This window comes from Bradyrhizobium sp. HKCCYLRH1034, from assembly GCF_051168375.1.
Classification (GTDB): Bacteria; Pseudomonadota; Alphaproteobacteria; order Rhizobiales; family Xanthobacteraceae; genus Bradyrhizobium.
Genome location: NZ_JBNPUW010000002.1, coordinates 168755 through 225770, shown reverse-complemented (window position 1 = coordinate 225770; position 57016 = coordinate 168755). Strand labels below are relative to the sequence as shown.

Annotated in this window: 53 protein-coding genes (1 of these 53 only partly in view); 18 read left to right on the top strand and 35 right to left on the bottom strand. The window is 63.6% G+C overall.

All coding sequences use genetic code 11. From position 1 onward, the window contains the following. A protein-coding gene (locus ACQR0W_RS04880) for a hypothetical protein (protein WP_315714267.1) crosses the window boundary here: on the top strand, nucleotides 1-230 show its 3' portion. 13 nt of this gene lie to the left of the window's left edge; the window shows 230 of its 243 coding nt (coding positions 14-243); the start codon falls outside the window, past its left edge; it ends in the stop codon at nucleotides 228-230. A 10-nt stretch (nucleotides 231-240) separates the two neighbouring features. Beyond that, complete coding sequence (locus tag ACQR0W_RS04875) at nucleotides 241-402, top strand: hypothetical protein (protein WP_315714266.1); 162 nt, start codon at nucleotides 241-243, stop codon at nucleotides 400-402. Nucleotides 403-609: 207 nt separating this feature from the next. Here ACQR0W_RS04875 and ACQR0W_RS04870 read toward each other — a convergent pair whose 3' ends face one another. From ACQR0W_RS04870 to ACQR0W_RS04850, 5 genes are read right to left on the bottom strand one after another with little or no spacing between them, the layout of a single operon-like run. Continuing rightward, entirely contained in the window at nucleotides 610-2100 is a 1491-nt protein-coding gene (locus ACQR0W_RS04870) for an ABC transporter substrate-binding protein (RefSeq protein WP_316169245.1), read from the bottom strand. Nucleotides 2101-2133: 33 nt separating this feature from the next. After that, a complete protein-coding gene (locus ACQR0W_RS04865; protein ID WP_316169246.1) occupies nucleotides 2134-3186 on the bottom strand; it encodes an ABC transporter ATP-binding protein in 1053 nt (350 codons plus the stop codon). Further along, nucleotides 3183-4193: an ABC transporter ATP-binding protein gene (locus tag ACQR0W_RS04860; RefSeq protein WP_315714263.1), complete on the bottom strand. Its 1011-nt coding sequence runs from the start codon at nucleotides 4191-4193 to the stop codon at nucleotides 3183-3185. Before ACQR0W_RS04860 ends, ACQR0W_RS04865 begins: the two co-directional genes overlap by 4 nt. Continuing rightward, nucleotides 4190-5056: an ABC transporter permease gene (locus ACQR0W_RS04855; RefSeq protein WP_315714262.1), complete on the bottom strand. Its 867-nt coding sequence runs from the start codon at nucleotides 5054-5056 to the stop codon at nucleotides 4190-4192. Before ACQR0W_RS04855 ends, ACQR0W_RS04860 begins: the two co-directional genes overlap by 4 nt. An 8-nt stretch (nucleotides 5057-5064) precedes the next feature. Further along, on the bottom strand, nucleotides 5065-6015 hold the full coding sequence (locus ACQR0W_RS04850) for an ABC transporter permease (RefSeq protein WP_315714261.1): 951 nt from the start codon (nucleotides 6013-6015) through the stop codon (nucleotides 5065-5067). Nucleotides 6016-6227: 212 nt separating this feature from the next. On the opposite strand from ACQR0W_RS04850, the gene ACQR0W_RS04845 reads away from it, so the two are divergent. From ACQR0W_RS04845 to ACQR0W_RS04835, 3 genes are read left to right on the top strand one after another with little or no spacing between them, the layout of a single operon-like run. After that, nucleotides 6228-7580, top strand: a complete 1353-nt coding sequence (locus ACQR0W_RS04845; protein WP_315714391.1) for a GH1 family beta-glucosidase — start codon at nucleotides 6228-6230, stop codon at nucleotides 7578-7580. 2 nt (nucleotides 7581-7582) lie between these two features. Next, on the top strand, nucleotides 7583-8563 hold the full coding sequence (gene glk / locus ACQR0W_RS04840; RefSeq protein ID WP_316169247.1) for a glucokinase: 981 nt from the start codon (nucleotides 7583-7585) through the stop codon (nucleotides 8561-8563). Between the two features lie 6 nt (nucleotides 8564-8569). After that, on the top strand, nucleotides 8570-9508 hold the full coding sequence (locus ACQR0W_RS04835) for a 1-phosphofructokinase family hexose kinase (protein ID WP_316169248.1): 939 nt from the start codon (nucleotides 8570-8572) through the stop codon (nucleotides 9506-9508). Here the strand turns inward: ACQR0W_RS04835 and ACQR0W_RS04830 are convergent. Beyond that, the gene (locus ACQR0W_RS04830; protein ID WP_316169249.1) at nucleotides 9468-10595 is read right to left on the bottom strand and encodes an SbmA/BacA-like family transporter; all 1128 of its coding nucleotides are present in this window, start codon (nucleotides 10593-10595) and stop codon (nucleotides 9468-9470) included. The genes ACQR0W_RS04835 and ACQR0W_RS04830 overlap by 41 nt on opposite strands. A 174-nt stretch (nucleotides 10596-10769) precedes the next feature. On the opposite strand from ACQR0W_RS04830, the gene ppsA reads away from it, so the two are divergent. Next, complete coding sequence (ppsA, locus tag ACQR0W_RS04825) at nucleotides 10770-13223, top strand: phosphoenolpyruvate synthase (protein WP_316169250.1); 2454 nt, start codon at nucleotides 10770-10772, stop codon at nucleotides 13221-13223. A gap of 13 nt (nucleotides 13224-13236) precedes the next feature. Here the strand turns inward: ppsA and ACQR0W_RS04820 are convergent, their stop codons facing one another. Both ACQR0W_RS04820 and ACQR0W_RS04815 read right to left on the bottom strand, forming a co-directional pair. Next, nucleotides 13237-14670 (bottom strand): lysophospholipase, encoded by a 1434-nt coding sequence (locus tag ACQR0W_RS04820; RefSeq protein WP_316169251.1) that lies wholly within the window; start codon nucleotides 14668-14670, stop codon nucleotides 13237-13239. A gap of 223 nt (nucleotides 14671-14893) precedes the next feature. Next, complete coding sequence (locus ACQR0W_RS04815; protein ID WP_316169252.1) at nucleotides 14894-15919, bottom strand: histone deacetylase family protein; 1026 nt, start codon at nucleotides 15917-15919, stop codon at nucleotides 14894-14896. Between the two features lie 450 nt (nucleotides 15920-16369). On the opposite strand from ACQR0W_RS04815, the gene ACQR0W_RS04810 reads away from it, so the two are divergent. Continuing rightward, complete coding sequence (locus tag ACQR0W_RS04810; protein WP_315714254.1) at nucleotides 16370-17707, top strand: MFS transporter; 1338 nt, start codon at nucleotides 16370-16372, stop codon at nucleotides 17705-17707. 413 nt (nucleotides 17708-18120) lie between these two features. Here ACQR0W_RS04810 and ACQR0W_RS04805 read toward each other — a convergent pair whose 3' ends face one another. Further along, on the bottom strand, nucleotides 18121-18534 hold the full coding sequence (locus ACQR0W_RS04805; protein ID WP_316169253.1) for a hypothetical protein: 414 nt from the start codon (nucleotides 18532-18534) through the stop codon (nucleotides 18121-18123). Nucleotides 18535-18642: 108 nt separating this feature from the next. Here ACQR0W_RS04805 and ACQR0W_RS04800 point away from each other — a divergent pair, with 108 nt between their 5' ends. Beyond that, on the top strand, nucleotides 18643-19578 hold the full coding sequence (locus ACQR0W_RS04800; RefSeq protein WP_316169254.1) for a LysR family transcriptional regulator: 936 nt from the start codon (nucleotides 18643-18645) through the stop codon (nucleotides 19576-19578). A 257-nt stretch (nucleotides 19579-19835) separates the two neighbouring features. Here ACQR0W_RS04800 and ubiV read toward each other — a convergent pair whose 3' ends face one another. The 3 genes from ubiV to ubiT are packed head-to-tail and all read right to left on the bottom strand — an operon-like array spanning nucleotide 19836 to nucleotide 22291. After that, complete coding sequence (gene ubiV, locus ACQR0W_RS04795; RefSeq protein ID WP_434840584.1) at nucleotides 19836-20726, bottom strand: ubiquinone anaerobic biosynthesis protein UbiV; 891 nt, start codon at nucleotides 20724-20726, stop codon at nucleotides 19836-19838. 36 nt (nucleotides 20727-20762) lie between these two features. Next, on the bottom strand, nucleotides 20763-21740 hold the full coding sequence (gene ubiU / locus ACQR0W_RS04790) for a ubiquinone anaerobic biosynthesis protein UbiU (RefSeq protein WP_315750151.1): 978 nt from the start codon (nucleotides 21738-21740) through the stop codon (nucleotides 20763-20765). Continuing rightward, entirely contained in the window at nucleotides 21731-22291 is a 561-nt protein-coding gene (ubiT, locus tag ACQR0W_RS04785; RefSeq protein WP_315750150.1) for a ubiquinone anaerobic biosynthesis accessory factor UbiT, read from the bottom strand. Before ubiT ends, ubiU begins: the two co-directional genes overlap by 10 nt. A 101-nt stretch (nucleotides 22292-22392) precedes the next feature. Between ubiT and ACQR0W_RS04780 the strand changes: the two genes are divergently transcribed. Both ACQR0W_RS04780 and ACQR0W_RS04775 read left to right on the top strand, forming a co-directional pair. Further along, nucleotides 22393-23919, top strand: coding sequence for a UbiD family decarboxylase (locus tag ACQR0W_RS04780; RefSeq protein ID WP_316169256.1), 1527 nt, complete (start codon nucleotides 22393-22395; stop codon nucleotides 23917-23919). After that, nucleotides 23916-24548 (top strand): UbiX family flavin prenyltransferase, encoded by a 633-nt coding sequence (locus ACQR0W_RS04775; RefSeq protein WP_316166549.1) that lies wholly within the window; start codon nucleotides 23916-23918, stop codon nucleotides 24546-24548. Before ACQR0W_RS04780 ends, ACQR0W_RS04775 begins: the two co-directional genes overlap by 4 nt. Nucleotides 24549-24687: 139 nt before the next feature. Here ACQR0W_RS04775 and ACQR0W_RS04770 read toward each other — a convergent pair whose 3' ends face one another. The 11 genes from ACQR0W_RS04770 to ACQR0W_RS04720 form a co-directional block, all read right to left on the bottom strand. Next, nucleotides 24688-25002: a metal-sulfur cluster assembly factor gene (locus ACQR0W_RS04770; RefSeq protein ID WP_315714244.1), complete on the bottom strand. Its 315-nt coding sequence runs from the start codon at nucleotides 25000-25002 to the stop codon at nucleotides 24688-24690. Next, nucleotides 24999-25508: a DUF2249 domain-containing protein gene (locus ACQR0W_RS04765; RefSeq protein ID WP_315827704.1), complete on the bottom strand. Its 510-nt coding sequence runs from the start codon at nucleotides 25506-25508 to the stop codon at nucleotides 24999-25001. Before ACQR0W_RS04765 ends, ACQR0W_RS04770 begins: the two co-directional genes overlap by 4 nt. A 10-nt stretch (nucleotides 25509-25518) precedes the next feature. Beyond that, nucleotides 25519-26856, bottom strand: a complete 1338-nt coding sequence (locus ACQR0W_RS04760) for a hypothetical protein (RefSeq protein ID WP_316166548.1) — start codon at nucleotides 26854-26856, stop codon at nucleotides 25519-25521. Between the two features lie 335 nt (nucleotides 26857-27191). Continuing rightward, nucleotides 27192-27797 (bottom strand): DUF2478 domain-containing protein, encoded by a 606-nt coding sequence (locus ACQR0W_RS04755; RefSeq protein WP_315750144.1) that lies wholly within the window; start codon nucleotides 27795-27797, stop codon nucleotides 27192-27194. A 45-nt stretch (nucleotides 27798-27842) separates the two neighbouring features. Then, nucleotides 27843-28136 carry a hypothetical protein gene (locus ACQR0W_RS04750; protein WP_315750143.1) on the bottom strand — a complete coding sequence of 98 codons (294 nt, stop codon included), beginning with the start codon at nucleotides 28134-28136 and terminating at the stop codon, nucleotides 27843-27845. Between the two features lie 10 nt (nucleotides 28137-28146). Further along, nucleotides 28147-28971: a peptidylprolyl isomerase gene (locus ACQR0W_RS04745; protein ID WP_315827701.1), complete on the bottom strand. Its 825-nt coding sequence runs from the start codon at nucleotides 28969-28971 to the stop codon at nucleotides 28147-28149. 3 nt (nucleotides 28972-28974) lie between these two features. Next, nucleotides 28975-29697, bottom strand: coding sequence for a respiratory nitrate reductase subunit gamma (gene narI, locus ACQR0W_RS04740; RefSeq protein WP_315714236.1), 723 nt, complete (start codon nucleotides 29695-29697; stop codon nucleotides 28975-28977). Nucleotides 29698-29707: 10 nt separating this feature from the next. After that, nucleotides 29708-30418 (bottom strand): nitrate reductase molybdenum cofactor assembly chaperone, encoded by a 711-nt coding sequence (gene narJ / locus ACQR0W_RS04735; protein WP_316186751.1) that lies wholly within the window; start codon nucleotides 30416-30418, stop codon nucleotides 29708-29710. Continuing rightward, nucleotides 30418-31938, bottom strand: coding sequence for a nitrate reductase subunit beta (gene narH, locus ACQR0W_RS04730; RefSeq protein WP_315714234.1), 1521 nt, complete (start codon nucleotides 31936-31938; stop codon nucleotides 30418-30420). Before narH ends, narJ begins: the two co-directional genes overlap by 1 nt. Beyond that, on the bottom strand, nucleotides 31935-35687 hold the full coding sequence (locus ACQR0W_RS04725) for a nitrate reductase subunit alpha (RefSeq protein WP_434840583.1): 3753 nt from the start codon (nucleotides 35685-35687) through the stop codon (nucleotides 31935-31937). Before ACQR0W_RS04725 ends, narH begins: the two co-directional genes overlap by 4 nt. An 11-nt stretch (nucleotides 35688-35698) precedes the next feature. Further along, a complete protein-coding gene (locus ACQR0W_RS04720; RefSeq protein ID WP_315750138.1) occupies nucleotides 35699-38443 on the bottom strand; it encodes a nitrate/nitrite transporter in 2745 nt (914 codons plus the stop codon). Nucleotides 38444-38640: 197 nt separating this feature from the next. On the opposite strand from ACQR0W_RS04720, the gene ACQR0W_RS04715 reads away from it, so the two are divergent. Beyond that, nucleotides 38641-39339, top strand: a complete 699-nt coding sequence (locus tag ACQR0W_RS04715; protein WP_315827697.1) for a helix-turn-helix domain-containing protein — start codon at nucleotides 38641-38643, stop codon at nucleotides 39337-39339. Nucleotides 39340-40019: 680 nt separating this feature from the next. Here the strand turns inward: ACQR0W_RS04715 and ACQR0W_RS04710 are convergent. Then, entirely contained in the window at nucleotides 40020-40529 is a 510-nt protein-coding gene (locus ACQR0W_RS04710; RefSeq protein WP_316169258.1) for a TetR/AcrR family transcriptional regulator, read from the bottom strand. Beyond that, entirely contained in the window at nucleotides 40513-40704 is a 192-nt protein-coding gene (locus ACQR0W_RS04705) for a hypothetical protein (RefSeq protein ID WP_316169259.1), read from the bottom strand. The genes ACQR0W_RS04710 and ACQR0W_RS04705 overlap by 17 nt, the downstream gene beginning before the upstream one ends. On the opposite strand from ACQR0W_RS04705, the gene ACQR0W_RS04700 reads away from it, so the two are divergent. After that, the gene (locus tag ACQR0W_RS04700) at nucleotides 40688-41470 is read left to right on the top strand and encodes an SDR family NAD(P)-dependent oxidoreductase (RefSeq protein WP_316169260.1); all 783 of its coding nucleotides are present in this window, start codon (nucleotides 40688-40690) and stop codon (nucleotides 41468-41470) included. The two genes, ACQR0W_RS04705 and ACQR0W_RS04700, sit on opposite strands and share 17 nt — an antisense overlap. 124 nt (nucleotides 41471-41594) lie before the next feature. Continuing rightward, complete coding sequence (locus ACQR0W_RS04695; RefSeq protein ID WP_316169261.1) at nucleotides 41595-42530, top strand: alpha/beta fold hydrolase; 936 nt, start codon at nucleotides 41595-41597, stop codon at nucleotides 42528-42530. A 156-nt stretch (nucleotides 42531-42686) separates the two neighbouring features. Here the strand turns inward: ACQR0W_RS04695 and ACQR0W_RS04690 are convergent, their stop codons facing one another. The 6 genes from ACQR0W_RS04690 to ACQR0W_RS04665 all read right to left on the bottom strand — a co-directional run bounded on the left by ACQR0W_RS04690 (nucleotide 42687) and on the right by ACQR0W_RS04665 (nucleotide 47986). After that, nucleotides 42687-43175 (bottom strand): MaoC family dehydratase, encoded by a 489-nt coding sequence (locus ACQR0W_RS04690; RefSeq protein ID WP_316172568.1) that lies wholly within the window; start codon nucleotides 43173-43175, stop codon nucleotides 42687-42689. A gap of 235 nt (nucleotides 43176-43410) precedes the next feature. Next, complete coding sequence (locus ACQR0W_RS04685; RefSeq protein WP_316169263.1) at nucleotides 43411-45231, bottom strand: AMP-binding protein; 1821 nt, start codon at nucleotides 45229-45231, stop codon at nucleotides 43411-43413. Nucleotides 45232-45377: 146 nt separating this feature from the next. Further along, nucleotides 45378-46547, bottom strand: coding sequence for an iron-containing alcohol dehydrogenase (locus tag ACQR0W_RS04680; protein ID WP_316169264.1), 1170 nt, complete (start codon nucleotides 46545-46547; stop codon nucleotides 45378-45380). A 146-nt stretch (nucleotides 46548-46693) separates the two neighbouring features. Continuing rightward, entirely contained in the window at nucleotides 46694-47407 is a 714-nt protein-coding gene (locus tag ACQR0W_RS04675) for an SDR family NAD(P)-dependent oxidoreductase (protein ID WP_316169265.1), read from the bottom strand. Beyond that, nucleotides 47404-47532 carry a DsbA family protein gene (locus ACQR0W_RS04670; protein ID WP_316169266.1) on the bottom strand — a complete coding sequence of 43 codons (129 nt, stop codon included), beginning with the start codon at nucleotides 47530-47532 and terminating at the stop codon, nucleotides 47404-47406. Before ACQR0W_RS04670 ends, ACQR0W_RS04675 begins: the two co-directional genes overlap by 4 nt. A gap of 4 nt (nucleotides 47533-47536) precedes the next feature. Then, entirely contained in the window at nucleotides 47537-47986 is a 450-nt protein-coding gene (locus ACQR0W_RS04665; RefSeq protein ID WP_316169267.1) for a DsbA family protein, read from the bottom strand. A 498-nt stretch (nucleotides 47987-48484) separates the two neighbouring features. On the opposite strand from ACQR0W_RS04665, the gene grxD reads away from it, so the two are divergent. Next, nucleotides 48485-48811, top strand: a complete 327-nt coding sequence (gene grxD, locus ACQR0W_RS04660; protein WP_315714222.1) for a Grx4 family monothiol glutaredoxin — start codon at nucleotides 48485-48487, stop codon at nucleotides 48809-48811. Between the two features lie 230 nt (nucleotides 48812-49041). Then, entirely contained in the window at nucleotides 49042-50367 is a 1326-nt protein-coding gene (locus ACQR0W_RS04655) for a 4Fe-4S binding protein (RefSeq protein ID WP_316169268.1), read from the top strand. Nucleotides 50368-50404: 37 nt separating this feature from the next. Here ACQR0W_RS04655 and ACQR0W_RS04650 read toward each other — a convergent pair whose 3' ends face one another. Continuing rightward, nucleotides 50405-51439, bottom strand: coding sequence for an NAD(P)H-binding protein (locus tag ACQR0W_RS04650; RefSeq protein WP_316169269.1), 1035 nt, complete (start codon nucleotides 51437-51439; stop codon nucleotides 50405-50407). A 66-nt stretch (nucleotides 51440-51505) separates the two neighbouring features. Next, entirely contained in the window at nucleotides 51506-52096 is a 591-nt protein-coding gene (locus ACQR0W_RS04645) for a TetR/AcrR family transcriptional regulator (RefSeq protein WP_315714219.1), read from the bottom strand. A gap of 117 nt (nucleotides 52097-52213) precedes the next feature. On the opposite strand from ACQR0W_RS04645, the gene ACQR0W_RS04640 reads away from it, so the two are divergent. Together ACQR0W_RS04640 and ACQR0W_RS04635 are read left to right on the top strand one after the other, a co-directional pair. Beyond that, nucleotides 52214-52999 (top strand): oxidoreductase, encoded by a 786-nt coding sequence (locus tag ACQR0W_RS04640; protein ID WP_316169270.1) that lies wholly within the window; start codon nucleotides 52214-52216, stop codon nucleotides 52997-52999. A gap of 113 nt (nucleotides 53000-53112) precedes the next feature. Then, nucleotides 53113-54207, top strand: coding sequence for an alkene reductase (locus ACQR0W_RS04635; protein WP_316169271.1), 1095 nt, complete (start codon nucleotides 53113-53115; stop codon nucleotides 54205-54207). 9 nt (nucleotides 54208-54216) lie between these two features. On the opposite strand, the gene ACQR0W_RS04630 is transcribed toward ACQR0W_RS04635, so the two are convergent. Next, entirely contained in the window at nucleotides 54217-54876 is a 660-nt protein-coding gene (locus ACQR0W_RS04630) for a TetR/AcrR family transcriptional regulator (RefSeq protein WP_316169272.1), read from the bottom strand. A 219-nt stretch (nucleotides 54877-55095) separates the two neighbouring features. Here ACQR0W_RS04630 and ACQR0W_RS04625 point away from each other — a divergent pair, with 219 nt between their 5' ends. Continuing rightward, on the top strand, nucleotides 55096-56292 hold the full coding sequence (locus tag ACQR0W_RS04625) for an acetyl-CoA C-acyltransferase (protein ID WP_316169273.1): 1197 nt from the start codon (nucleotides 55096-55098) through the stop codon (nucleotides 56290-56292). Between the two features lie 103 nt (nucleotides 56293-56395). Here the strand turns inward: ACQR0W_RS04625 and ACQR0W_RS04620 are convergent, their stop codons facing one another. Then, nucleotides 56396-56890 carry a winged helix-turn-helix transcriptional regulator gene (locus ACQR0W_RS04620; RefSeq protein ID WP_316169274.1) on the bottom strand — a complete coding sequence of 165 codons (495 nt, stop codon included), beginning with the start codon at nucleotides 56888-56890 and terminating at the stop codon, nucleotides 56396-56398. Between the last annotated feature and the right edge of the window lie 126 nt (nucleotides 56891-57016).

The window sequence follows — 57016 nt, the reverse complement described above, 5'->3', positions numbered from 1 at the left end:
CCCTGCTCCAGTCCTGGCTCAAGCTGCATCGGAGCAGAAAGTTCTCGCGCGGAAAACATTTCGGCAAACGTGTCGATGAAATCGACCCGGAACTCTCTGGAACACAAGTGGAACTTTTGCCACTGAGGGACGTTAACCTATGTCACTGCCGCGGCGGAAAAGCCGTGCAAACTTGGCAGCGAGGGGATTTGTTGCGAGGGCGCGTGGATGCGATTTGTAAATTCGACTGATGAAAGCTTGATGGCGTACTACGAAAGTGTCCGAAAGCAGGTGGCCGCCGACAGCCGGATCGGGGGCCCCTACCGTTTGATCGGCGATCGGGCCAAGCAGTATGCGCAGGAGCTCCAGGCCGAGATGCGGCGGCGGCAGTTGCGCTTCACGCCGATCGATTGGCCGAACTGATTGGGCAAGGGATCGTGGGGCTCACCTCAGCGCTCAAGTTGAAGTATTGCGTTCGACCAGACAGCGCGGCGGTCGTTATTGCGCCCTCTCCCCTTGTGGGAGGCAAGTAGGACAGAGTTTGCGGACAGGCTTGCGATGCCCTCTCCCACAAGGGGAGAGGGCGCTGTATTCTGCAGTGTCACCGCAAAGCCGCGCGAAGCGGGGTCGTCATCCTTCCCACGACCAGCTCGAGAAATCATTCTCGAACTGCGGCACGTCCTTCCAGACACCCTTGAGCTTCTTGTTGATGATTGTGATCCACTGCGGCTGGAACAGGAAGCCCGCAGCGGCATCGGTCGCCAGCATGCGCTGGGCATCGCCGAGCAGCTTGGCGCGCTCGGTCTCGTTCGGCGTATCGACAATCGACTGGTAGAGCTTGTCGAAGGCCTCGGACTGATAGCCGAAGTAGTAATTCTTGTCGGTGAACTTCACGAGATCGAACGGCTCGACATGCGAGACGATGGTCAGGTCGAAATCATGCGGTCCGTTGAAGACCTGTGACAGCCACGCCGCCCATTCGAGATTCTCGATCTTGGCGACGATGCCGACCTTGGCCAATTGAGCCGCGAGCACCTCGCCGCCCTGGCGCGCATAGGCCGGCGGCGGCAGCCGCAGCGACAGTTGCAGCGGCGTGCTCACGCCGGCTTCGGCGAGCAGCTTCTTGGCCTTCTCCGGATCGTAGGGATTGATGTCGGTGGTGTCGACATAGCCGAGCGAGCCCGGCACGTAGAAGCTGCCGATCGGCGTACCCAGGCCGTCGACGGCGCCTTCGACCATCGCCTTGCGATCGATCGCGGCAAGGATCGCGCGGCGGACGCGGACGTCGTCGAGCGGCTTCTTCTTGTTGTTGATGGTGACGATCGTCTTCGCCTTTGAGCCGCCGATCAGCACGGTGAAGCGCGGGTCGGACTTGAACTGCGCGATGGTGCGCGCCGTGGTGCCGCGCGGGAAGGCATCGACGTCACCCGACAACAGCGCAGCGACCTGCGCCGCCGGATCGGAGATGAAGCGGATCGTCACCTTGGACAGCTTCACGGCTGCGGCGTTGCGATAGTCGGGCCATTTGTTCAAGGTCAGGGACGAGCCCTTGGCCCAGCTACCCAGCGTGTACGGTCCAGTACCGACCGGCTGCGTCGCGTTGGTCGGCGCGCTCTTCGGCTCGACGATCGAGGCGGTGGCCTGTCCGAGCAGGAACGGCAGGTTGGGCTCAGAATATTTCAGCTTGACGACGATGGTCTCCGCGTCGGGAGCCGTCACGGACTCCATCGCCTGGAACAGCGCCTTGTCCTTGTTGGTGCTGTTGGCGGCGCCGGCGCGCTCGAACGAGAACTTCACCGCGGCGGAATCGAACGCCTCGCCGTTCTGGAATTTCACGCCCTTGGCGAGCTTGAACGTGTAGCTCTTCAGATCGGACGAGGCCTGCCAGCTCAAGGCCAGCAGCGGCGAGACCGAGCCGTCCTCGTTGATCTTGGTCAGCGTCTCATAGACGTTGTAGAGCGTCACCTCGGCGATGGCCGCCGCGGCCGCGCTGGTCGGATCGAGCCCCGGCGGCTCCAAGGTCATGCCGACAACGACGCTATCCTTCTTGCTCTGCGCGAGAGCCGGCGCGACGGCCGCAACGAGCGCGGCCATGGCGATGATCGATAGTTTCTTGAACATTGTTGTTTCTCCCTGAGGAAGCCAAATTACGCGTCAAAGCGGCTTCGAGACAAGTGGCTGCAGTTCCGTTGCGACGAGCGCCGGCAGCGCCATTACGCTTTCCGCCCGATGGCAGGCAGCGGAATGCTGTCCGGTGAGCGCTCGCAACGCGGGGGCCGTCGCGCGGCACCGGGCATCGGCGAGCGGACAGCGCGGCACGTAGGCGCATCCGGCCGCGCCGAGGGATTGCGAAGCGATCGCAACGCTCTCGCGACGGCGCCGGACCGCGCCGGCCTGGGCCCGCGGCACGGCGTCGAGGAGCGCCCGCGTGTAGGGATGCGCGCAACTTCCGAACAAGTCCTCCGGCCGCCCGCGCTCGACGATGCGGCCGAGATACATCACCGCAACCTCGTCGCAGAGATAGTCGACGACCGCGAGATCATGACTGATCAGCACGTAGCTCAGGCCGAACTGCTCCTGCAGATCCTGCATCAGGTTGAGAACCTGCGCCTGCACGGAAACATCCAGCGCCGACACCGGCTCGTCGGCGACGATCAGCTTCGGCTGGGTGATCAGGGCCCGCGCGATCGCGATGCGCTGGCGCTGCCCCCCGGAAAATTCATGCGGATATTTGTCGATGTCGGCATCGCGCAATCCGACCTGCCGCAGCACGCTCGCGACGCGCCTGCGGAGAGAATCGCGATCCGGGTGTTCGAGAGCCGTCAGCGGCTCGGCGACGATGCGCGCAATGGTCTGGCGCGGATCGAGTGATCCGTAGGGATCCTGAAATACCATCTGGAAATCGCGGCGCGCCCGCCGCAGCTCATCCACCGGGAGGCGGTTGAGATCGCGGCCCACCATCAGCACCGATCCCGCTGACGGCCGCTCCAGCGCCATGATCAGCCGCGCCAGGGTCGACTTGCCAGAGCCGGACTCGCCGACGATGCCGAGGCTCTTGCCCGCCTTCAACGACAGCGACACGCCGTTCAGCGCGAGCACCTCGCCGGGCGGCCGCAGCAGACTCTCTCGCGGCAGCGTGTAGCGCTGTACGAGATCCCTGACCTCGAGCAGCGGCGTCTCTGCAACTCCTTGCGCGGCGGTACTCAAGCGACCACTCCCGCCGGATCACACGCGAGCGCGACGCCGGTCCGGATGCACCGGACGCCGTGCCCGGCGCCGATCTCGATCGACGGCGGCAGCGCCGTGCGACAGGCGTCGATCGCCAGCCCGCAGCGGTCTGCGAACGGACAACCGGCCGGCAGATCGGCGAGCTCCGGCACGGTACCGGCGATGGTCGCAAGGCGCGTGCCCTTGCGGGCCCCGAGCCGCGGCCGCGCGCGGAACAGGCCCTGCGTGTAGGGATGCCCCATGCGCGAGAACACGGCGTCCGTGGTGCCGCTCTCGACCACCGTGCCGCCATACATCACGATCATGCGCTGGACGTTCTCGGCGATGACGCCAAGATCATGCGAGATCAAGATCATCGCCATGCCGCGCTCGGCGACCAGATCGGCGATGAGATCGAGGATCTGACGCTGGATGGTGACGTCGAGCGCAGTGGTCGGCTCGTCGGCGATCAGCACGTCGGGCTTGCAGGCGAGCGCCATCGCGATGGTGATGCGCTGGCGCTGGCCGCCGGAGAACTGGTGCGGATAGGCGCCGTAGCGTCGGGCGGGATCCGGCAGACCGACGCGGTCGAGGAGCGCGATCGCCTGTCGTTTCGCCTCGGTCGCCGTGCAGCCGATATGCCGCAGCAGCGGCTCGGCCACCTGATGACCGATCGTATGCATCGGGTTGAGCGCGGTCATCGGCTCCTGGAAGATCATGCTGATGCGGTTGCCGCGCAGCTTGCAGTAATCGGCATCACCGAGACCGACCAGCTCGCGGCCATCGAGCGTGATGCTGCCGCTGACGACGGCGCTGTCAGGCAGAAGGCCAAGCAGAGCGAGCGCCGTGATCGACTTGCCGCAACCGGACTCGCCGACGATGCCGAGCGTCTCGCCGCGCCGGAGCGTGAAGGAGACCTCGCGCACGGCTTGCGCCGAGCCGCGGCTGGTATTGAGGCGGATGCCGAGACCCGACACATCGAGCAGAGGCTGATCGCCTACCGTCATCGCTGCCTCGCCAGCCGTGGGTCGAGCAGATCGCGCAGGCCGTCGCCGAGCAGGTTGAGGCCGAGCACCGCGAGCGCGATGGCGGCACCGGGATACACGGCGAGGCTCGGCGACTGGAACAACAGGGTCTGCGCATCGTTCAGCATGCGTCCCCAGGACGGCTGCGGCGGCTGCGTGCCGAGGCCCAGATAGGACAGCGCCGCTTCCGCCAGGATCGCCAGCGCGAACTGGATCGTCGCCTGCACGATCAGAATCGACAAGATGTTCGGCAGCACGTGCTCGATGGTGATGCGGAAGCGGCCCTTGCCGGCGGCGCGCGCAGCCAGGATGAACTCGCGCGCCCAGACCGCACCGGCGGAGCCGCGGGTGACGCGCACGAACACCGGGATCTGGAAGATGCCGATCGCGGTGATCGACGTCACCATGCCCGGCCCGATCACCGCCGCCAGCATGATCGCCGACAGCACCGCGGGAAAGGCGAAGGTGAAGTCGCTGAAGCGCATGATCAGTTCCTCGGTCCAGCCGCGCTGCGCGGCTGCGACCAGGCCAAGGCAGACGCCGCAGGTGAGACCGATGCCGACGGCGATGATGCCGACCAGAATGGTCGCGCGCGCACCCACCAGCAATAGCGAGACGATGTCGCGGCCGAGCACGTCGGTGCCCAGCCAATGCGCTGCTGATGGCGGCCGCAATTTGGACGCGACATCGATCTCATAGGCCGACCATGGCGTCCAGAGCAGCGACAGCAGCGCGGCGCCGAGCACCAGCAGACAGAGCAGCGCGCCGACCGTGAAGCTGCGATGGCGCAGCGCGCGGCGCCAGAACGCGTTGGACGCAGGCGCAGCGCCCGTTTGAACGACCACGGCGGAACTCACAGCTCGTGCACCTTGATGCGCGGATCGATCACCGCATACAGGACATCGACCACGAAGTTGACGATGATCACCATGGCCGCCAGCAGCATCACGCAGTTGCGCACCACGATCAGGTCGCGATTGGCGATCGACTGGAAGATGAGGCGCCCCAGGCCCGGGAGATAGAACACGTTCTCGATCACGATGGTGCCGGCGAGCAGGTTGGCGAATTGCAGCCCCATCACGGTGAGCACCGGGATCATGGCGTTGCGCAGCACGTGCTGCCACAGCACCTCGCGCTTCGTCAGGCCCTTGGCGCGCGCGGTGCGGACGAAATCCTCGCGCAGAACGTCGAGCACGGCCGAGCGCGTCACCCGCGCCAGGATCGCGGCCTGCACCACTGCCAGCGCCACAGCCGGCAACAGCAGCGCGCGCAGACCCGGCCAGATGCCGTCCTCCCAGCCGGGAAAGCCGCCGGCCGACAGCCATTGCAGCTTCACCGCAAACAGGAGGATCAGCAGGATCGCGAACCAGAAGTTCGGCAAGGCGATGCCGATCTGGGTCAGCGACATGACGCCGACATCGCCGAGACGGTTGTGATTGGCGGCCGTGTAGATGCCGGCCGTGAGCGCCAGCACGGTCGTGAGCCCCATGGCCAGGATCGCGAGCGGAATGGTCATCGCCAGCCGCTCGCGGATCAGTTCGGCCACCGGCGTGCCATAGGCGTAGCTGTTGCCGAGATCGCCGCTCAGCAGGCCGCCGATCCAGTGCAGGTAACGCAACGCCAGCGGCTGATCCAGCCCGAGCTTGACGGTCAGCGCCCTGACCGCATCCGGCGAGGCATCCGCGCCCATCAGCATCTGGGCGGCATTGCCCGGCAGCGCGTCGAGCACCAGGAATATGATCAGTGACGCGCCGACGAGGGTCGCCAGCAAGGTCAGGAAGCGCCGCAGCAGAAAAACGCTCATTCGCGCCGGGACTCCAGTTTTCGGCGGCCGCACGTTCCACAGCTTTCGGCTCCGATGCAAGCCCGTTGCCTGCATGATTGCCATTGCCGGGCGGAGGCACCTTCACACACCGCATCCGCCGGGGTATCGCCGGCTTGATCCCGGTCAACGGCGGAGCGCCGGCGACCGCCATCATGCGGCTGATCGCAACAACGCAAGGGCCCATCTCGATCATGACCATCCGTCCGAGCTTTCTCTGGGGCGCCTCGACCTCGGCCTTCCAGATCGAGGGCGCGGCGCACCTCGACGGCCGCGCCGACAGCATCTGGGATGTCTATCTGCGCGCCCCCGGCCGGGTGAGCCACAACGACACCGCCGAGACCGCCTGCGATCACTATCATCGCTACGCGGAGGACGTGGCGCTGATGCGCGATCTCGGCCTCAATGCCTATCGGTTCTCGATCGCCTGGCCGCGGCTGCTACCGCAAGGCCGCGGCGCGGCCAACGAAGCCGGCCTCGCCTTCTACGACCGCCTCATCGACGCCCTGCTTGCCGCTGAGATAGAGCCGTGGCTCTGTCTCTACCACTGGGACCTGCCGCAGGCGCTGGAGGCGCTCGGCGGCTGGCAGAACCGCGACATCGTCGGCTGGTTCGCCGACTATGCCGCGCTGGTCGCGCGGCGCTATGGCGACCGGGTCAAGCGCTTCGCCACCTTCAACGAGCCCTGCGTGTTCACGCTGTTCGGCTACGGCCTCGGCTGGCACGCGCCGGGGATCGCCGACGGAGCGGCCCTGCACAAGGCCATTCATCACGTCAATCTCAGCCACGGCCGCGCCGTCGACGTGCTGCGCAGGGACGTGGCCGGCGCCTCGATCGGCGCCATCCACAATCGGCAGCCCTGCTACCCTGCGAGCGACAGTGCGGAGGACGCCGCGGCCGCCTTGCGGCTCGCCGCCTATTGGAACGATGCCTTCCCGTTTCCGCAGGCCTTTGCCTGCTACCCGCCGGAGCTCCAGGACGCCGTCGCGCCCTATATCGCACCCGGCGACATGGCGCAGATCGCCCGCCCCGTCGACTGGTTCGGGCTCAATCACTATTCGCCGCATTACATCAAGGCGGGCAGCAACCTGATGGGCGCCAGCTTCGGAGCGCCTCCCGCGGCAGTGCCGCGCAGCGCAATCGGCTGGCCCGTCGTGCCCGAGGCGTTCCGCGATACGCTCCTGGACATCCACAGCCGGTTCCGGCTTCCGATCTACGTGCTGGAGAACGGAACGGCGGCCAATGACACCGTCGATGCATCCGGCTGCATCCAGGACGACGGCAGGATCGGCTATCTCAAGGCCTATACGACCGCGATGGAACAGGCGATCGCGGCGGGCGCCGACGTGCGCGGCTATTTCGTCTGGTCGCTCCTGGATAATTTTGAATGGGGAGCGGGCTATTCGCAGCGCTTCGGCATTGTCTATGTCGATCGCGCCACCCAGCGCCGCATTCCCAAGGCGTCGGCGCGGTGGTATTCGAACATGATTGCCGCTCACCGGGTATCCGACGATCCCGCCGGGCGGCACAACCGGGCGGAAGAGTGAGGATGAGCGAACGCGTTCTTCTGGGCGACATCGGCGGCACCAATGCGCGGTTCGCGCTGCTTGACGGCCACGTCATCGGCGAGGTCGCGCATCTCAAGGTCGCCGACTTCCCGACCATCACGGACGCGATCACCGACTTCCTGTTGCGACACGCCGCCGGCGGCCCGCCCACCGCGGCCGTGCTCGACATCGCCGGCCCGATCGAGCGCAATCGCGGCATGCTCACCAACTCGACCTGGGTGATCGACGGCGCCGAGCTGGCGGAGCGGTTCAAGCTGCGCTCGGCCAAGCTCCTGAACGATTTCGAGGCGGTCGGCTGGTCGCTGCCGGTGCTGCATCCCGACGACCTGTTTCCGCTTGGCGGAAGCGCCGCGGTCGACGGCGCGCCGATGCTGGTGATCGGCCCCGGCACCGGCTTCGGCGCCGCGTGCTATCTCCCGGCAGAAGGCCGTCCCACGGTTGCCGTGACCGAGGCCGGCCATGCCACGCTGCCGGCGACGACGGCGCGCGAGGCCGCCGTGCTCGCCAAGATGCGCGAGCGCTTCGGCCATGTCTCGATCGAGCGTGCGCTGTCGGGCATGGGCCTTGCGAACGTCTATCAGGCCATTGCCGCGGTCGACGGGGTCACGGTGCCGCCGCGCGATGCCGCAGCGATCACTCACGCCGCGCTGGACGGCAGTTGCGCCACCAGCCGCGCGACTCTCGACATGTTCTGCGCCTGGCTCGGCGCCGTCGCCGGCAACCTCGCGCTCACCTTCTGCGCCCGCGGCGGTGTCTACATCGCCGGCGGCATCCCGCCGCGGTTTCCGGACTACTTTGCCAGATCCGATTTCCGCCGGCAGTTCGAGGGCAAGGGGCGCTATGACAGCTATCTGCGTCCGATCCCGGTTCATCTCGTTATCAAGCCCGACATCAGCTTCCTCGGTCTCAAATCGTTCTTCGAGGCCGGCATCACCGCGAGCGGCGGCTCCCCGACCCACTGAGATCGAATGAGCGACATCGTCACGATCACGCCGAACCCGGCCGTCGACATCTCGACGACCGTCGAGAAAATCGTGCCGGTGGCCAAGCTGCGCGGCACGACGCAACAGCGAGATCCCGGCGGCGGCGGCATCAACGTCGCCCGTGTCATCGCCCGCCTCGGCGGCGACGTCACCGCGCTCTATCCGGTCGGCGGTCCGACCGGCCTGCTGCTGAAGCAACTCGTCGAGAAGGAAGGCGTCGCCAGCCGCACCTGGGCGACGGCCGAGGACACGCGCGAGGACTTCTTCGTCCAGGAGCGCGTCAGCGGCCAGCCCTATCGCTTCATCCTGCCGGGTCCGACGCTGACCGAGGCCGAATGGCAGGCCGGCCTTGCCTTGCTCGCAGCCCAGGATCCGTTTCCCCGCTTCGTCGTCGGCAGCGGCAGCCTGCCGCGCGGCGTGCCGACCGACTTCTATGCGCGCGTTGCGACGCTTGCACGGTCACGCGGCGCGCAATTCGTGCTCGACACCTCGGGGCCAGCTTTGGCCGCGGCGGTAGCCGGCGGCATCGACCTGATGAAGCCGTCGCTGCACGAGATGCAAGAGCTGGTCGGCGGCCCGCTGCCCGATGCCACGGCGTGGGAGAAAGCCGCCCACGCGCTGGTCGCGAGCGGCAAGGCCGGCACCGTCGCGCTGACCATGGGTCATCTCGGCGCCCTGCTGGTCACCCGCGACCGCGTGCTGCGCGCTCAGCCGCTGACGATGGTGCCGGTCAATGCGGTCGGCGCCGGTGACAGTTTTCTCGGCGCATTGGTCGCGAAGCTCGCCGCGGGCGAGTTGCTGGACGACGCGTTTCGCTTTGCGGTCGCCGCAGGTGCCGCGGCGCTGCTGCGCACCGGCACCGCGCTGTCCGATCCCGCCGACGTCAGCCGTCTGCAGGCTGACGTGCGGCTCGAGACGGCGTGACATCGCCCGCCGCATCACCGTTGAGCCGATCGAGCGAGAGCAGCAACCCGCCGACGCGCTCCAGCGACGACATCCACTCGGCGAGGCGGTTGAAATTGTCCACCATCCAATTGAACGACCCCTGCACCAGCGTGAACGCAGCGGCTGCCTGGGTGAGTTCGCCCAGGGTCATCTGATCGCCGAGGAACTTCGGCGCGCACAGCACGAGGCCGATGATCGGCGCGAGCAGCGTATTCAGATGAGACACCAGGGTGTTGCGCATCAGCTGCCAGCACAGCCGCTTCCATTGCTGGATCGTGCGGTCGAGCGCCATCCACAGCCCGGCAACGACGCTGCGTTCTTCCTGCTTGGGCGCGATGCCTTCGCCGATGTCGCGCAAGTGATGGGCTGCGGTGATCAGCTCCGACTCGGCCTGGTTCTTGGTCTGAATGACGCGCGTGAGTGGCGAACCGACCCACAGCATGGCCCCGGTCACCAGCCCGGAATAGATGACGACGCTGACCACCAGGTAGCCTGGAATCCACAATTGGTGCCCGGCCACGGCAAAGCCGATGGATCCGCCGACCTGCCACAGCACCTGGACGAACACGACCGCCGTCAGCAGCGAGGAGATCACACTGACCACGAAGTCGATCGGTGCATCGGTGGCGATGCGGACATCCTCGGCAATACGATACTCCGGAATCTTCAGATCGCCCTGCACCGTCGCGAGCCGCGCATAGCGATCGTTCTCGACCCAGTAGTTGATCACCTTGGCGCTCAACCATTGCCGCCAGTTGCGTTGCATCACCATGCGGCCCCACACCGAGACGATCGCCAGCACGACGCTCGCCAGACAAAGCGGAATGAGCAGAACGGCCTGCTGCCGCAGCCGCGTCGGATCGCGGCCCTCCAATGCGTCGAAGAAATCCCTGTTCCAGTAATTGAACCGAAATTGCACGTAGAGCTGAAGCACCACGAGGACGATCAGGGCGACGCAGAGCAGCCAGACCCGCCATGCCGTCGATCCGAGCCAGAATTGCCGCGCCGTGAGCCAGAACCGCGACCATTCGCGATTGCCGTCCTCGTTCTCGTCGTCGGAGATCATTGGTGATCCGGATGGGTACGATTGATGGGTCTTAACAAACATCCTCGCCTATGGTGGAACCGTTGTCATCCCGCGATTTAAGGGGCTCGCGGAGCGCCTTGCTTGATCTTGCGCAAGGCAGTCGCCGCCCGCCGCGACAAACTGAAGTTCGCGCTGCGATGCGGGAGATCACCGATGACGGCACCCGGCTACATCCGCTGGTTCAAGGACCTTCGTATCGAGGACGTGCCCGGCGTCGGCGGCAAGACGGCCTCGCTCGGAGAGCTGTATTCGGCGCTGGCGTCGCAAGGCGTGCGCGTACCCAACGGCTTCGCACTGACGGCCGCCGCCTATCGCGACGCCTTGCGCGCGACCGGCGCCGACGACGCGCTGCGCAAGCTGCTCGCCGGCCTCGACAAGCGCCGCATCGCCGATCTCGCCAAACGCGCGGCGAAGGCGCGCGCGATCGTGTTCGCGGCGACCGACCGTGACGATCTACGCCACGAGGTCGCAGAGGCTTACAAGCAGCTGGAGCAGGAGTATGGCCGCGGCGTCGCGGTTGCCGTGCGCAGCTCGGCCACCGCCGAGGACCTGCCGAATGCGAGCTTCGCAGGCCAGCACGAGAGCTTTCTCAACATTCGCGGCGCCAAGGACCTGTTCGAGGCGTGCCGCCGCTGCTTCGCCTCGCTCTATACGGACCGCGCGATCTCCTACCGCATCGACAACGGCTTCGACCACGACAAGGTCGCGCTGTCGGTGGCCGTGATGAAGATGGTACGCTCGGACCGCGCCGCGAGCGGCGTGATGTTCTCGTTGGACACCGAGAGCGGCTTTCGCGACGTCGCCTTCATCACCGGGGTCTACGGCCTCGGCGAGACCATCGTGCAGGGCACGGTCGATCCGGACGAGTTCTACGTCCACAAGCCGACCTTCGCGGCCGGCTTCCGCAGCGTGCTGTCGCGCCGGCTCGGCGCCAAGGACAAGCGGATGGTCTATGCCAAAGCCAGCGCAAAGGCCGGCGCGCGCAGCCGTGGCCCGACGACGCGCACCGAGGCGACGCCGCCGGCTGACAGGGCGAAATTCTGCATCAGCGATGCCGACGTGCTGGAGCTCGCGCAGGCCACCATCGTAGTCGAGGAGCACTACTCGCAGAAGGCCGGCAGGCCGACGCCGATGGACATCGAATGGGCCAAGGACGGTCGCGACGGTGCGCTCTACATCATCCAGGCGCGGCCGGAGACGGTGGCCTCGCAGCGGCGGCCCGAGGCGATCGAGACCTACGTTCTGAAGAAGACCGGCAGAACGCTGGCAACCGGCCGCGCCGTGGGCGAAAAGATCGCCACCGGCAAGATCCGCTTGATCCGCACTCCCAAGGATCTGAACGCGTTCCGCCCCGGCGAGGTGCTGGTCGCCGCGTCGACCAGTCCGGACTGGGAGCCGGTGATGAAGACCGCGGCGGCGATCGTCACCGATCATGGCGGCCGCACCTGCCATGCCGCGATCGTCGCTCGCGAGCTCGGCGTGCCGGCCGTGGTCGGCACGGAGGATTTCAGCAAGCGCGCGAAGACCGGAACGACGGTCACTGTCTGCTGCGCGGAGGGCGACGCCGGCCATGTCTACGACGGCGCACTGCCGTTCGATGTCGAGCGCCTGGCGATCGACAGATTGGAGAAGCCGCGCACCGAGATCATGGTCAATCTCGGCAATCCCGAACTGGCCTTCAAGACCGCGCTGCTGCCGAACGATGGCGTCGGCCTCGCCCGCATGGAGTTCATCATCAACCAGGCGATCGGCATCCACCCGATGGCGCTGGCGACGCCCGCAAAGGTGACCGCGGCAAAGGACCGCGCGACGATCAAGCGCCTGACCGCGCGCTACAAGAAGCCCGCCGACTTCTTCGTCGAGCGGCTGTCGGAAGGCGTCGGCACCATCGCCGCGGCATTCCACCCGCGGCCGGTGATCGTGCGCCTCTCGGACTTCAAGACCAACGAATATGCCAGCCTGATCGGCGGCTCCGATTTCGAGCCGAAGGAAGAGAACCCCATGCTCGGCTTCCGCGGCGCCTCGCGCTATGCGCATCCCGCCTACGCCGCCGGTTTCGCGCTGGAATGCGCGGCGATGAAGCGCGTGCGCGACACGATGGGGCTCTCCAATCTGAAGATCATGATCCCGTTCTGCCGCCGGGTCGAGGAGGCACGCAAGGTGATCGCGGCGATGGCCGGGCATGGCCTCGTCAGAGGCGAAAACGGGCTCGAAATCTACATGATGTGCGAGATCCCGAACAACGTGATCCTGATCGATGAGTTCGCCAAACATTTCGACGGCTTCTCGATCGGCTCCAACGATCTCACCCAGCTCACGCTCGGCGTCGACCGCGACTCCGACATCGTCGCGTTCGATTTCGACGAGCGCGATCCCGGCCTGCTGGCGATGCTGCGGATGGCGGTGGAGGGCGCGCACCGCAACCATCGCCATGTCGGCATCTGCGGCGAGGCGCCGGCAAACTATCCGGAAGTCGCGCGCTATCTGGCCGAACTCGGCATCGATTCGATCAGCGTCAATCCGGCGAGCATCGTGCGCACCATGGAGATCGTCCGTACCGCTGAGCGGGAGCTCGCCTCGCGCACGCCGCAGGCGCTGGCGAGCTGATCATGGCCGAAGCTCAAGAGCTGGCCTTGAAGAAGTCCAGCACGGTCGAAGCGCCGCCGGTGACGTCGCCGCCGCCATACAGGCTTGCCAGGAACGTGCCGCGATGGCTGGCGCCGGTGACCGCGATGCCTTGCGCAAAGCGGCCGTCGGCCGCCAGCGGCATCTTGACGAGGCTCGGCGGCAGCGCCTCGTCGAGAAGACCGTAATAGAACCGCATCGGGGCGTCATAGTCCCAATAGGTCGAGCTATTGCCGGCCAGACGACGGAGGAAGCGGCTGTTGGTCTCGTGGGTGAAGCGCTCGAAGAAGCCGTCGACCAGCAGGTCCGAGGGCTGCGGCACCGACTTGCTGAACGCCTCGTCCATGCTGTAGTCGGCCCAGTATTTCTCGGCCAGCGCGAGGTGCTGCGGCTTGATCGCAGTCTTGAACAGGTCGCCGAGCCGGTAATACTGGCGATAGCTGCCCAGGAGGACGATGACGCAGGGCGTTATCCAGATCGGCTGCTTCGGATAGGTGCTGTCGGTCGACGCGCTGCCCGGTTGGGCCGACACCCAATAGCGCATCGAATCCGCAAGATTGTTGAACGGACTCTGCGTGGCGCTCGCCGCCACCGCGACGCGCCGCCGCTGCAGTTCCTGGCGCAGCCATTGCGTGTTCAAGGCACCCTGCGACCAGCCGTTCAGGAACAGCCCGGACTTTCGCAGGCGGAGATGATCGAGTGCGAGCAGACCCGCGCTCAGCACGTCCAGGCAGCACTGCACGGTCGCGTCCTTCACCGCATAGGCCTCGCCTCGCCCCTGGCGATACGGTCCCTTGCCGAGATAGTCGGCCGCGATCAACGCAAAGCCGTTGCCGACAAGGCGCTGGACGTTGAACAGCGTCTCGATCGAATCGACATTGTCGCGCGGCTCGTAGTTCGGATCGGCCAGCTTGACGAGATTGGACGGGACCTGGTCGAACGACAGGATGGTGCCGTGCTGCCACGACACGACCGGCAGTGCGCCCTTGTGATCGGCGGGCAGCGCGAGCAGGCCGCTGACCTTGACGCGCTCACCGGTGCCGGGAATGCGCGTGTAGGTCGTCAGCCGACGCAGTTCGACGTCGACCCGCGCCCCGTGCTTGTCGGCCGAGAATGGCGGCAAGATATTGTGCTCATTGAAGACGGCGTGGAGCTTCGCTGCGAGCGCATCGAGCCGATCCTTGCTGACGCGCACCGGCTGGCCGAGGCTTGCGCCGTCACGTGGCTGCGCGACAGCCGGGCCGGCGGAGAACGACAATGCCGCAGCGCCGAAGCCAAGGCCGGCTGAGGCCAGCAGCCTTCGGCGGGATGGCCGGCCGGCCGAGGCTGCAGAGCCGAGCTCCGGCCCGGTCGGCTTGGACTTCGGCGGAGCCAACGCCTCTTCGGATCCCGTGACCAGGGTCTCCAGGCCGATCATTCGCCGCTTCATCACGTCCCTCCGAGCCGCCTACAGCCGAGGGTAGTTCACAAAGCCTAGCACTTGCTAAATGGTGCAGCATTTGGAGCCGGATGTTTCGACGGTCGCCTGCACCGTCGAGCCTCGAGTGGTCGCGTCGCGGCTCGCCTCCACACGTCAGATGCCGCCATGCGAATGATTTGCGATGGCGTTCTGGGCACACACCAGGAAGAGATCGCGAGGAAGAGATGATGGCCTACCGCGCGGCCTCGAAACCTCCGAGCACTGCGGTCAGGTTCTGCCCAAGAATGTCCGAGAGATAGCCGCCCTCCTGCACGAACACCGTGGGAAGGCCGAGCCGCGCGATCGCGCCGCCGATGCGACGGAAACCCGGCGTCGTCACGGAGAGCCCCTTGAGCGGATCGTGCTCGGAGGCATCGAGACCGAGCGCCACCACGAGCGCGCCGGGCGCGAACGCATGAATCGTCTTGGCCGCGGTCTCGAACGCCTTGAGATAGGTGTCGTCGCCGCTCTTCAGCGGCAGCGGAATGTTGAGGTTGGCGCCAAGCCCCGCGCCTGCGCCACGCTCATGCGCATAGCCCCAGACGAACGGGTAGTAATGCGTGGGGTCGGCGTGGATCGAGATGGTGAGCACGTCGGGCCGCTCGTAGAAGATGCCCTGCGTGCCGTTGCCGTGATGGACGTCGACGTCGAGGATGGCGACGCGCTCGTAGCGCTGACGCAGATGCGCGGCCGCGATGGCGGAGTTGTTCAAGAAGCAGAAGCCCGAGGCCATGTCTCGATAGGCATGGTGGCCCGGCGGCCGGCACAGCGCGTACACCGCATCCTCGCCATCGAGCAGCAGTTGCGCCGCGGTCGCAGCCACGTCGGTCGCGGCGCAGGCGCCTTCCCACGTCCCCGGCCCGATCGGCGCCGAGGTATCGGTCGTGTGCCAGCCCAGCCGCCCGACGATGTGCGTCGGATAGGTGGCGGCATTGCGAACGGGATGGATGTTCGGGATCATCTCCGCACCGGCATCGCCGAGCGCGGCCCAAGCGTCCCATGCCTCTTCCAGGAAACTGAGGTATTCCGGACTGTGCACGCGCGCGCGGGCGTCCTGGCCGAAATGAAGCGGCGCCACCAGCTCGTGATGGCCGGCCTTCAATCCCGCAAGCAGACGATCCGCCCGCTCGGGCTGCTCGGTGGTGCGCTTGACGACGCCGCGCACCAGATAGAATTGCGGATCATGGCTGCGATGCAGCTCGGTGTAGACGGCCTTCACGCGCAGTGGCTCCTGTTCGCTTGTGCCGACGATTGTGCACGCAGTCGCAGCCGATACAAGCACAGATGGTTCGCACGTCCGTTGGTCCGTGCCCGCAGCTTCCAACCGGCGGAACGGAACGCTGCGCCTCGCATCTTGCCGGCAGCGGGTTCGCCGGGATCCGGGCGATCTGGCGCGAAGCGCGGTGGACGTGAGGAGAGATCCGCATGCTGGCGATTGCCGCGACGGCCGTCGGAATGCGCGACGAAATCTGCAAAACCTCGACGTGCAAGCCTGATCGGCTCATGCGTCGCACGCCGCGGCTGCTCAGGAAAGAGCGCCTTTGTCCGGCATGGAGACCCCGGGATTGATCCAAAATTTGGATCGATCGATACAGGCTTCGGTTTGGACCCCGGCCCTCCCTCTCCTCTAGGACAGTCATCGAGGAACGTGACAAGAGAGGTGGAGCGCATGAGCGCAATCGTAACCACGGCCGAATTGCGCCGATCGCGCGTGCGGCTATTCATCGTGACCATGCTGTTCCTGGTCACGACCGTGAACTACGCCGACCGGGCGACCTTGTCGATCGCAGGACCTTCGCTGTCCAAGGAGCTGCATCTCGATCCCGTCGCGATGGGCTATGTGTTCTCCGCCTTCGGCTGGTCCTATGTGCTCGCGCAGGTGCCGGGCGGCTGGCTGCTCGACCGCTTCGGTTCGCGCTGGGTCTATGCCTGCAGCATCGTGATCTGGTCGATCTTCACCATGATGCAGGGCTGGATCGGCTTCTTCTCCGGCGCCGCCGCGGTCACCGCGCTGTTCGCGCTGCGCTTCCTGGTCGGTCTCGCCGAAGCGCCGAGCTTCCCGGCCAATGCCCGCATCGTCGCCGCCTGGTTTCCGAGCAACGAGCGCGGCACGGCGTCGGCGTTCTTCAACTCGGGCCAGTATTTCGCGACAGTGATCTTCGCACCGCTGATGGGCTGGATCGCGCATGAATTCGGCTGGCGCCACGTCTTCACCGTGATGGGCGCGCTCGGCATTCTCATGGGCCTAATGTGGATCAGGACCATGTACGGACCGAAGGAGCACGCGAGCGTCAACCAGGCCGAGCTCGACTACATCAAGGACGGCGGCGCGCTGGTCGACATGGAAGGCGCGAAAGACGCCAAGGCCAGCTCCGGTGGTCCGACCTGGTCGCATATCGGGCAGTTGCTGTCGAACCGCATGATGCTCGGCGTCTATATCGGCCAGTACTGCATCAACACGCTGACCTATTTCTTCCTGACCTGGTTCCCGGTCTATCTCGTCAAGGAGCGCGGCCTCTCGATCCTGCAGGCCGGCTTCGTCGCCACCCTGCCGGCGCTGTGCGGCTTCATCGGCGGCGTGCTCGGCGGTTTCATCTCCGACGCCATCCTGCGCAAGACGGGATCGCTGACGCTCGCCCGCAAGATCCCGATTGTCGGCGGCATGCTGCTGTCGATGGCGATCATCGGCTGCAACTATGTCGACGGCCAGGCGCTGGTGGTCGGCCTGATGGCGCTGGCGTTCTTCGGCAAGGGCATCGGCGCGCTCGGCTGGGCGGTCGTCTCCGACACCTCGCCGAAGGAAGCCGGCGGCGTCTCCGGCGGCCTGTTCAACACCTTCGGCAACCTCTCCAGCATCACGACGCCGATCGTGATCGGCTACATCCTGTCGGCCACCGGCTCCTTCAACGGCGCGCTGGTGTTCGTCGGCCTCAACGCCCTGGTCGCGGCGTGCGCCTACTTGCTGATCGTCGGCAAGATCCAGCGCGTCCAGCTCCGAACCTCCTGAGCACCACGCTTAGCGTCGCGTGGTCTCGACTCCAACGGCGGCCCCCCGGCCGCCGTTTTTTTGTCGGCGCCTCGCCGCCATTCCAGGGCGACGCGCGACAGCCATCAGAAGCAACCCGGACCCGTGGAAACGGACACGGTCTCACCATCTCAACCCGCCGATCAGCGGACAGACATGTCGAGCCCAGCAAAAAGGGAACGCGGGGAACATTGATAGCAGGGGTCCGCTACATCGCTAGACCCACTATTTCGGAATCCCTGTTTTCTATCGGCGGGTAGCCCAAATGCCGATGAACAAGTCCAAATCCCGGGGCCCGCGACACCAATTCTTGCCATCGGTGGAACGGATTCCCGGGCTCGTCGGAGCGTCACGCTTGGTTAAGGCAAATGCATGAGGCCGCCGCCTCAAGGCGTTCACATCGCCTTGGCGAGCGCGAACAACCGGAAATCCTCGAGCGCCGCGCGCCGATGCGGAGCGACTTCGCGCTGGTAGGTCTCGGTGTCGACGATCGAGCGGAAGGCGGCGAAATCGCCGTATTCATTGATCGCCGCTTCGTCCCAGCGTTCGCCTTGCGGGCCGACCAGGCTCGCCAGAACCGGCCCGGAAAACATCCGCACCAGCGGCTTACCGGCTGCGAGACGCCGGAAGGCCGGTCTATAGCGTTCGTTAAAGGCTTCGCGGCCCGAACAGGGCGCGGCGTCGAAGCCGTCCTCGTAACGCGCATACGCGCGGTAGCGCAACAGATTGAGCATGTAGACCGGCTGGCCGGGGCGAATCGCGCGCTCGGCGACGTCGAGGGCTTGCAGCGTGATTTCGATGGGGTGCATGGGACTTCTCGCGGTTTCTAGCGGCGCAGCATGCGCGCTGACGCTCCCCATTTGGCCCATCGGAACGGCCTCTTGTAGCGACCACGCCGCCATGACTATGTGGACTGGATGTCCACAACGGCCTTGCCTCCCGACCTCTCGCGCCTCCTCGCCTTCGTCCGCGTCGTCGAGGCGGGCTCCTTCGCCGAAGCCGCGCGGCGAGCGGGGACGACCACCTCGGCGATGTCCAAGGCGGTCGCCCGCCTCGAACAGGCTCGCGGAATACGGCTTTTGCACCGCACGACCCATTCGCTGGCGCTGACCGAAGAGGGCGAGCGGCTGATGGCGGCGGGACGCGCGCTGGCCGACAGTCTCGATCGCGTCCAATCCGCGCTCAGCGAAGCCGCGCGTAACGATGGCGGACGGGTGCGAGTGACCGCCCCCGCCTCGTTCGCGCGTGCCTGCATCCTGCCGCGACTGCCTGCGTTCCTGCGGGAGCGGCCCGAAATCGAGATCGAGATCAAATTCCGCAACGAGATTCTTGATCTCGCGGCGGAAGGCGTCGACATCGCCATCCGCTCAGGACCCCTCGATCGCGCGCCCGGTCATCTGGCGCGGCGGCTTTGCACGTTCTCCTGGATCGCTTGCGCCTCGCCCGCCTATCTGAACGCGCGCGGTGCGCCGGCGACTCCATACGAGCTTTCCGAACATGGCCACGTCGGCTTCCGCAATCCCGCGAGCGGGCAGATCCTGACCTGGCGCTTCACCGACCCACGCGGCAAAAAACTCGTTCGCGTCGCGCCCAAGCCCAAGCACATTTGCGACGACGCGCACGCTTCGGTCGCTTTGATCGCGAATGGGTTCGGCATTGGCTGGGGCCCGGCATGGCTCGTCCACGACGACTTGCGCACAGGTCGGCTCGTCGAAGTGCTTGAGCCGTGGCGCGCGCCGGCGGAGCCCCTATGGATGCTGCGCACCTCGGACCGCCGGCCGCCGCTGCGCACGCAGCGCGTCATGGCGTTCCTCGCTACGCTTCCCGCCGCGTTCAGCGACAAATCGGGATGAGGCGTCGGCCGTCAGTTGGGCTCAGCGGTCGGCGCGTAGGACGCCAGCCGGCTTGGGAGGGGAAATCGGGGACAGACCACGATTTCCCCGGCTTCCTGGGCTTCCGCCTTGGCGCGGTCAGCAATCTGCAGCACGCCGGCAAGAACGGCTGCGCGCCGTCTCTCAACGTCGTCCATCCGTGGTCAGTCAATTTGAGATGGGTCGACATGCACACTGAGCATATCCGAGTTCACCTCGACAGAAGGACACGGCAGTACCTACCCCGAGACGTAGGAGGCACCGGGGGCGCCGTGCAAGAAGCCGTTGGCGAATGGAACGTCCGGATAGATCTCGCGCAAGCGGTCCCTGGCGGCCCCAGCTTCCACGCGGCCCGCCAGGACCGCCTGAAATTGCTCGGACACCGCGACCATGTCGCAGGCCTGAGGTGACAGCCGCAGCGATCTCACGCCGCTCTGCGTCAGACGATCGAGATCGCCGAGCAGATTGGAGCAACCATGCGACAACGTCTGCACGCCATTCATGGTGAGGAACGCTTCATTGTCCAGCGTCGTCACGACGAGGCCGTCCGGATCCTGCTCGCACACGAAGCGGCAATTGTCCTTGGCGAGCTTGTGCAGGCGGGCGTGATAGCAGCGCGCGGAGATCGCGAGCGGCACACGGCCGAAGGCGAACACTTCGATCGCCACCTGCGGCACGGCGCCGGCGATCGCGGCAACCGAGGACAGCGGCAGCTCCGGCGGGAGGCAGATCCGGGAAGCGCCCTGGGCGGCATGAAACGCGGCGCTGGCCTCGTTGTAGATGTTGACGAATGGCCCGATGGCATGCGGCCGACCGGCGATCGATTTGAGGCAGGTGAGGTCGTTGACCTCCACCAGACCGTGGCCATACTCGGCGAGGCTTGCCGTCTGCCGGCGCTCGCGTCGCAACGACACCAGGACCAGCGAACCCAGCAGCACCTGCTTGCCGGCAGCCATAAGCCGCTCGATGACTTCAGGCAAATGGGGTTCGAAGAACGGCGCGCGCTTCGAGCAGACGACCTCGCCGACCACGACGCGGTCGAGCGGGGCCTCGTCGGCCATGCGAAAGTAAAAATCACGCCAGCGCTCGGGCTGCCAATTGTAGAGCACGGGCCCCAGAGTGAGCTGCATTCGGCCTGCGCCTTGTTCCGCCATTGTCATGTGGTCCTAGCGCCAGGTCTTGCGGTAGGCGCCCTGCGTGGTGGCCTGCCCTTCAGTGAACGCCGTGAGGTCGGACGCGTCGGCGGACCGGCCGGCATCGAGCGCTGCCAGCACGCTGCGGAAATGCCGCACGACCCCGTCGACATAGGCGCGGCCGCGCTGGCGACCCTCGATCTTGAGCGCGGTGACGCCGGCTTCGCGCAAGCCTGCGAGCAGGGTCGTGGCATCGAGGCTGACCGGATCCTCAAAGATGTAGCCAGAGCCCTGTGCGGTCGAGAAACGCCCCTTGCACAGCGTTGGATAGCCGGCAGGTTCGTTGCGTCCGAATCGGTTGATTGTGAAAGCACCAAGCCGCGAGGTCGTGCCCAGTATCGTCTCCTGATAGACGACATGACTGGCCGGCGAGCATACCCCCTGCATGTTCGGCGACTTGCCGGTGGCGTAGGAGGACAGCGAGCAGCGCCCCTCGGCCATAACGCATAGTCCGCCAAACACGAACACTTCGGTCTCGCATGCCGTCTCACGGGTGATCTCGGCGATCTCGGGTACGCTCAGCACGCGCGGCAGCACCACGCGGCGGGCGCCGAAATTCTCGACATAGAACGCGATCGCGTCGACATTCGCCGCCGCCGCCTGCACCGAGACATGCAGTCGCTGTTCGGGATGGCGCCGCGCGGCATAGTGCATCAGCCCGACATCGGCAAGGATCAGCGCGTCGGCCCCGGCCTCGACGGCATCGTCGACCGCGCGACGCCACAGTTCGACGGCGCCGGCGCGCGGGAAGGTGTTGATCGCAACCAGCACCTTGGCGCCGCGCCGATGCGCGAACGTTACTCCTTCGCGCATCTGCTCGCGGCTGAAATTCAGCCCGGGAAAGTTGCGGGCATTGGTCTCGTCGGCGAAGCCGCAATAGACGGCATCGGCACCGGCTTCGACCGCGCTCTTCAGCGCCGCCGGCGTCCCTGCCGGACAGATCAGCTCCATCGTCGCATCCCGCTTTCGTTCGTCGTTGATCTCAGCAGCGAGTCACGCGCGGCCGCCAGCAGGCGTTGCGCGGGCACGCCGAACGGCCCCGAAAGCGCCGCGATCTCGCCGACCAGATCCAGACCGGCATCATCGATCGCGTTGCGCAGCGCCAGCACCGCCTCGATATCGCCTTCGATCACGAGCTGACGCGAAAACATCAGCGCATCGCCATCGAGCCGGCCCTCGACCAGCGCCAGCAGGCTCACGATCGACGCAGAGATGGAGGCATCGAGGCCGGTGGGCAGCTCGCGCACCGCCGCGAGTTGCGGCTGCTGTGGACCCGCCTGAATCACGAATGCGAACGGCAGATCGGTCGGCTTGATGCCAAAGCGCTTTCCGCGATGCGACCCGAGCCGGTCGAGCAGATGCGGATGCCGGCGCAAGAGCCCACGCAGGAAAGCGCCGAGCGCGATCTGCAGGGGCAGCAACGGCAACGGACGCAGCACCTGCCTGAGCAGTGGCGGCAACAGGGGCAGTGAGGTCGAAGACGCGTCCTGAAGAGAGCTCATGGCACAAGCTCTGGCCGGATCGGCGGCGGAAGTATTTGACCCGGAACAAAGATCACACTGATTGTTCCAGCTACGAGGCGTTTTTTGAACGGAGCCTATCGTTGCGACGTGATGTCCCTCGCTTCCGCGAGCTGTCGGATTTCCTGCGCTTTCTCGACGAGCGGGGACAGCTGCGACGCATTCGCGACAACGTCTCGGTCGTCCACGAGATCACCGAGATCCATCGCCGCGTCATCTCCGCCGAAGGGCCCGTGCTGCTGTTCGAACGGCCGATCAAGGCATGCGGATCGCTCTCGGCAATGCCGCTCGTCACCAATCTTTTCGGCACCGTGGAGCGGGTGGCCTGGGGCATGGGCGTGCAGCCGGAACGATTGGCGGAGCTCGGCGAGATGATGGCGGAGTTGCGCGCCCCGCAGCCGCCGCGCGACATCAGGGAAGCGCTGCAGAAGCTGCCGCTGGCACGCGCAGCACTGTCGACCCGGCCGAGGCTGCGATCAGCCGCGCCGGTGCATGAACGTGTCACGATGGGCGATGACATCGACCTGACCACCTTGCCGGCCCAGATCTGCTGGCCGGGCGAGCCGGCGCCGCTGTTGACGTGGCCGCTCGTCATCACCGTGCCGCCGGACGCGTCCGCCGGCGAGCAGGAAAATGTCGGCGTCTACCGCATGCAGGTGCTCGGCCGCGATCGCGCCATCATGCGCTGGCTCGCCCATCGCGGCGGCGCCCGCCACCACCAGCAGTGGCAGGCGCAGGGGCGCGACATGCCGATTGCGATCGTGATCGGGGCCGATCCCGCCACCATCCTCAGCGCCGTGTTGCCATTGCCCGAAACTATCTCCGAGCTGCGCTTCGCTGGCATCCTGCGCGGCGACCGTCCCGAGCTGGTCGAATGCCTGACCGTGCCCCTGACGGTGCCGGCGGCCGCCGAGATCGTGATCGAGGGCATCGTGTCGGCCACGGAGACCGCGCCGGAGGGGCCCTACGGCGATCACACCGGCTACTACAACGCCGTCGAGAGCTTTCCGGTGCTTCAGGTCACCGCGATCGCCACGCGTCGAAGTCCGCTCTATCTGTCGACGTTCACGGGACGCGCGCCGGACGAGCCGTCTCGAATTGGCGAGGCGCTGAACACGCTGTTCGTCCCCTTGATCCGACGACAATTCCCGGAGGTCGTCGACTGCTATCTGCCGCCGGAGGCCTGTTCCTACAGGATCGCCGTGGTGGCGATCAAAAAGCGCTATCCGGGCCAGGCAAGGCGCATCATGCTCGGCCTGTGGTCGATGCTGCCGCAGTTCAGCTACACCAAGCTCCTCATCGTGGTCGACCAAGACATCGACGTCCGCGACTGGCGCGCGGTGATGTGGGCCGTCGCGACGCGCAGCGACTCCTCGCGCGACCTCGTGCCGCTTGCCGACACGCCGATCGACTATCTCGACTTCGCCTCGCCAAAATCCGGCCTCGGCGGGAAGCTCGGCATCGACGCCACAACCAAGCTCGGGGTCGAGACCGAACGCCCCTGGGGCGAGGTGCTGGCGATGGACCCTGCTGTAGCCGCGCGCATCGACGCGATGTGGCCGAGCCTCGGCCTCGGCGACGCCATGGCCGACCGAACGGCCTCGACATGAACGGGCGGCATCACGTCATCGTCGGCATCAGCGGCGCCTCGGGCGCCGCGATCGGTGCGCGCATCGTCGAACGGCTCGCGGAGCAGCCGCAATGCGCGGTCCATCTCGTGGTGTCCGGCGCTGCCGTGCGCACCTTGCACGAGGAGGTCGGCCAGGGCGGCCTCGCGCGGCTGCGTGATCTGGCGGCGCATGCTCATGATGTCGCCGACATCGGTGCGAGCATCGCCAGCGGCTCGTTTTCTGCAGCCGGCATGATCGTGGCGCCCTGCTCGATCCGCACCCTCTCGGCGATCGCCTGGGGCCAGCTCGACAACCTGCTGGTCCGCGCCGCCGACGTTCAACTCAAGGAGCGCCGCCGGCTGATACTGTTGGTGCGGGAGAGCCCGCTGCATCTCGGTCATCTCCGAGCGATGACGCAGGCCACCGAGATCGGCGCGATCATCGCGCCGCCAATGCCGGCGTTCTACCTGAAGCCCCAGTCGCTCGATGACGTCATCGAGCAGATCGCCTGTCGCGCGATCAACCTGCTCGGCGTCCCCGGGCTCCGCGCCAACGCGCGGGAGTGGCTTTCGGACCGGACGACCGAAGCAGGCAACCTTGTTGAGATAGGGAAGCAAGACAGGCAATAGGATTTGAAGACAGAACACGACAGACGCACTCGGGCGATGGGCCGAAGGCGTCCACGACGGTTGACGTGTTCTTCGACGAGCGGGAGTAACGACGCCGCCTCTCCGGCCGAGCCGCTGCCAGCTTTTCGCTTTCGTTCAGTCAATTGACGTTGTCGAAACCCAGCGCAGCACGAACGGCCGGATCAATTCTGGATGGGGTCCACGGCGGATCGAATGTCATGGTCACGTCCACGGCTTCGACGCCCGCAATCTCCGCGATGCTGCTTGCGACCCCTTCCTTGAGAAAAACTGTTGCGGGGCACCCGGGCGTTGTGGCCGTCATCGTGACATGCACGACGCCATCCGTCGCCGTGATCTCATAGATGAAGCCGAGATCGACCACGTTTTCCCCCAGTTCCGGATCGATGACCACGCGCATTGCGTCGCGGATGCGGTCGATGACATCGCGGCTCATAGCGGAGCCCTCACCGACAGTTCGTAGGTCGATCCATCCGCCGTAAACCCGCCGAGCCAGCGAAAGCCGCGCTTCTCAAGTTCAGGGAACAGGAAGACCGGCTCACGTCCCAGAAGTGCCGACAAGGTCTCTCCAGGGCCCAGCTCCTCCGCGGCCGCGAGGATGCGCACCATCGGCTCGGGTGGGTCGAGCTCTCGGTTGTCGAGCGTGACTACGGGATCTGGCCATTGCTCGAAGGCGAGGCCGGCACCAGCGTCTTCCTGACCGGCGTCCTCGGCAGCCAGCGGCGAAAACAGCACTTCCCAATCGCCATCGTCGAGCGGTCGATCGGTGTGGGCGAAGCCCTTTCTTGCCATGACGGAGAGCAGCGGAACCGGCCTGAAGCTCGCGATCAGCCGCACACCCTGGCCTGGCGCCAGCCGGTCGACCGCGTCCATGATGATGGAGAACGGTTCGCCTCCGGCCCTGAGAATCGGTCGGACGTCGACGTCAATGTACGCGGTCATGGCTCTCCTCCTAGTTTCTGGCGAACAACAGGCTTGGCGCGATGGCTCCGGCCGGAAGCCTACGGGAGCCCGCAACATCGGAAAGACGTCGGACTCGCACAAGCTCGTGTATGATTCCAATACTGCCCACGGCCATGACCGCCGCGGCGCCGCGAAACGCCTGGCCCTCGCCCATCATCAACATGATGGTCGCCGCCCAGACGCCTAGAAAATAGATGATGAACCACTTCTCGGACCGACGTTCCACCGCCAGGTCCTGAACCCGTGGCGTCTGGGCGCGCCCCATCACGGGACCGTAGGTTTCGAGCCAGGTCAGAAAGGCGACAATCTTGTAGAGCTTTGCGAATATGAGACCAGACAGCCAGCCGAACACGGCCAAGAACGCGAACGCGCCGACATGAACGCCGACCTTTCCGCTGACGATGATGACGGTGCCGAGCGTCACCGTCGCCGCCAGGTTGGCGAAAGACACGGTTGCCATCCGCATGTTCAACTCGAGCTGGCGCCGTTTGCGCGAGCGATAGATCGTCGCGATGTCCCGTCCATAGAGCGCAAGCGAGATCACCCCAAGAACGGCGGCGACGATGAGCACGGCTCCGAGCCCGGCCTCGAGGCCGATCGCGAACAATCCGCCCACGACAGCGACCGATAGCGCGAGCGCACCAAATTTCAGCGCGGATGTGCTCTGTCGCTCGCCGAGGTCCGCCGAGAGCATGAACATGGCCAGCAGGCGATAGCTCACCCCCATGGCGGTCAGGGTCAGCCAGCCTCCCAGCCCGGCAATCGCATGGATCGGAATCGCCGCGGCCAGGAGCGCGTCGCCGTAGGCGCCCGCCGATCCGGCGAGAGCAAACGCGAACGCGACGCCGAGCGCGACAGTTGCGCATAACGCGCCAAGTCCGGCGATGACAAAGAGAGCAGATCCCTTCGGCTGGCTGAAGAGGGTCAGGCCCAGATCGAGCGCGACCATCGCCAGACCCGCGCCGAGCACCACGCTGCCGGCCGGCAGAAGCCAAACGGCTGGAGCAATTCGTCCGGCCAGCGAGAGGAAGCCCAATATCAAGCAGACCAGACCGACGTTGATGAGGAACAAGGCCGGCAAGGCCCATTTGTCGAAGGGGAGCGGCCTTGCGACGAGAACGGGAACGAACTGGAACAAGGCGCCGCATACCGAGAGACTGAGCCAACCGATACAGACCGCATGCACAACGACAAGCGTATCGGGAGCGCCGAGCTCTGCGGCGGGGTAACCGAGTCCGCCGACCAGCATTGCCAAGGCAACGAGCAGCCACCCCAGCGCTGCCGCGAAATAGCTCATCGTCCAGCGCGAGATCTTCGCCCCAATCATGAGCGGCTCCAGTTGTTGATCGCGGACGCAGCACTCGCCACGACGATGCGCCATTCGGCAGTTGCCGTGGCGCCCGGAGGAACGCAGCCAAGGGGGCGCGAACAATGAGCTTGCGCCATACAATCCCCGGCGATCGGAAAGATGCTAAACTGGCGCGACCGGCCATTCTTTGTCGGAGCGCAACATTCCGTGTCATCAGCGTCGTGATGACCACTCCAGATCGACCGGCGGGTTTCGTGTCTCGTCGAGGAACATCCATGTCAGCCGGCAGACATCTTCGACGGTCTGGCTTGGCAGTTCTGTGTCCCCGACCCCTCGATTGCTCGCAATCGCAATCAGCGCAGCTGGCTGGCTGAGTCTATGGTTCGATCCTGCCGAACACTTTCCAGCCACCGCTCCACGTCTCCGCGGGCTTCGAGCTCAACCCCCATATCTCCGGCGAAACCTCTCCAGGCATCGATATTGCTGCGCGGCACGCCGACAATCGTCGGTATCGCAAGGTCCAACGCGCGGGCGATCAGATCAAGCGTTCCGCCTCCCCCGCACTCTGCCTTACCAAATTTGTTCAACACCAGGATGTTTGGACGCGCATCCAAGCTGGCGAGGACCCGAACTGTCACCTCTGCAAGCGCCGATTCATCCAGCCGGCAACCTCTCGCTCCCGATCCACGATCCTCGAAGATCGGGGTTTGATTTGCCGTGTCGATCTCCTCGAGCAGGACGTCGCACCTGCGATTTTCGTCGAGGAACAGCCTTCGCTGCAGTGCGCCGGCGACCTTCAATCGCGCTCGACGCGAGTGATCCACGAGGTGATCGAACGTCTCGTAGGGATATTTCCCGTCGTCGTATACGAGCGCCACGAGCGGCGCGGCCGCAACGCCGACTTTCTCTACCATCACATCGTGCATGCGAATCCCAACATCAATTTGACGCTTCGACATTTTTGACCCGCCCCTCCAGCACGGATAGCCTGCGGTGGATCCGTTCTAGGAGAGCTCGATTTCATCCCTCTGCAGCGACCACTTGATCATGGACGTCAGACAGACGATCGCGGGGTCGGCGGCGCGGTCGATAGCGCTCATCAACCCGAGCCAATCCTCATTCTCTGCGAGATTTGCAAAGCGCCGGACAGCAGCCGACGCATACTCACCGACATCCTCGCCGAGGCGATCCGCGACAGAGCTGATGCGCACCAGGAGCGTGAGGTCGCCGCACCCCTGCAACACCGCACTCGACTTCGCGTCGTCACTGAGATCGTGAATGAGATCCCCGAGCAGCATGATCGCCCCCCTACTGCGGCAGTACCGATTGCGGCGCCGGCAACGTCACGCCAACGATCTCCGCGCGGTCTGCCAGATTGGCTACATATTGCGCGAGCGCCTGATGCCGCACACGCTCGGTGAGATATTGCGAAATGCGCGCCCTTGCCATGTCGAACGGCAGGACTTGTCCGAGGGCCCGTCGGTCGAGGCGCACGACATGGATACCAAAGCGTGTCTCAATCAGACCGACCTCTCCAACCGACATCCGGGCCAGCGCGGCGTCGAACTCTGCGGTCGTCTGCCCACGCGACAGCTGCCCGAGCCTGCCACCATTCTCCGCCGAGACCCTGCAATCGGAGCGATCGCGCGCGATGGTCTCGAACAGTTCCGGGCTTCTCTGCACGGCCTCCACGATCGTCCGCCCCTCGTCTCGCGCAGCCGACCGAGCCAGCGAATCGCTGCTCGGCGCGATCAGCAGGATGTGAGACGCTTCGTAGAGTTCTCCGACCAGGAACCGCTGCCTGTTCTGATCGTAGAAGCGACGGCACGTCGATTCGTCCGGCTCGTGTATCAGAACCTCACGCGCGATCAGCGCCCGCATCGCCGCCTCTTCCTCGGTTTCGCTTCGACCTTCGGCATCGCGCAGAGGAGCGGCCGTTATGCCGAGCCGCATGACCTCCTGTCTCAGCAATTCGCGCACCGCAAGCGCGCGCGCCGCCGCTTGCCAGGCGAGGATCGGCTTGTCCGACGGATGGTTCTGAACTTCCCGGGCAATGACGTCGCGTTCGATCACGACCCCGTTCACACTGACCGGCTTCGGCTTTGGAAGCGCCGCGCCCAATGAACAGTCCATCGGCTACTCCGCGGGCTGAATTGGTTGCACAAGATGACGGCGCCCGTCGCGGCTGCGCACCACCTGATAGCCGCGGCGGCCGAGATACCACACCGGCGCACTCCAGATGTGGACAAGGCGGGTGAAGGGGAAGAGCAGGAAGATAGTCATTCCCAGGACCAGATGCGCCTTGAAGATCGGATGGACGTCGACAATGTTGGCGGCGATTCCGGGCTGCAACGTGAGAATGCCCTGCGCCCAGGCCATGAACTTGACCATTTCATGACCATCGAGATGACCGAGCGACACGGGGATGGTCGCCAAGCCAAGCAGCAGCTGGACGAACAGCACCAGAAGGATACCCGTGTCAGCAAAAGACGACGTCGCGCGAATCCTGGGATCGAAAAGCCTGCGATGCGCGAGGAGTGAAATGCCGACCAGGCACATCAGTCCGGCGCCGCCACCGGCGACGATCGCGAGCATCTGCTTGAAGCCGTGGGACACGCCGAGCATGTCAAACACCCAGATCGGCGTCAGCAGCCCGACGAAATGACCCGCAAAAATGAAGAGGATCCCAACATGGAAAAGGTTCGAGCCCCAGATCAATTGGCGCCGCCGAAGCAGCTGACTCGAGCCTGAGCGCCACGTGTATTGCTCACGGTCAAATCGAATCAGACTGCCGACCAGAAAGACTGTCAGGCAGAGATAGGGATACCAGCCGAAGACGATGGCATTGAGTGTTTGCATGGCCAATCCCTCATTGCAACTGTGACGGCGGCGCGTTGACCGCACGTTTGGCGTGGCGCAGTTTTGCGATCAGATTGTCGTGCCCACAGGCTGCCTGGTCGCCCCCTCCCGGGCCGAACCTGACCTCTTCATCCTCCCAGGCCGCGTCGAGCGCGTGCAGGTCCATCGGATCCACGTCCGCCGCCTTCAGCAGCTCATCGACGATCTCCGCGCGGGGCTGATCCGCGGCGATCTGGAGCAGCGCATCGAACGCCGCCCGATAGCTCGACTGCCGACGCCCCAATCGTTCCGCGAGCGCGGCGATGATGTGGCTGGTCTGGCCAAGCAACTCGCGCGCGTCCGCAAGCTCCCGGGTGGCGAGAAATTCGAGGAACAGCGGCAGATAATCCGGCAGCTCGTTGCCGGCGATGACGAGGTTCGCACGGTCATACATGGCCCGCAGGTCGACCATGGCCTGGCCGCGGTCGCGGCCTTCGCCATGAACGTGCTCGAACAGATGCAGCGCCAGGGTCTTGCTGCGGTCGAACAGCAGGCCGTAGCGCTCCTGCAGGTCGTAGACGTCGCCCGTGGCGATCTCCTGCAGCAGCACATCGAGCTCCCGGCGAATGCCAGGCTGGACGAGGCCTTCCTGGTCGAGCACCCGCGCGAGCTCCGGGATGGCCGTGATCAATTCCCCGCTCGGATAGTTCAGCAATGCCGACAGCACCTTGAACGTCTTCATCAGGCGACCTCCATCGGGTTCTTGGCCTTACGCGGCGATCCGAACAGGTTGACTTCGCTTTCGCCCCCGGAGCAGCCGTTGCCGAACGAGAAGCCGCAGGAGCCGCGGATATCAAACGCGTCGGCACCGAGCTCGCGGTGCGCGGTCGGGATCACGAAGCGGTCCTCGTAGTTGGCGATCGCCATGATGTGGTACATGTCGTCGATCTGCGGGCCGCTCAGGCCGACGCGCCTTGCGATCGCCTCGTCGACCACGCCGTCGATGGTCTTGGCCCGCATATAGGCACGCATGGCCAGCATTCGCTCGAGCGCCAGCGTCACCGGCTTCTCGTCGCCCGCAGTCAGCAGATTGGCGAGGTACCGCATCGGAATGCGCAAGGATTTGACGTCGGGCATCTCGCCATCGTGCCCGATCTTGCCGGACGAGGCCGCCGACGTGATCGGCGACAGCGGCGGCACATACCAGACCATCGGCAGGGTCCGATATTCCGGGTGCAAGGGGAAGGCGACCTTCCATTCCATCGCCATCTTCCAGATCGGCGACCGTATCGCCGCCTCCAGCCATGCATGAGGGATGCCCTGGCGCTCGGCTTCCGCAAGCACGTTCGGATCGCTCGGATCGAGAAAGATGTCGAGCTGGGCCTGGTAGAGATCGCCCTCGTCGGGCTTGGCCGCGGCCTCTGCGATACGGTCCGCGTCATACAACACGACACCGAGATAGCGAATGCGCCCGACACAGGTCTCGGAGCACACGGTCGGCTGCCCCGCCTCGATCCGAGGATAGCAGAAGATGCACTTCTCCGATTTTCCCGAGGACCAGTTATAATAGATCTTCTTGTATGGACAGCCGGAGACGCACATTCTCCAGCCGCGGCACTTGTCCTGATCGATGAGGACGATGCCGTCCTCCTCACGCTTGTAGATCGCGCCGGACGGGCAGGATGCGACGCATGCCGGATTGAGGCAATGCTCGCACAGCCGCGGCAGATACATCATGAAGGTGTTCTCGAACTGGCCGTAGATCTCCTTCTGCACGCCGTCGAAATTGATGTCATGAGAGCGCTTGGCGAATTCGCCGCCCAGGATCTCTTCCCAGTTCGGTCCCCACTCGATCTTTTCCATCCGCTCTCCAGACACCAGCGAGCGCGGCCGTGCCGTCGGCATCGCAGATGCCTCGGGCGCACTTTGCAGGTGCTGATAGTCGAAGGTGAACGGCTCGTAGTAGTCATCGATCTCGGGGAGGTCGGGATTGGCGAAGATATTCGCCAGAACCCGCCACTTGCCGCCGATCCGCGGCTGGATCGACCCGTCGCGATTGCGCGACCAGCCTCCCTTCCAGCGGGACTGGTTCTCCCAATCCTTGGGATAGCCAACGCCCGGTTTGGTCTCGACATTGTTGAACCACGCGTATTCCATCCCCTCGCGGCTGGTCCAGACGTTCTTGCAGGTCACGCTGCAGGTGTGGCAGCCGATGCACTTGTCGAGATTGAGCACCATTGCGATCTGAGCACGGATCTTCATTCTGCAGCCTCCGAGGGGGTCGTGGCCGACCGGTCAGCAGTCGGCTGGTCCAGCCAATCAATCTTCGACATCTTCCGGACGATGACGAACTCGTCGCGGTTGGCGCCGACCGTGCCGTAGTAGTTGAAGCCATAGGCCTGCTGAGCGTAGCCCCCGATCATGTGCGTCGGCTTCGGAACGACACGCGTGACCGAATTGTGGATGCCGCCGCGCTGCCCCGTCTGCTCGGAGCCCGGCACGTTCACGATCTTCTCCTGAGCATGATACATCATGCACATGCCCTGCTTGACCCGCTGCGAGACCACTGCGCGCGCAACCAGCGCGCCATTGGTGTTGTAGGCCTCGATCCAGTCATTGTCGGCGATACCGGCACCCTTTGCGTCGATCTCGCTGATCCACACGATGGGACCGCCGCGCGACAGGGTCAGCATCAGGAGGTTGTCAGTATAGGTGGAGTGGATGCCCCACTTCTGGTGGGGCGTAATGAAGTTCAGGATGACGGACGCATTGCCGTTCGGCTTGCGATCGATCACCGGCTTGACGGTCTTGGTATCGATCGGCGGCCGATAGACGCAGAAGCCCTCGCCGAAGGCCCTCATCCATAGGTGATCCTGATAGAGCTGCTGCCTGCCGGTCAGTGTCCGCCAGGGGATCAGCTCGTGGACATTGGTGTAGCCGGCGTTGTAGCAGACCTTCTCCGACTCGAGCCCCGACCAGATCGGCGACGAGATGATCTTGCGCGGCTGCGCGACGACGTCGCGGAATCGGATCTTCTCGTCCTCCTTCGGAATGGCGAGATGAGCATGGTCGCGGCCGGTGAATTGCTCCAGGGACGACCACGCCTTGACCGCGACCTCGCCATTGGTTTCCGGCGCCAGGCTGAGGATCACCTCGCAAGCGTCGACCGCACTGTCGATGCGAGCCAGCCCCCGGGTCGGCCCGTCGTCGGCGACGACGCCGTTGAGACGCTTCAGGAGCTCGACCTCATGGTCGGTGTTCCAGGTCATCCCCTTGCCGCCATTGCCGAGCTTGTTCATCAACGGTCCAAGCGAGGTGAAGCGCTTGTAGAGATTCGGATAATCACGTTCGACCACGGTGACTGCTGGCATGGTCTTGCCGGGGATCGGATCGATCTCGCCCTGCTTCCAGTCCTTGACGTCGAACGCCTGCGCGATTTCGCCCGGACTGTCATGCATGATCGGCGTCAGCACGACGTCCTTCTCGACCCCGAGCACTTCGGGCGCGACCCTGGAGAAGGCCTCGGCGATCCCCTTGTAGATGTCCCAATCGCTGCGCGATTCCCACACCGGATCGATCGCCGCCGAGAGCGGATGGATGAATGGATGCATGTCGGACGTATTGAGGTCGTTCTTCTCGTACCAAGTGGCCGTCGGCAGCACGACGTCCGAATACATGCACGTGGTCGACATCCGGAAGTCGAGCGTGACCAGCAGATCGAGCTTTCCTTCCGGGGCCTCTTCGTGCCAAGCGACCTCGACCGGTCTATTGTGGCCCTGGTCGCCGAGATCCTTGCCGATCACGCCATGCTTGGTGCCGAGCAGATGCTTGAGGAAGTATTCGTGGCCCTTGCCTGAGGCGCCGAGCAGATTGGAGCGCCAGACGAACAGGTTGCGGGGCCAGTTCTTCGGATGGTCGGGATCCTCGCAGGCGAGCTTCAGCTCGCCCGACTTCAAGGCCTTCGCGACGTAGTCCTTCGGCTCCAGGCCCGCGGCGGCGGAGCGCTTCGATACCTCGATCGGATTGGCCTGCAGTTGCGGCGCGGACGGCAGCCATCCCATGCGCTCCGCGCGGACATTGTAGTCGATCAGCGCTCCCTCCCAAGAACCGGCCGGTGCGGTCGGTGAGAGAATCTCGCTGACATTGACCGTCTCGTAGCGCCATTGGTCGGTGTGAGCGTAGAACGCCGAAGTCGAATTCATCTGCCTCGGCGGGCGCCCCCAATCGAGCGCAAAGGCGAGCGGCGTCCAGCCCGACTGCGGCCGCAGCTTTTCCTGCCCCACATAATGCGACCAGCCACCGCCGGACTGGCCGACACAGCCGCACATCACCAGCATGTTGATGATGCCGCGATAGTTCATGTCCATGTGGTACCAGTGGTTCAGACCGGCCCCGACGATGACCATCGAGCGCCCCCGGGTCTTGGACGCGTTCGAGGCAAACTCGCGGGCAACCGCGATGATCTGGCCGCGCGGCACGCCGCAGATCGCCTCGGCCCATGCCGGAGTGTACGGTTCCAGATCGTCGTAGCTCCTGCCGAGGTGGTCGCCGCCGAAGCCGCGATCGACGCCATAATTGGCGGCGAACAGATCGAACACAGTGGCCACGACCGCCTCGCCATCGGCAAGACGAAGTCGCTTCACCGGCACGTTGCGGGTCAGCACATCCGGATGATTGGTGCCGCTGAAGTGATCGTGCTGACGGTTGCCGAAATAGGGGAATCCCACCGGTGCGATGTCGTCCTCGATGCCGGCCAGAGACAGCCGCAGCCGGGTGTCGTTGTTCGCCGAGCTCTTCTCTTCCAGGCTCCACTTGCCTTTTTCGCCCCAGCGGAAGCCGACCGATCCCTTGGGCACGACAATGGCCCCGCTGATCTCATCATAGGCGGCGGTCTTCCATTCGGGATTGTTGGCCTCGTCGAGAGATGTGGCGAAATCCGAGGCGCGCACGAACCGCTCAGGAACGAGCCGTCCCTCGGATTTCACCAGCCGCACCAGAAATGGCATATCCGTATACTGGCGCACATAGTCGTTGAAGTACGGCGTCTGCCGGTCGATGTGAAACTCCTTGAGGATCACGTGACCCATCGCCATCGCGAGCGCCGCGTCGGTGCCCTGCTTCGGCGACAGCCAGAGATCGGCGAATTTCGCAGCCTCGGAATAATCCGGGCAGACAACGACGCTCTTGGTCCCCTTGTAGCGTACCTCCGTGTAGAAGTGCGCATCCGGCGTACGCGTCTGTGGCACGTTGGAGCCCCACAGCATCAGGAAGCCTGAATTGTACCAGTCCGCGCTTTCAGGTACGTCGGTCTGCTCGCCCCAGGTCTGTGGCGAGGCCGGCGGCAGGTCGCAATACCAATCGTAGAACGACATGCAGACGCCGCCGAGCAGCGACAGATAGCGCGCGCCGGCCGCGTAGCTCACCATGGACATCGCCGGGATAGGCGAAAATCCGAACACGCGGTCCGGACCATGGGCTCTGACCGTATAGGCATTGGCTGCCGCGATCAGCTCATTGACCTCGGCCCAACTCGCCCGCACGAAGCCGCCCAGTCCGCGCTTCTGCACATAGTCCGAGCGCTTGCCCGGATTCTCGACGATCGACTTCCAGGCTGCGACCGGCGTCATCCGCGCTCGCGCCTCGCGCCACAGCCTGAGCAGCCGCGAGCGCACCAGCGGATATTTCACCCGGTTTCCGGAATAGAGGTACCAGCTGTAGCTCGCGCCGCGGGCGCAGCCGCGCGGCTCATGATTGGGAAGATCAGGGCGCGTCCGGGGGTAGTCGGTCTGCTGGGTCTCCCAGGTGACGATGCCGCCCTTGACGTAGACCTTCCACGAGCAGGAGCCGGTGCAGTTCACGCCGTGCGTCGAGCGCACGATCTTGTCGTGCTGCCAGCGCTTGCGATAGCCCTCCTCCCAGGAACGGTCCTCGGTCGTCGTCACGCCGTGTCCGCCTGCGAACTCCTCCTTGGCCCGGGTGAAGAAGGTCAGCCTATCGAGAAAATGGCTCATCTTTTACGTCCTCATTCAGCGGGTTGGGCAGCGGCCGCGATCGCCCGGCGCCGTTCGACATCGTGCAGGACGCCGCCCTTGCGGGTGTAGACGGCCCAGGTGATCAGCACGCAGGTGACGTAGAAGCCGAAGAAGCCCCATAGGGCGGCTTGCACGCCGCCGGTGAGGTCGATCGAGGTGCCGTAGGATTTGGGAATGAAGAATGCGCCGAAGGCGGCAATCGCGGAGGTGAAGCCGGTGATGGCGGCGGATTCCTTTTCGGCCTGGCGCAGCCGCGTCTCCGCGTCCGCGGTCGGCATGAGCCGGGTCATTTCCTGGCGCATGATGTTGGGGATCATCTGGAAGGTCGACGCATTGCCGACGCCGGTCGCGAAGAACAGCAGCAGGAACATCGCGAAGAAGCCCCAGAATGCACCGGGCTGATCCTTGATGCCGAGGAAGTAGAGCACCCCGAGCACGCCGGCCATCATCAGCAGGAACACCCCGACGGTCACGCGCCCGCCGCCCCATTTGTCGGCCATCCAGCCCGTCGCGGACCGCGACAAGGCACCCACCAGCGGCCCGAGGAATGCGAACTGCAACGCGTCGACGGCCGGGAACTGGGTCTTCGCCAGCAGCGGGAAGCCCGCAGAATAGCCGATGAACGAGCCGAACGTGCCGGTGTAGAGCCAGCACATGATCCAGTTGTGCCGCCGCTGGAAGATGACGGCCTGATCAGCGAAGGACGCTTTCGCGGAGGCGATGTCGTTCATCCCGAACCAGGCGGCGAAAGCACTGGCGACGATGAACGGCACCCAGACGAAGCCGGCGTTCTGAAGCCAGATCGGCATCGGCTGCGACCCGCTCGTTGCCATCGCCGGATCTCCGCCGAACCAGCCGAACACGCCGACCGTGATGACGATTGGCACCACGAACTGGACCACGCTGACGCCGAGATTGCCGAGGCCGGCATTGAGCGCGAGCGCGTTGCCCTTCTCGGCGCGGGGAAAGAAGAAGGAGATGTTGGCCATCGACGAGGCGAAATTGCCGCCGCCAAAGCCGCACAACAGCGCCAGTATCAGGAACACCGGATAGGGCGTTGCGGGATTCTGCACCGCATAGCCGATTCCGATCGCGGGTATCAGCAGCGACCACGTGGCCAGCGTGGTCCACAGCCGGCCGCCGAAGATCGGCACCATGAAGGAGTAGAAGATGCGCAGAACTGCACCGGAGATCCCAGGCAGCGACGCCAGCCAGAACAGCTCATCGGTCGTGAACTTGAAGCCGACCGAAGGCAGCTTCGCAACCACGACAGACCAGACCTGCCAGACCGCGAAGGACAACAGCAGCGCCGGAATGGAGATCCAGAGATTGCGTCGCGCGATGGCTCGGCCCTGCTCCCTCCAGAACGTGTCGTCCTCAGGCCGCCAGTCGGTGAGAACCGCGCCGGACAGGGCTCCGATGTGCTCGGGCCGGTGGATCTCCTCCATTTCGGGCAGCTCCGGCAGCCGCTTCAGCGCCTCGCCGGCAACGCCGCGCTCCATCTGCCGGATCGAGAGATGCATCCAGACCAGCGCGACCCCGACGAGCAGGAAGAGCAGCATGAAGCAGCTGGTTCGCAGACCGGTGAGATCGACCAGCGCGCCGAACGCGATCGGGAGCACGAATCCGCCGAGCCCGCCGATCATGCCGACCAGGCCGCCGACGGCTCCGACATTGTTCGGATAGTAGACGGGGATGTGCTTGTAGACGGCGGCCTTGCCGAGCGCCATGAAGAAGCCGAGCACGAAGACGATGACGACGAACGGGACGAGCCCCATCTCCAGATGAAAGCCGACCTTTCCGTTGACGGTCGTCACGACGTAGTCCGTCGGCGGGTAGGACAACAGGAAGGTCGCCGCGACACCGACCAGAAATGTCCAGTACATCACGCGACGGGCACCGAAGCGATCGGACAAGTGTCCGCCATAGGCGCGAAACACGCTGGCCGGAAACGAGAACATGGCGGCCATCATGCCGGCCGACTGGATTCCGACGCCGTAGACCTTGATCAGGTATTGCGGCAGCCACAGCGACAGCGCGACGAAGGCGCCGAAAACGAAGAAGTAGTACAGCGCGAAGCGCCAGACCTGGATGTTCTTGAGCGGCGCGAGCTCGAGCCAGGCGCTGCCGGCCTTCTGCTTGCGCTGCCTTCGCGAGCGGACCACCGGGTCCTCCTCGGAGAACAGCCAGAAGACGATCGCCATGACGCCGATCGCGAGCGCCCATATCTGGGCCACGGTCTGCCAGCCATAGGCGACCAGCACGAACGGCGCGACGAACTTGGTGACGGCGGCGCCCACATTGCCGGCGCCAAAGATTCCCAGCGCAGTGCCCTGCTTGGCCGTCGGATAGAACCGCGACACATAGGCGACGCCGACCGCGAACGAGCCACCGGCGATTCCTACGAAGAGCGCGGCGACGAGAAATTGCGGATAGGTATGCGCCCAGGTCAGGAGATAGGTCGCGACCGCCGCGGCGAGCATCACGACGGTGTAGACGCGGCGCCCGCCATACTGATCGGTCCAGATGCCGAGCATCAGCCGGATCAGCGAGCCGCTCAGGATCGGGGTGCCGATCAGGAGACCGAACTCGGTTTCGTTCAGATCCAGCTCTTGCTTGATCCGGATGCCGATGATCGAGAAGATCGTCCACACCGCAAAGCAGATCGTGAACGAGATTGTTGAGAGCCAGAGTGCTCGCGTTCGGTGCTCAGGGCTGAAATCTACGGCGTCCATGGTGGCCTCGACGTATGGCTTCGACGCCGCAGCAGTTATTCGGGGGACCAGGAAAAGGTTTTGCGATGCATCAACCGGACGGTCCGGTCGGCCACAATCTGCCAAATGTCCCAGATCGAATTGTCAGACTGCACGTATGCAATTGACTTTTGTCACAGTTCGGCGCGATAGCGGGTGAGTGACTCTTGGAGCTTCGCTTGCGCCCCGACGAACTCGCCCAGTTGAAGACGCTGCCGCTGTTTGCGGACCTCAGCGAGGAGAACCTGAAGCGGTTGCTCGGCGCGGCTCTGCTGCAGCAATTTCCGCCCGGGGTGCGGTTGGCTCGCGAGGGAGATCAGGCCGACTTCCTGCATGTGCTGATTGGCGGGTTGGTGGAAATCTACACCGAGCTCGACGAGGCCGAGTGGGGCATCTCACTGCTGCGTCCCGTGTCGACCTTCATACTTGCTGCAGTCGTCGTCGATCAGGCGTATCTCAATTCAGCCCGCACGCTGACGGAGTCGCGGGTGCTGCTGATCCCCGCCCGCGATGTAAGGGCGCTCTTCGACGAAGACATCGCATTCGCACGGATTGTTGCTCAGGAGCTGGCGTATGCCTATCGCGCTTCTGTCAAGAAGCTGAAGGGCACCCTGGCCCGGTCGAGCATCGAGCGCCTCGCCAACTGGATCCTCGCCGAGGCCCAGCGCGAGCCGGGGCATGCGAATATCGTCATCCCATTCGACCGCGGCACGCTGGCCTCCCACATCGGCACGACGCGCGAAAACCTGTCACGCAGTCTCGCCCAACTTACGAGCCATGGGGTTCGCGTCCGCGGACGAGAGATCGTCATCGACCACAAGGAGCGGTTGGAGCTGTTTGCCCGGCCAAAGCCCCTGATCGACGATCCCGGCTCGTAGGCTTCTTTTGCGATCGGTCCTGCCCCTCTGTTGGGAACGGCAAATCAGCAGAGTACGGAAACGGAGCCGTCGATATAGTTCTTCTCCGCCGCACACCCACCCCGCGTGGCAGTCGCTGGGACGCCCCGAAACCGATGGGCCCTGGAACGTGCGGCCGGCAAAGCCGTGATCGCGGGCGATGCCGAGGAAAGCAAACCGGACCCGGTGGAAACGGTCACAGCCTCACCGCTTGGCGGAGAGGCGTATCCGAGCCGAATGAAGCGAGTGCAGGGAAAGGTGGTCGCGGGGGAGCGCTACCGCCTTTCCCCACAGCCGGCGGACCTACGATACTTCCTGCAATCCTACGCATAACGAGGCTCCTTGGTGCTGGCTCGGTCAGCACCTCATGCTGGACCATCGCTTCCGGCCTCGGACCCGCGTTCCAGGCGAGGCTCGGGCCGCCGTTGGATTTCTGCGCTAAGCGGTCCATGAAGCGTTCCGACATCGGCAGAGGTGATTGCGATGCGCACAGAAAGGTTTGGCGCCTACTAGGCGGGAGCACCTTCAGGACCGTCTTTTGGCGATCTTCGGCGTTGCGCCCTCTTCGAGCACGTATCGAATTGACCGCCCGCTTCGCCAGCGAGGATCTGCGCGACGGCTTTGGACAGGCGACTATGACCGCACTTTGGGAATTCCAGCTCTCAGGGCTCCGCGCCGAGGAACGCGCGGGTCGCCCGTAGGATTTCGTCCGACAGTTCTTCTGAATCGGAGATGCGCGCGAGCAACATCGCCCCAATCATCGCTGCCCAACTGCCGATCGCCGCGACACGCTTCTGTTGCGGATCGTCACCTGGCGCCGAGGCCATGAATTGTTCGATCTGCCGGCGCATCTCCTCGGTCAGGACGCGGCGTGTGGGCGCCGGCGCCCGCGACATCTCGGGCCCGAGCGCCGCGAAGACGCATCCCGCCCCCGCCGCATCCCGATGTTCTGGCCGCAGATACGCGCGGGCGAAGCCGCGGACATCCGTCGGCAGCAGGGGTTGACGCCTGCTGGCCTCGAAAACGTCCGCCAGGGCCTCGGTCACGAGCTCCTGTTTGCTCGCAAAGTGCCTTGGAAAGCCGCCGTGCGTCAGCCCCGCTGCGTCCATGATCTCCGCGACGGTAACACCGTCAATTCCCTTTTCCCGGAACAACTTAGCGGCCGAGTTCACGATCGCCCGCCTGCTCTCCGCCTTCTGCTCCCGGCTTCTTGCCAAAATAAATCTCCCTCAGTTCAAAAATGTAGATGACAAACATCATCTTTGCAAGTAGATGATGATTGTCATCTACATTTTGGGAACAGATTGGCCCCTCCCACGGAGAAGAAGACATGTCCACTGCACTCATTACTGGCGCCTCCAGCGGCATCGGCGCCGTCTATGCGCGGCGCCTCGCCGCGCGCGGCCATGACCTCGTCCTCGTCGCTCGCGCGACGGAGCGAATGGCGGCCCTGGCCGCGGAACTGCGCAAGGCGCACGGGATTGCCGTCGAAGTCCTGACAGCGGATTTGACGGATGCCGCGCAGCTGCAAATGGTGGCGAACCGGCTCCGTTCGGGCAGCCCAGTCGAGATTCTGGTCAACAACGCTGGCGCGGCGCTGCTCGGCCCGTTCGAGGCGGCGGATCCCGCCGCCATGGAGCAACTGCTCAAGCTCAATGTGACTGCGCCGACCCTGCTGGCTTCGGCGGCGATCGGGGGCATGGTGAAACGCGGAAGCGGCGCCATCATCAATCTCGGTTCGGTCGTGTCGTTCATGCCCGCGTTTTTCCCGGGCATCTATTCGGCGACCAAGTCTTACGTGCTCACGTTCTCGCAGGGGCTGGCGGCCGAGGTCGGGCCCAAGGGCGTCTACGTCCAGGCCGTGGTACCGGCGGCAACCAGGACCGAAATCTGGGAACGGGCGGGTGCCGATCTCTCGAAAATTCCCAATCTCATGGGCGTCGAGGACCTGGTCGACGCGGCGCTGGTCGGCTTCGATCGCCGCGAAGCCGTGACGATACCGCCCCTTTCGGACCTGGGCCTCTGGGAGGCGTTCGAGGGCGCACGCGCGGTTCTGCCCTCAGGTTTGGGGGCGCAGCCCGCCGAGCGCTACCGCGCGCGCGCCAGCGCCTAGTCCCAATGCTCCGATCGGCCGGCGATACCGGCCGATCGGTACTCCCGCTCCTCATCTCGAAACGCGTAGCCATCCCTTCGATCCAGCGTGCAGCCTCAATGCTGCCTCATCAGGAATTGCGGACATGAACTCTCAATCTCGTCGCACGATGATCACCGCCGGAGCGCTGGGCGCTGCGGCACTTGCGCTACCGCTGAAGGCGCAGGCCGCCGCCAGTTCGGCGACCGCCTCCACCCAGCTCGTCGACGTTGGCGGACGCCGCCTCGCCTATCGATCCGTCGGCACGGGCAAGCCGCTGGTCCTGTGCAACCGTTTTCGAGGCGTCCTCGATCTTTGGGATCCCGCCTTCATCGACGGATTGGCCGCACAGGGCTTTCAGGTCGTAACCTTCGACTATTCAGGCCTTGGTCAGTCGACTGGCGAAAAATCCTACAATCCGATGTCGCTCGCGAAGGATGGCAAGGATCTCATCGAGGCACTCGGCCTCAAGGAGGTCGCGATCGGTGGATGGTCGATCGGTGGGATCGCCGCGCAGATCTTGCTGGCAATGACCGGGCCGATGGCAACTCATGTGGTTCTGTTGGCTACGACACCTCCGGGCCCGCTGGTCAAGACGGGCGAACAACTCTTCTATGATACCGCGGCAATCCCCGGCATCGCATTGGAGCAGTTCACGACTGTGTTCTTCGAACCTGCGGACGCAGGCAGCCGGGCGGCTTCAAAGCGCTCGTTCGATCGCATCATGGCGCGAAAGAAAGACCGCAGCCCCGACGTTCCGGCCGACTGGGCCATGGCGCAGATCGGCAACACGCCGCGTAACCCGGTGTTTCCATCAGACCAGATTTTGCAGCTCTTGAAGACGACGTCGGTTCCGATCCTGCACCTGGGAGCCGACCACGACATCGTGTTCCCGATCGAAAACTGGTATGCGTTGAATCGACAGCTGCCGACCCTTCATCTGATCACCTATGCGCGAGCCGGGCACGGGCCGCATCATCAATATCCGGACGAGGCTTCCGCCCAAATCGGCGCTTTCATCAAGGCCGCCAGCAAGGGCTGAACATTTTCGAGGCCGCGGAGCGAGGGGCAGTTGGACACAAGAGATAACCGCTAACTGCTCCCTCTCTTCCGCGGCAGACCTTGCGAGCAGAGCATAATGTTCGCGGCTCTTCTTCGCTATGTCGACCGGACGCAGATGGAAAGTATCCGCGGCGAATTAGATGACGACTGCTTCGGCGAAATAGGCCACTCCGAGCCATTCGGCGATCAACGCGGGTTTTTGCGCCCCCTCGATCTCAACAGTGACCTCCAACTTGGTGGCCACCTCCTTCGGATTGCGAGCCGTCATATCCAGAAGTTTGAATCTGGCCCGCACCCGACCTCCGGATCGTACGGCGGACACAAATCGTATCCTGTCGAAACCATAGTTGACCGCCATGACTCTCCCCGAAAGCTTCGGAAGCGCGTCAAACGCCATCGGCGCAAGCAAAGAAAGCGTCAGGAAGCCGTGAGCGACGGTTCCGGCAAACGGCGTCTCGGCGGCCTTCACCGGATCTATGTGGATGAATTGCCAATCCTCCGTAATGTCGGCGAATTGGTCGATGCGAGATTGGTCAATCTCGAACCAGCGTGACACGCCGACCTCCTTGCCCACCATTGCCGCATATTCCTTCGGCGAAATGTCAGGCAGGCTCGATCCTTTCATTGCCCTCTTCCTCGTTAGAGACCGATGATTTATTCCGCGTGAGCCGAGTCTGCGCCGCACCGACCATCGGCTCTCCTCTGATGAGGTCGACTGTCAGGCGCCGACGAGCGTCTCAACTTCAGCCGATGGCTTCGCCGCGATGACAACGTCTGAGATGGATGGACCTTGCTCAGAGCCGGTTCAGCGCCACCTCGGACCTTCACTTCCAGAAGCACTCCTTGCGAAGTCGGGGCACTCAGATGAAGGTCACATCTTCAGCAGGTGACCCGGCATACAATTCCTCAACGCTATGCGCTCGGTGGCCGAGTACAGCCCGCTGATTTACATAGGCCTTGTCGGTGATTTCACCAGCGGCAAGCGACGGAAGCTCCTTCAGCAACTTGAATGAGCGGATTCGTTCGCTGCTTCCGACTGTTTCGTTGTGTGCCCGAAAGCACTCTCTCAGGAATGCCAGCACGCCTGGATCTCGCTCGAGATCGCCAACGGGCGCGGAGGCGTGTTGTTTGGCTTGGCTGGGATTTAGCCAGGCAAGAACCGCGCATTGGTCCCGGCTTTCGCCCGCAATGACGACGTCCTGAAGAACGCCACGCGTTGCGCCCAGGATGGCCGCCCTGAGGTTCCCGACAACCACCCAGGTCCCGTTCGTGAGCTTGAAGTTTTCGGAAAGACGGCCCGTGAATCTCAATCCGAGATGCGGCTGCTCCGGGTCGAGGAAAGCCACGGTGTCTCCAACCCGGTAGTAGCCCTCCTCGTCGAATGCACTTTCCGTGAGATCGGATCTGCCGAAGTATCCCGGCGTGACGTTCGGCCCCTTTACGCGAACCTCGTAACTGTTTCCCGCAGGCAGCAGCTTGAGCCTGAGACCAGGTCCAGGAAGGCCGACCTCTCCCGGTTCCTCGGTGGCCCAGTGCGTCGTGCTAATCGTTGGCGCCGTTTCGGTCGTGCCGTACCCAGACATGACGGGAATGCGGCGGCCGGTCGCACGCAATGACAGGTCATAGAGCTTGTCCAGTGTGGACTGCGGAATTGCCGCTCCGGCGTAGGTCATTCGCTCCATGCGGTTGAAGAAGGTATTTCTGAAATGCTCGTCCGCTTCGAGAACATCACACAGGAGCGTGTAGCCGCCGGGCACGTTGAACATCGCTGTGGGGGAAATTTCCCTCAGGTTGGCGATGGTCTTATGGAAGAGTTGTGGGACGGGGCGTCCGTCGTCGATGTAGAGCGTCCCCCCATTCTTCAGGGTGCCCTGCAGAATGACATTGCCCCCCATCGTGTGATGCCAGGGCAACCACTCGACCTGAACCGGAGCTTGGTTTGCCGGCGCCAGCAGACTGCCCATTTCGAGGGCGCATGCCATCATGCGATGCGTGTTGATGACGCCCTTCGGCAGGCCGGTCGAGCCCGACGTGAACAGAATTTTTGCGATGGCGTCACGATCGAGGTTTCCGAACCGCCGCTGAAACTCCGAGGTTGGTCGTCCCTCGTACAGGGCCTCAAGCGGCAGAAGCCCGTCGGATCCACCGCATGCGATCCAAGTCGCCTCCTCCAGCCCACTAACTGATCGGGCTGCCGCAAAGGCGCTGCCGTCCTGGACGAATACAAATGATGGCCTGAGCAGCCGAGCGATGTCCGTCAAGCGGGACAGCCCGCCCGGCATCAATGTATAGTTGGGCGAAATGGGAGCGACGGCCATCCCGATCGACATGGCCGCGAACATGACGATTGCATGCTCGATCGAATTCCCGGAGAGAATTGCAATCCTGTCGCCCGGCTGAGCTCCGCGATCGATCAACCCCTGACCTACGGACTGAGTCCGTAGCCACATCTGCCGATACGAGATCTTTTGCCACCCGGCAGCTTCGCGTTGCGCCAGAAAGACGCGATCGGGCTCCTGCATCGCCCATACGGGTAGAAAGTCGGTGATCGACCAGCCCGGCTCGACGAAGTTGATCGGCGACCTCAGGATGAGGCTTCCATCGGGATGCGCTTCGATACTGACCTCGCGTGGAGCGAAGTTGACGTCAGACGTGGCGCGCGCGGCAACATTCGTCGTCATGGATTTCCTCCGCTCCCATTCACGAGCGACTTGAACACTCTGCAATTTGCTCGCCTTCCGTTCGGCCGGTCTATCCGATTGAAATAGACGAGCTTTGTACCGACCGTACGGCCCACCGCATCCCCTGGCCGCCGGGCTGACACGCGCTAAGCGGCCATCCGGAGAATCTTAACGATGTCTTCGGGGCCTTTGATCGGACGCGGGTTTGCGCGCGTGAAAACCGAAAGCATCGCGTTCCGTCCGATCAGATCGAATTTGTCCTCGGTCACGCCAACTTCAGACAATCGACGCGGGAGCTCCAACTGTCGTATAAATTCGGCGAAGGTCTCGCTTGCTTTCGCCCCCGGCACTCCCCAAGCTTCGGCGAGCTTGTCTTGTGCTCCAGCCGTATCCGGGCGATTGAACTCCAGCACGCTGGGCATCATGACCGCGGTGCAAAAGTAATGCGGCACATCGCATGTACCGCCAAGCACGTGTCCGATAGCATGGCTCGCCCCCATCGGAACCCGACACTGCAGCCCGAAGGCGGACAGCCACGACCCGAGTTGGCAGGATTGCCGGGCCTCAAGATCGTCCGGATTCATTTTTGTCGCGAGCAGCCCGTCATAGAGATAGCGCAGTCCTCGCAGGCAAACGCTTTCGACGAGGGGATCGCCTCTCGGCGAGCAGACGGCTTCGATCCCGTGGTCCATCGCGCGCGTTCCGGAGCCGAGCCACAAGTTTTGGGGCGTGTGAACCGTAATCGCGGGATCGAGGATGATCGAACGAGGCATCATCAAGGGATGGTGAAAGATCTGCTTCAGTTTCCGCCGTGTATCGGTAACGAGGCTACCGGCGTTGTATTCGCCGCCGGACAATGTACTCGGGATGGCGACCATCCTGACGCTCGGGGCTCGAAACGGACCAGGGCGCGGGCCCTCCGGGGTCGAGACTACTTCAAACCCGTCGAGGCCGCCCTCATCGGTGATCTTGTGCTCAATGCACATCAGAACGATTTTTGCCGCGTCGACGACAGAACCGCCGCCGACGGCCACGATCAGGTCGGCGCCCGCCCCGACCGCCCTTGCGGCTGCAGCTACGGCAGACGTACGGGTGGTGTGCTGCGGGACCCCATCAAACGTCCCCGCATACCTAGAACCTAATGCTTTGCGGATCTTTTCGATCTCGTCGGTTTTCGTATTCAACGTATGGCTGGCAATCAGAAACACCCTGTGCGCGTTGAGCCGCTCCGCCTCCTCGGCCAGCGCTTGCCCGGCAGGCTTTCCGAAGATCACCTGATCCATCGGGGGATATTGATGAAGTCCAACCTTGATCATGGGCTCTCTCCTAAAAAGAGGTTGTCGTCGCACCAACCGGGAGTTGGCTGTTTCCTCCCGATCAGTCAGGCGGGCTGCCCGATGACGGTTAAGATGTGGAGCGCGGCGCCAACACCGCGAACGACGACGGACCGCTCGCCCCGGGTCTACCAGGGTTCGCGGTACGGTCGCACTTCCGCGAGGAAAGACCACGCCGAGCGGTCCTGATGCGCGATGTGGTAGATTTCCTCGGCGATCGCCGCGGGTTTGATGAAGAAATCGTCGGGCGCGTCCTTCATTCGCTCCCGCTGCCACGGCACGTCAATGACCGCATCGATGACCAGATAAGCCACGTGAATCCCCTGCGGGCCGAGGTCGCGCGCGATCGACTCGGCGAGGATACGCTGAGCTGCCTTCGTCGGCGCAAAACCCGCGAAGTTCGCCTTTCCTCGCAGAGCCGACGTGTTGCCCGTTACGAGGAGCGCTCCGCCGCCAGCCGCTATCATTGGGGGCGCGACGTGCCGCGCGAGATGGAGCAGTGCCATCACGTTTGTCTCGAAATTGGCTCGGAGAACCTCGGGACCTACCTCCTGAAACTTTCCGAACGCCCCGCCAACCGCATTATGGACAACGACCTTCGGCGGGCCGGACCGCCGGTCGATCTCGTCGAGCACCCGCGCGAGCGCTGCCGAGTCCGAGACGTCACACGCCATCGGAATACTCGACGGAATCTCCGCCGATAGCGCGTCCAGGCGCGCCTTGTCGCGCGCGAGCATCGCGACGCGATACCCTCCGGCCGCGAACCGCCTGACGATAGCAGAGCCGGTACCAGGTCCGACTCCGGTGACAATTGCCAGCGGCTGCGCATCAATCTTGCTCATGCTGCCCTCAGTGCTTCGCGAATGAATTCAAGGCGGTCATTGTCGAAAAACATTTCGTCGTTCACGATGAAGGTCGGCGCGCCGGTGATGCCACGCGCTCCCGCCGCTTCACTTCTCTGCGTCAACCGATCATCCAATTCTCTGCCTATCGGCTCTGGAAGCAACTTGGGGGTCACGTATTCCGGAAGCTTCAAGGATCCGCACCAGATCCCCGGCTGTGCTCCGCGGCAAGCCATGTCGCCAGAACGCCGGAAAGATCGCCGCAACGACCTCCTTGGCGAGACCGCAATCTTCCGCCGCGAGCACCGCGCGCTGCAGCCTGCGGCCGTCGATCGATTTTATGTCCTTATGCCGGCTCAGCGGTACGCCGTATCTCTTCGCCCAGCGCTGTAGATCTGCGCCGGCGTATTTGCCTTTGGCCGGACAGGTCAAGGTCGTCGGCGTGTTACCGCCCTGCTTCATGGCTGCGACGATATCTACAGGATGGTAGCTCAGCTCAGCATCCAGCGTGCCGAGCTGAGAGTGGGCGAGATAGGAATAAGGACTGCGAAAGTCGAAATAGAAGTCGATGCTGGTCATTGCGCTCGTCATCCAACTCCCCGGCAGAAGCAGCGGAGCCTGCCAAGACGGAATGTTAAGACGCCTTGAGTCTGGGCCAGACGAATTCGACCGCCCCGGTCGCCTTGAGCTTGCCGCCCCCTGATGCGCGGACAACCTCCAAATTCCAAAAATTGGGGTCGAGCGCCCATTTTCCCTCCTGAAACAGTGGCTTCGGCGCAGACGACAGCCATCAGTCTCTTCTTGTGATTGACCCGACTTTAGCTGCCACAGAACGCTCGTCAATTCCTTTTTAGAATTGATATTCGATCCAATCGAGCGCCCGGTCGTTCTAATCCCTCCAAGCGATGGTCGACTGTCCGATCGACCGGCATCCTTCGTGGACTCTGCGGAAAATAATAGCTGCCGCGCCTTAGCGCGAGGCCGGCCAAGCAGGCTTCAAAGCAACTTCGCTCTTTTCTGGCCCGACCATTAAGTGCTAAATTCGAACTGATGCGACGGACAGATGGAGAGACCAACATGAGCGTTGCGCAGTTCATTCGCAGTGAGGTGGAGTCCAACGAGATCGTCCTGTTCATGAAAGGTACGCCCTCGTCGCCGGCCTGCGGGTTCTCAGCGCAGGTAGTTCGCATCCTCGATCATCTGGGAGTTTCGTTCAAATCGCACAACATCTACGAGTCGGAGGAGTTGCGGCAGGGTATCAAGGACTACTCGGACTGGCCGACCATTCCACAGCTGTATGTACGGGGCGAATTCGTGGGTGGCTGCGATATCGTGACGGAGATGTTCCGGTCTGGAGAGCTGCAGGCCATTCTCTCGGAGCCGCAGGAAGCGGCGCGATCATGAACCACGGCTGGGCTCTCTGTCGATGGCCTACCCCGTCATCAGAGGGCGCCGATGTCGCGAAAACACATGAGCGTCCGCGCAATGTTTGGTCATTTGCCGTGTGATGTGCAGGGCCAAGCGCTATCGAGGATGGGGCAGCGCCTGGTGGCAGTCTCAGCATTCTTTCGTTGCATCAATCGCCGGTCGCTTCGCAGTCGGAATGACACTCGACGCATCTGAGGAGACGAAAATTGACCATTGAGGATCATCCGACGGTAAAGGCCTTTCGGTCGCGCAGCCTGGCCCGGACCGGCGCGGCGCCGCTGTCGGCGGAGCTCGTCAAGAGGATCGCGATAAGCTGTGGAGCGGACGATGTCGGGCTGGTCGAGATTGGCCGTCCGGCAATCAGTCCCCAAGTCGACTACATCCGAAAGGTCTATGGCCGCACAAAGTCCTTGATGGCGATCGCATGTCATATGAATCGCGAGCCGGTACGCTCTCCCACTCGCTCGGTGGCTAATGAGGAATTTCATGGAACCTATGACCATGTGAACGAGACTTCGCGCGCAATTGTCCGCGCCCTGGCGGAGCACGGCATCACGGCCTGCAATTCGGTTGCCGCATTTCCCATGGAGATGGACCAGGCACGCATCATGATGGTGCAGCACAAGCCGGTCGCCGTCGAGGCCGGGCTGGGTCGCATGGGAATTCATCGCAACATCATCCACCCGAAATTTGGCAGCTTCATCCTGCTTGGAACGATCTTGCTGGCGGACGAGATCGATGCCTATGACCAGCCGATCGACTATAATCCTTGCTTGGAATGCCGACTATGTGTCGGAGCTTGCCCCGTCGGCGCGATAAAGCACGATGGGTACTTCGATTTTCAGACCTGCTTCACGCACAACTACCACGATTTTCTCGGAAACTTTACCAAATGGATCGAAGAGGTTGCGGACTCGCGTGACGCAAAGGACTACAGGTCCCGCGTGAGCCCTTCCGAGACTCAGAGCATTTGGCAATCTCTCTCATTCAAGCCCGGGTACAAGGCTGCATATTGCATATCGGTCTGCCCGGCTGGCGAGGATGTAATCGGACCATATCTTGATGACCGGGTGTCCTATGTGAATGATGTGGTCAAACCTCTGCTCGAGAAAGAAGAGACGCTGTTCGTGATTCCTGGATCGGACGCCGAGGAGAGTGCGCCACGACGGTTCCCGAATAAGACGATCCGGCATGTGCGCGCAGGACGTCCGATCGGAAGCGTTCAGGCGTACCTCTTTACACTGAGGCTCGGCTTCCAGCGTGGAAAGGCAAAGAAGCTCGATCTGGTCACTCATTGGACCTTTACGGGAAAAACTCCGTTCCAAGGGACAGTGCGCATCAACGACAAGATTCTGGATGTAACGTCCGGAACCCATGCCGGCGACGCCCGGCTTTCGATCACGGCCGATAGCGAGGCATGGCTCCGAGTGCTTAGCCGCGATCTTGAGCTTGCGGAGGCGATCGAGTCGCGGCTCATCGTTCCAAGCGATGCAGATCTGTTCGCGGCCTATATGCGCTGCTTTCCATTCTAGGGCTTTCAGGTCCGGAGTTTTGAGCGAGGCAAAGCCGCTACGCCTGCAAGACACGGGTCGGGTTCAGATCCTTCACTTCGCGGTGCTGCAGATGGTTTGGCGTCCCCCTCTCGAAGCGCCACGCCTCCTTTTCAATGACCTTCCTGAATGTGGTGGCCGGCCGGCCGAGCAGCTTCTCGACGTCCTGCGTTACCTCGGCAATATACCGATCACCGCCATTTTGCATGCACAGGTTTTCCAGATGCAACGCAGGATGCTCAGCGATATGAGGCATGAGCTTACGCATACGTTGCCGAAACTCTTCCATCGTCGTCGGCAGGTATTCGATCTTTCGACCGAGCGCCGCCGAGTAATCCTCGGCAAACCCGTACATGTCCTTTCGTTCCGGCCCCGTCAACTCGTAGGACTTCCCAGCGTGGCCGGCTGGGTCAGCTAACACCTCAATACAGACATCAGCGACGTCGGCCGTTGCCACCGGCGCGGTCTTTCCCAGGCCGAATGGCAGACGGATCGTGCCGTCCTCCTTGATGGTCATAGCCGGCACCCACAGTGTGATTGGGTTCTCGACGAACATCGCCGCCTGGATATGAACGATCGGCAGGCCTGACCAATCGAGGGCTCGCTCGCCCGCCCAATGCGCCCTTTGCTGGGGCGACCACTGGACGTCCACGCCCAGCACGGCGATGCGCTCCGCGTCCGGCGCGGACATGGTCTCGAGCGTCATGTAACATTGCTCATAGTCCGACATGTTGACGAATATCTCGGTGCCTCCTTCCTTCTTGGCCGCTGCGGCCATTAAGATGGTGGCATCGGCGTAGGACGGGTTCAGGCTCATGCTGAAATAGATGCGCCGCACACCCTTGACGGCCTGCGTGACGTCACGCGGATTTAGGAGATCGCCCACGAACACCTCGGCTCCCATGTCGCGCAAACTCTGCGCCCGCTCGTCATTTTTCCGCACGAACGCACGGACGGGAAGGCCGCGCTGCAGCAGGCCGCGAACAATGGTTCGGCCAACCGAGCCGGTTTGTCCACCGGCGCTCGTCACCAGAATTGGCGCCTTGCTCTTCATACTCGTGTCCTCCCTGATCTCGATCGTTTACTTGGTCTGATTATCTGAAAGCCGGACGAGACAAGCTCAGCGCTCTTGTTGAGGTACGAGCGCGAGCGCATTTGCTGCATGAATGCCAGCCGCAAGTATCGCATCCGACATCGACGAGTCTTCGGCGGCACGAGCAAGCTGGAGAGAGCCGACGAGTACAGCGAAAATTCCGATTGCGGCCTCTTGCGCGGCGCGGCTGGACGTTTTCCGCGGCAATCGCCTCTTTAGCTGCTCGAATATTTCGCGCAATCTAGCGGTGTAGGCCTTTCGGACGGATCGAGGTTGGCGACCGATCTCTGGAAGCAGTGCAGCCGAGGCGCATCCAACGTCCGGCCGATCGCGATGCTCCGCAGACAGGTAAGACCGGATCAGCGTGCTCAGTTCCCCGGGGACAACGTCGGCTTCACTCAGTCGCCGCAACTGCTCGTCCAGCGCCCGCTCAAGCCCTTCCCGAACGAGATCGCTTTTCGAGCCGAAGTGAGAATAGAAGCCGCCATTCGTAAGGCCCGCCTCGGACATAATTCCCGTCATTCCAGTCGCCGCAATGCCTTGGCGCCGGAATTTCCTTGCGGCGACCTTCAGTATCCGTTCGTGCGAACTATCCTTGTGCCCCTTGGCATACCGCATGCAGGCCCTCCGAACGAACAGCCTATTGTATGATGTAAATCATGTGATATGTATATCTTAATCTAATCTAGGGTTCAACTGCGTCAACGGAGAGCTTCTGTGCGACAGGACGGAAAAGTGGCGATCGTGACCGGGGCTTCGACGGGAATCGGGCTGTCCTCCGCAAGAGCATTGCGCGAGGCGGGATTCCGGGTGTTCGGGACCAGCCGACGAGCTGCCGCGAGCGATCCTGAGATGCTAAGCTGCGATGTGACGGACGACGCCTCGGTGAAAGCGGCCGTCGACAAGGTACTGGCTGCGACCGGCAGGATCGATGTTCTGGTGAACAACGCAGGCTTCGGCTTGCTGGGCGGGGCCGAAGAATCCTCGGCCGATCAGGCCAAGGCCTTGTTCGACGTGAACGTCTTCGGAGTGATGCGCATGACAAATGCGGTCCTCCCGACCATGCGAGATCGAAAAGCCGGACGGATCATCAACATTAGTTCTGTCCTGGGATTGATACCTGCGCCGTTTTCCGCCCTCTATTCTTCTACGAAGCATGCCATCGAGGGTTACTCCGAATCTCTCGACCACGAAGTGCGGATCTTTGGCGTTCGCGTTTGCCTGCTTGAGCCGGCCTATACCCGCACCTCGTTTGAGCAGAACATGGTGCTTCCGGACCGGAACCTGAAGGAATATGTGTCGGCGCGAACCCGAGCCAGCGCGCTGCTACGCGATGTGATGAATACAGCCGAGAGTCCCGAGGTTGTTGCCGAGAAGGTGATTTTGGCCGCGACAACGCCATCACCTCGTCGGCGATACACCTGCGGAAAGGTTGCGCGCCAGGTAAGCATCCTTCGTCGTTTTGTGCCTGAAGGAATGTTCGACAAAAGCCTTCGCAAGCAGCTGGGGCTGCCGGGGTGATCCCGTCGAAACAGTCGATCGCGAGCGATTTCCACGATCGCCGCGACAGGATGTTTGAACCTCCCGATCAACAACTTCGCGCGAACGCCTTGCAACCGTATTCCGGAGGCTAAATGCCGTCGCTGTTTGACCCCGTAACTATTGGCGATCTGCATCTGCCGAACCGGGTCATCATGGCCCCGCTGACCAGGCTACGCGCAGGCCAGAGCCGGATCCCCAATGCGATCATGGCGGAGTATTACGCGCAGAGGGCTTCGGCGGGTCTGATCATCACAGAAGGTGTTCCTGTTTCGCCTCAGGCAGTGGGCTATGCCGGCGTTCCCGGCATTTGGTCGGCAGACCACGTCGAGGGCTGGAAAGCCGTTACACGCGCGGTGAAGGCACGTGGGGGGCGGATTTTCATGCAGATCTGGCACGTCGGCCGGATCTCCGATCCAATATTCCTGGATGGTCAGGCGCCGATCGGCCCCAGCCCCATCGCCGCGAAAGGCAACGTCAGCCTTGTCCGTCCGGAACGGGCTTTCAGCGTGCCGCGCCCGCTTACGACAGAAGAAGTCTTGGAGGTTGTCGAAGCATTTCGCAATGCTGCCAAGTTTGCCCAGATAGCTGGCTTCGATGGCGTGGAGCTCCACGGCGCGAATGGGTATTTGCTGGACCAATTCCTCCAAGATAGCTCCAACCAAAGGACGGATCGGTACGGAGGCTCAATCGAAAGCCGCGCCAGGCTCTTGCTCGAGGCCACAGATGCTGCAGTGTCGGTATGGGGACCCGACCGGGTGGGAATGCATCTTGCGCCTCGGGCTGACGTGCATTCCATGGGCGACTCCGATCGTACCTCGACGTTCGGATACGTGGCAGCTGAACTCGGGCGTCGCGGCATCGCCTTCATCTGCGCTCGCGAGCGCTTGGGACCCGACAGCTTGGGACCGTCTCTCAAGGCCGCCTTCGGCGGAAAGTATATTGCAAATGAAGGTTTCACTGCGGAAACCGCCCAGGCGGTCCTCGATGCGGGTTGGGCCGATGCGGTTGCCTTCGGAAAGGCATTCATTGCCAATCCGGATCTACCTAAGCGCTTGGCGCTCGGCGCGCCGCTCAATCAGCCCCGCCCCGAAACTTTCTACGGTCCGGATGCCCACGGTTATACCGACTATCCTACACTGCCAAAATCTCCGGAGAACGTGGGGCGCGAAGATCCGGCGAAAACATAGGAGCGGGCCTCACCGAACACCTCGGTGTGGAACAGAAGCGCCATCACGATCATTTTTTCGAACTAAGCTGCTGGCCGCGCGGTCGGACCGTCGAGCACCAAGTTCACCAACGATCTCTCGACCGGCCCCAAGAATATGGTCAGAAGCTGCTTTGCTGTTGACAGCACGGGCGAGCAGAATTGAACCTACCATGGTCGAGATGATGCCTGTGGCGATCTGGCGTGCCTCTTGAGAAGAACCGCCGGAATTTAGCTCAGCTAGGACGTCGATCATTTGATCCAGCTTACGCTCAAAGCTCCGGCGTGCCCGCGCTTCTGATCGCCCGATGTCGGCGGCGAGCGCCGGAAGCGCGCAACCGTGCGTGGGATCGTCACGGTGGCGAGGACTAAGGTAATCGGCAACGATCGCATCAACGCACGTCGGGACAGCGCTCCCATTCGTCAGCCGTTTCCAGCGCTCGATAGTCTGATCCATTGCAAAGCCAGTTGCTTCAGCAACGAGAGCCGCACGGGACGCGAAATAGTTATAGAAGCCGCCATGTGTCAGACCGACGAGCTGCATAAAATCGACAACGCTGAGCGCTTCGGCACCTTTCTTGCGCAGACCGTAGGAGGCATTCTCGACGATCCGGTCGCGGGTCTGACGCTTATGATCTTTCACGTAACGCATCGTGCTTCATCCGATTTGCAGAAGATCTGCTGGGCGGCTCATCAGACACCAAACGCCCCATGGCCGGCCGCTCCGATTCCAGCCGACATCTAAGCATCGGCGCCGGCGTTTCAGTCCTGGATTTTGCGCCATGCCTCCCCGCAACATTTCATTGCAAGATGAGCCAAGTTATATGATTATCGTCATACAAACAACACCGCTTGTCGGGGAGATTTCATCATGTCCGCAGTCACCGATCCCGTTGTCATTCTTTCGGCCGTACGCACGCCTTTGGGACGTTTCATGGGTGAGTTGTCGCCGCTCTCGGCACATAAGCTCGGCTCTCACGCGATCGCGGCAGCGCTGGAGCGTGCCAAGCTCGCGCCGGAGCGGATCGACGAGGTCTTCATGGGTAACGTGCTGCCGGCCGGCCAGGGTCAGGCGCCGGCCCGCCAGGCTGCGCGCGGTGCCAGGCTGCCTGATGCGACCGGGGCCACCACGATCAACAAGGTTTGCGGCTCCGGCATGAAGGCGACCATGCTCGGCCACGACATCATCAATGCGGGCTCTGCCGCCATCGTGCTGTCCGGTGGCATGGAGAGCATGAGCAACGCGCCATATCTGCTGGCAAAGGCGCGTGCCGGCTATCGGGCCGGCCACGACCGGATCATCGACCACATGTTGATGGACGGCCTGGAAGATGCCTATGAGACCGGCCGTTCGATGGGCGACTTCGGCGAGGCCACGGCCGAAGCCTATCAGTTCACCCGCAAGGACCAAGACGCCTATGCGATGGAGACGCTGATCCGAGCCCGCAAGGCCGTGGAAAGCGGCGCGTTCAAGGCCGAGATCGCACCGATCACTCTGACCGAAAAAGCAGGGCCGCGCGTCATCGCCAATGACGAACATCCGCTGAAGGTCGACCCTGCCAAGATCCCAGGCTTGAAGGCGGCGTTCCGCGCCAACGGCACCATCACGCCTGCCGCCTCCTCGGCGAACGCAGACGGAGCCGCCGCCCTGATCCTGGCGAAGCGCTCGCTCGTCGATCGCGAGGGACTGCCGGCACTGGCGGAAATCAGGGGCCATGCCACCCATAGCCAAGAACCGCAATGGTTCACCACCGCGCCGATCCCGGCGATCCGCAAGCTCCTGGACAAGGTCGGCTGGAGCGTTGGCGACGTCGACCTGTTTGAAATCAACGAAGCCTTTGCGGTGGTGGCGATGGCCGCGCAGAAGGACCTCGGCATTCCCCGCGAAAAGCTCAACGTCCATGGTGGCGCCTGCGCGCTCGGCCACCCGATCGGCGCCACCGGCGCGCGATTGATCGTGACGCTGCTGCATGCGCTGGAAGCGCAGAACCTCAAACGCGGCGTCGCCGCACTCTGCATCGGCGGCGGTGAAGCCACTGCAATCGCCGTCCAGCGTATCGTTCGCTAGTCGAGGCCAGCTCGCAAAAAGCACTTGGCAAGCGGCCCAAATGGTGTCGCTTGCCGATTTTCCATCGGGAAGTTCGCCCCCGGCCCACCTTCTGCAATCCGAATCATCGCTGGTCGAACTTGGCGAGCCGCCACCGAACAAGGTCGTCAGCCCCTGGTCCGGCCAGCGGCCGGACATCCCTCATGCGTACCAATTCGCCCGACTTGTCATCGACAAGAGCGAGCTTAACCGGACGTCCGCTGTTCTTGTTGATGAATTTGAGCGGCGGACCCGCATCCCCCGTAATCGCCCACTTGTCCCCGACCTGGGCAAGCGCCTGGATCACCAGGATAATGTCCCTGCCCTTTCGGGTCAGAAGGTAATCGTAGCGTTCAGGGCCGGTCTGATACCGACGCCGCTCGAGCAGTTCATTTTCTTCGAGATGCTTGAGCCGATCGGACAGGGTGGCATGTGTGACGCCGGTCGACTTCCTCAACTCCTCATATCTGCTCAATCCCAGTGACAGATCGCGCAGGATGAGCATGGCCCAGCGGTCACCGACAGCGTTCAATACGCCGGCGATCGAGCACGCCATTCCTTCAAAGCCCTTCGAGCGCATCATCCCTCCTAACAACACTTCTCAGCAGAATAATCATGCTCGGGACGCCATCCAAGCGCCAAGCCGCGAACATCGACAAGAAATGTCTTGCATTTCTTTCACTCTTATTATTAGAGTGACTGTTGG

Coding starts and splice junctions, on each gene's coding strand:
- ACQR0W_RS04775 (WP_316166549.1), top strand. CDS start 23,916: ATGAACGGGCGGCATCACGTCATCGTCGGCATCAGCGGCGCCTCGGGC.
- ubiT (WP_315750150.1), bottom strand. CDS start 22,291: ATGAGCTCTCTTCAGGACGCGTCTTCGACCTCACTGCCCCTGTTGCCG.
- ACQR0W_RS04870 (WP_316169245.1), bottom strand. CDS start 2,100: ATGTTCAAGAAACTATCGATCATCGCCATGGCCGCGCTCGTTGCGGCC.
- ACQR0W_RS04835 (WP_316169248.1), top strand. CDS start 8,570: ATGAGCGACATCGTCACGATCACGCCGAACCCGGCCGTCGACATCTCG.
- narI (WP_315714236.1), bottom strand. CDS start 29,697: ATGCAAACACTCAATGCCATCGTCTTCGGCTGGTATCCCTATCTCTGC.
- glk (WP_316169247.1), top strand. CDS start 7,583: ATGAGCGAACGCGTTCTTCTGGGCGACATCGGCGGCACCAATGCGCGG.
- grxD (WP_315714222.1), top strand. CDS start 48,485: ATGAGCGTTGCGCAGTTCATTCGCAGTGAGGTGGAGTCCAACGAGATC.
- ubiU (WP_315750151.1), bottom strand. CDS start 21,740: ATGGAGCTGATCTGTCCGGCAGGGACGCCGGCGGCGCTGAAGAGCGCG.
- ACQR0W_RS04680 (WP_316169264.1), bottom strand. CDS start 46,547: ATGATCAAGGTTGGACTTCATCAATATCCCCCGATGGATCAGGTGATC.
- ACQR0W_RS04725 (WP_434840583.1), bottom strand. CDS start 35,687: ATGAGCCATTTTCTCGATAGGCTGACCTTCTTCACCCGGGCCAAGGAG.
- ACQR0W_RS04845 (WP_315714391.1), top strand. CDS start 6,228: ATGACCATCCGTCCGAGCTTTCTCTGGGGCGCCTCGACCTCGGCCTTC.
- ACQR0W_RS04630 (WP_316169272.1), bottom strand. CDS start 54,876: ATGCGTTACGTGAAAGATCATAAGCGTCAGACCCGCGACCGGATCGTC.
- ACQR0W_RS04720 (WP_315750138.1), bottom strand. CDS start 38,443: ATGGACGCCGTAGATTTCAGCCCTGAGCACCGAACGCGAGCACTCTGG.
- ACQR0W_RS04675 (WP_316169265.1), bottom strand. CDS start 47,407: ATGAGCAAGATTGATGCGCAGCCGCTGGCAATTGTCACCGGAGTCGGA.
- ACQR0W_RS04705 (WP_316169259.1), bottom strand. CDS start 40,704: ATGAGTGCAGTGGACATGTCTTCTTCTCCGTGGGAGGGGCCAATCTGT.
- ACQR0W_RS04830 (WP_316169249.1), bottom strand. CDS start 10,595: ATGATCTCCGACGACGAGAACGAGGACGGCAATCGCGAATGGTCGCGG.
- ubiV (WP_434840584.1), bottom strand. CDS start 20,726: ATGCAGCTCACTCTGGGGCCCGTGCTCTACAATTGGCAGCCCGAGCGC.
- ACQR0W_RS04820 (WP_316169251.1), bottom strand. CDS start 14,670: ATGAAGCGGCGAATGATCGGCCTGGAGACCCTGGTCACGGGATCCGAA.
- ACQR0W_RS04650 (WP_316169269.1), bottom strand. CDS start 51,439: ATGAAGAGCAAGGCGCCAATTCTGGTGACGAGCGCCGGTGGACAAACC.
- ppsA (WP_316169250.1), top strand. CDS start 10,770: ATGACGGCACCCGGCTACATCCGCTGGTTCAAGGACCTTCGTATCGAG.
- ACQR0W_RS04760 (WP_316166548.1), bottom strand. CDS start 26,856: ATGATTGGGGCGAAGATCTCGCGCTGGACGATGAGCTATTTCGCGGCA.
- ACQR0W_RS04635 (WP_316169271.1), top strand. CDS start 53,113: ATGCCGTCGCTGTTTGACCCCGTAACTATTGGCGATCTGCATCTGCCG.
- ACQR0W_RS04770 (WP_315714244.1), bottom strand. CDS start 25,002: ATGAGCCGCGATGTCATCGACCGCATCCGCGACGCAATGCGCGTGGTC.
- ACQR0W_RS04755 (WP_315750144.1), bottom strand. CDS start 27,797: ATGTCGAAGCGTCAAATTGATGTTGGGATTCGCATGCACGATGTGATG.
- ACQR0W_RS04860 (WP_315714263.1), bottom strand. CDS start 4,193: ATGACGGTAGGCGATCAGCCTCTGCTCGATGTGTCGGGTCTCGGCATC.
- ACQR0W_RS04665 (WP_316169267.1), bottom strand. CDS start 47,986: ATGACCAGCATCGACTTCTATTTCGACTTTCGCAGTCCTTATTCCTAT.
- ACQR0W_RS04875 (WP_315714266.1), top strand. CDS start 241: ATGGCGTACTACGAAAGTGTCCGAAAGCAGGTGGCCGCCGACAGCCGG.
- ACQR0W_RS04700 (WP_316169260.1), top strand. CDS start 40,688: ATGTCCACTGCACTCATTACTGGCGCCTCCAGCGGCATCGGCGCCGTC.
- ACQR0W_RS04620 (WP_316169274.1), bottom strand. CDS start 56,890: ATGCGCTCGAAGGGCTTTGAAGGAATGGCGTGCTCGATCGCCGGCGTA.
- ACQR0W_RS04800 (WP_316169254.1), top strand. CDS start 18,643: ATGTCCACAACGGCCTTGCCTCCCGACCTCTCGCGCCTCCTCGCCTTC.
- ACQR0W_RS04625 (WP_316169273.1), top strand. CDS start 55,096: ATGTCCGCAGTCACCGATCCCGTTGTCATTCTTTCGGCCGTACGCACG.
- ACQR0W_RS04805 (WP_316169253.1), bottom strand. CDS start 18,534: ATGCACCCCATCGAAATCACGCTGCAAGCCCTCGACGTCGCCGAGCGC.
- ACQR0W_RS04750 (WP_315750143.1), bottom strand. CDS start 28,136: ATGCTGCTCGGGGATCTCATTCACGATCTCAGTGACGACGCGAAGTCG.
- ACQR0W_RS04645 (WP_315714219.1), bottom strand. CDS start 52,096: ATGCGGTATGCCAAGGGGCACAAGGATAGTTCGCACGAACGGATACTG.
- ACQR0W_RS04745 (WP_315827701.1), bottom strand. CDS start 28,971: ATGGACTGTTCATTGGGCGCGGCGCTTCCAAAGCCGAAGCCGGTCAGT.
- narH (WP_315714234.1), bottom strand. CDS start 31,938: ATGAAGATCCGTGCTCAGATCGCAATGGTGCTCAATCTCGACAAGTGC.
- ACQR0W_RS04690 (WP_316172568.1), bottom strand. CDS start 43,175: ATGAAAGGATCGAGCCTGCCTGACATTTCGCCGAAGGAATATGCGGCA.
- narJ (WP_316186751.1), bottom strand. CDS start 30,418: ATGAAGACGTTCAAGGTGCTGTCGGCATTGCTGAACTATCCGAGCGGG.
- ACQR0W_RS04765 (WP_315827704.1), bottom strand. CDS start 25,508: ATGACCGCGTACATTGACGTCGACGTCCGACCGATTCTCAGGGCCGGA.
- ACQR0W_RS04685 (WP_316169263.1), bottom strand. CDS start 45,231: ATGACGACGAATGTTGCCGCGCGCGCCACGTCTGACGTCAACTTCGCT.
- ACQR0W_RS04695 (WP_316169261.1), top strand. CDS start 41,595: ATGAACTCTCAATCTCGTCGCACGATGATCACCGCCGGAGCGCTGGGC.
- ACQR0W_RS04850 (WP_315714261.1), bottom strand. CDS start 6,015: ATGAGCGTTTTTCTGCTGCGGCGCTTCCTGACCTTGCTGGCGACCCTC.
- ACQR0W_RS04810 (WP_315714254.1), top strand. CDS start 16,370: ATGAGCGCAATCGTAACCACGGCCGAATTGCGCCGATCGCGCGTGCGG.